Source organism: Xenorhabdus bovienii SS-2004 (assembly GCF_000027225.1).
Classification (GTDB): domain Bacteria; phylum Pseudomonadota; class Gammaproteobacteria; order Enterobacterales; family Enterobacteriaceae; genus Xenorhabdus; species Xenorhabdus bovienii_C.
Window position 1 is genome coordinate 4151793 of record NC_013892.1, and the last position, 57671, is coordinate 4209463.

The window sequence follows — 57671 nt, forward strand, 5'->3', positions numbered from 1 at the left end:
CAACAAAAAGAACAGCGTCGTCTGCTTGCCAAACAATTGGATTCAGCATTCCGGCAGGGAAATCACCAAGGATTAGAACTGCTATTCAATGGTCAGGAAACTCAACGCAAAGAGCGCATACTGGCTTACTACAGTTATCTGAATCAGGCGCGTCAGGAAACGATCAACAAACTGCAAAAAACAACCGAGCAGCTTAACCAGCAAAAAAAGCTGCAACTGGAAAAACAAAATGAGCAGAAAACAATACTGAGCAGCCAAAAGCAACAAAAACAGAAAATGGAAGTTGTCCATATTGCGCGGCAAAAAACGTTAACGGAGCTTGAGTCTTCACTGCAAAAAGATCAACAAAGTCTGACCGAGCTTCGGCAGAATGAAGCCCAGCTAAGGAATAAAATTGCCAAAGCAGAGCGGGAAGCCAAAGCCCGTGCTGAACGAGAGGCTCGTGAAGCCGCACGAGTCCGTGCACAAGTCGCAGCCAAGCAGAAACAGGCTCAGCAGAAAGGTTCCCGCTACAAACCGACGGAAGAAGAGCGCTCGCTGATGGCTCGAACGGATGGGCTTGGGCGCCCGGCCGGGCAGGCAATCTGGCCGGTACGCGGTCGGGTCATCCATAGTTTTGGTGAAGCAATACAAGGTGAGCTACGCTGGAAAGGGATCGTTATTGCCGCAGCAGACAATACGGAAGTGAAAGCGATTTCCGATGGACGGGTACTGTTGGCAGACTGGCTGCAAGGCTATGGTTTGGTTGTGGTAGTGCAACACGGCAAAGGAGATATGAGCATTTATGGTTATAACAAAACGACGCTGGTCAGTGTTGGGCAACAGGTACGAGCCGGGCAATCTATAGCGTTGGTTGGCAGCAGCGGCGGCCAGCAGCAGCCTTCACTGTATTTTGAGATCCGCCGTCAGGGTCGGGCAGTTAATCCATTGCCATGGTTAGGGAAATAGGGGAAGAGAAAATAATGGTGAAGTCTCGGTTAATCAGGCGAGTTATCCCGTTCACACTGTTATCTTGGATACTCCTGTTTTGTCTATCATTACTGTTTACCCTGAATGCACATGCCGCACGTCTGGCCATTGTCATTGATGACTTTGGCTATCGTGTTCACCATGAAAACAAAATATTACAAATGCCAACGGCGGTTTCTATCGCAATATTGCCAGATTCTCCACACGGCCGGGAGATGGCGCAAAAAGCCCATAAACAAGGCCGGGAGATTTTGATCCACCTGCCAATGGCTCCACTCAGTAAACAGCCATTGGAGAAAAATACGCTGCATCCTTCCATGAGCCGAGAAGAAATTGGCCGTATTATTCACGATGCCATACAGAAAGTGCCTCATGCCATGGGCATGAATAATCATATGGGCAGTGCAATGACATCCAGTCTCAATGGCATGGAGAACGTGATGCAAGTGTTATCTTCTTACCACCATCTCTACTTTCTCGATAGCGTGACCATTGGCAAGACACAAGTCACCAAAGCAGCGATGGGAACACCGGTTCAGGTGCTCCGCCGTCATGTTTTTCTGGATAATGTGCAGACAGAAGCAGAAACACGGCATCAGCTCAATCGAGCCATTGCGCTTGCCCGTAAGCAAGGTTCTGCCATTGCTATTGGGCATCCTTACCCAACCACGGTTCGGGCCTTACAGCAAGCCCTCACAGCGTTACCTGACGATATTGAACTGGTAACACCCAGCAGGCTGTTAAACCCCACTTCAGCGAGCAAAAACGATCACCAGACTGCACGTAAATGTGCAAAACCTCATGAACCAGCAGCCGTACCTGCAACCAAGCTGGATTATCTCAAGAGGATAGGCAACGCATTAACGCACAATGCTATTGTTGAGACGTTGAGTCAGCACATTGATAAACTTTTGGGAAAAACAGAGTCGGCGCAAAAAGATAAAACAGTACAAGGCAACACAGGCGCCCGTACAACGACAGACACCTGTGCTGATTTTTAACGGCTATTCCAGATAGTCAGTTAATCCCAATTCAGGATCACTTTGCCGGATTGCCCTGAACGCATGATATCAAAACCTTTCTGGAAATCATCAATCGAGAATTGGTGAGTAATAATCGGGGTCAAATCTAAACCAGACTGGATCAATGCCGCCATTTTGTACCATGTCTCAAACATTTCACGGCCATAGATCCCTTTGATAAACAGCCCCTTAAAGATGACCTGATTCCAATCTATCGCCATATCTGAAGGTGGGATCCCCAACAGGGCAATGCGCCCACCGTGGTTCATGGTACTCAATAAAGTGCGGAATGCCTGTGGCGCGCCTGACATTTCCAGCCCTATATCAAAACCTTCTGTCATGCCTAATTCTTTCATGACATCGGTCAGATTTTCCTTACTGACATTCACGGCACGGGTGACACCCATTTTACGCGCCAAATCAAGCCGATATTCATTGACATCTGTAATCACGACATGACGTGCTCCGACATGCTTACACACCGCAGCCGCCATAATACCAATCGGGCCAGCACCAGATACCAGTACATCTTCCCCGACCAGATCAAAAGACAGTGCAGTGTGAACAGCATTGCCAAACGGGTCAAAAATAGCGGCGAGTTCATCTGGAATATTGTCCGGAATTTTGAAGGCATTAAATGCCGGGATAACCAGATATTCCGCAAATGCACCCGCACGGTTCACGCCAACGCCGGTCGTATTACGGCACAAGTGGGTACGCCCACCCCGGCAGTTACGGCAATGACCACAAGTGATGTGGCCTTCACCAGACACACGGTCGCCGATGTTGAACCCTTTGACTTCCTGACCAATCGCGACCACTTCACCGACATATTCGTGCCCTACCACCATCGGCACAGGAATCGTTTTCTGAGACCAGTCATCCCAGTTATAGATGTGTACATCCGTACCACAGATGGCGGTCTTGCGAATTTTAATCATCACATCATTGTGCCCCAGTTCCGGTGTGGGCACATCCGCCATCCAAATACCTTCTTCTGGCTTTAATTTTGACAGTGATTTCATAGTGATACCTTATGCAATAACATTCAACTGTTTACCGATACGGATAAACGCAGCCACCGCATGTTCGATTTGCTCTTCGGTATGGGCAGCAGAGATTTGGGTGCGGATACGTGCCTGATCTTTCGGAACAACGGGATAGAAGAATCCAATCACATAGATGCCTTCTTTCAGCAGCTCGGCAGCGAATTCCTGCGCCAGTTTCGCATCTCCTAACATAACAGGGATGATCGCGTGATCTGCACCAGCCAGTGTAAAGCCTGCGGCGGTCATTTTTGCACGGAACAGGTTGGCATTTCTCCACAGGCGATCGCGTAATTCGTCGCCATGTTTCAGCATATCCAGCACTTTGATAGAGGCTGCTACAATGGAAGGTGCCAGTGAATTGGAGAACAGATAAGGGCGTGAACGCTGACGCAGCCATTCAACAACTTCTTTGCGTGCCGCAGTATAACCGCCAGATGCACCGCCCAGCGCTTTACCGAGTGTGCCAGTGATAATGTCAACGCGACCCATGACATCACAGTATTCATGTGTACCACGTCCGCCTTTGCCAACAAACCCAACAGCGTGGGAATCATCAACCATGACCAGCGCATCAAATTCATCGGCCAGATCACAGACCGATTTCAAGTCAGCAATCACACCGTCCATTGAGAACACCCCATCGGTTGCAACCAGAATATTCTCCGCACCGTCTGCTTTTGCTTTTTCCAACTGTGCTCTTAATTCCTGCATATCATTATTGGCATAGCGATAACGCTTTGCCTTGCACAAACGAATGCCATCAATGATCGAAGCATGGTTCAGAGAATCTGAAATAATGGCATCTTCCGGCCCGAATAATGTCTCGAACAGGCCGCCGTTCGCATCAAAACATGAAGAGTACAGAATGGCATCTTCCATACCCAGAAATTCAGCTATTTTATTTTCCAGTTCTTTATGGGAGTCTTGCGTACCACAGATAAAACGAACAGATGCCATGCCAAAACCATGGCTATCCAGTCCCGCTTTTGCGGCAGCGATCAGGTCCGGGTGATTAGCTAACCCTAAATAATTATTGGCACAAAAATTAATAACTTGGCTACCATCGGCAACGGTAATATCGGCATTCTGCGCAGAAGTGATGATACGTTCATTTTTGAATAATCCTTCCGCACGGGTTTGTTCCAACTGCTCATTCATTTTCTGATAAAAAGACGCTGACATTTTTCTCTCCTGAGTACCTGAATAAGTGAAAAGCGTGGTGTATTTTACTTATAGATCCTGCCAGTGACGACACAGTGAGAAAGATAATATCAACTTTGTAAAGCCGATCACGGCTTGGAGGCTGATATGCGGCAAGATCTCAGGATTTTCCCCTGTTTAAGCTGCTGTCGTCAGGAATGTTAAGTGCTATTATACGCATCAAAGATAAAGTGAACTGACTATTTAGAGGTGAGCCAAATGATTATTGTCACTGGCGGCGCAGGGTTTATTGGCAGCAATATCGTCAAGGCACTGAATGACGAAGGCTATAAGGATATTCTGGTTGTTGATAATCTGAAAGACGGCACAAAATTCGTCAATCTGGTTGATTTGGATATCACCGATTACATAGATAAGGAAGATTTCATTGCCAGCATCGTTGCGGGTGATGATTTTGGCGATATTGATGCCATTTTCCATGAAGGCGCGTGCTCATCCACAACGGAATGGGATGGCAAGTATATGATGGACAATAATTATCAGTACTCCAAAGATATATTGCATTACTGTCTTGAGCGCCAGATCCCTTTTCTGTATGCCTCCTCGGCTGCAACCTACGGTGGCCGCAGTGATAATTTCATTGAAGAGCGTCAGTATGAAAAACCTCTCAATGTTTATGGCTACTCCAAGTTCCTGTTTGACCAGTATGTCCGCGATATTTTGCCACAGGCGGATTCTCAAATTTGTGGCTTCCGTTATTTCAATGTTTATGGGCCACGCGAAGGACATAAAGGCAGCATGGCCAGTGTCGCCTACCATTTAAACAATCAGATTCACCAAGGCCAAAATCCGAAGTTATTCGCCGGTAGTGAACATTTCCGCCGCGATTTCATCTCTGTCAGTGATGTTGCCGCAGTGAACCTGTGGTTCTGGAAAAACAGCATTTCTGGCATTTTTAATTGTGGTACGGGCCGCGCCGAATCTTTCCAAGCCGTTGCCGATGCCGTTACCGGGTTCCATCAAGAAAAATCCCCTGTCGTGGAATATATTGAATTCCCGGAAAAATTAAAGGGACGCTATCAGAGTTTTACTCAAGCTGACCTGACAAAATTTCGTGCTGCGGGTTATGACAAACCATTCAAAACCGTTGCCGAAGGCGTCACTGAATATATGCAATGGCTCAATCAGGATAATTAATCAACCTCTATGAAGATATTGGTGATAGGCCCATCATGGGTGGGTGACATGATGATGTCACAAAGCCTCTACCGAACCTTGAAGGCTTTGTACCCTAATGCAGAAATTGATGTCATGGCACCTGCATGGTGCCGCCCATTACTGGCAAAAATGCCAGAGGTTAATCAGGCTCTGGCAATGCCGTTAGGGCATGGTACTCTCGGTCTGGGTGAACGCCGTCGTCTTGGGATCGCACTGCGTGACAGTACATATGACCGCGCTTATGTGCTTCCCAACTCGTTCAAATCTGCCTTAGTGCCTTTTTTCGCCAATATCCCCCTGCGCACAGGCTGGCGTGGTGAAATGCGCTATGGCCTGCTGAATGATATCCGTGTTTTGAATAAGAGCGCCTTTCCTCTCATGGTTCAGCGCTATGTGGCTCTTGCATATAATGGGAAAATGATGAGTGGTGCTGAGGATCTTCCCCAACCGCTGTTATGGCCTCAGTTAGACGTCAGTGACGAAGATATTGCAGAATCAACAGCGGCGTTTAATATCGCTGATCATCGTCCCATTATTGGTTTTTGCCCGGGCGCAGAATTCGGCCCGGCAAAACGCTGGCCACATTATCATTACGCCGCCCTTGCCGAACAATTGATCACCCAAAAAGGCTATCAGATCTTGCTGTTTGGCTCCGCCAAAGATCACGAAGCCGGTGAAGATATTCGAGCACGGTTGAGCGAAAGTGCCCGTGAAGATTGCCTCAACCTTGCGGGGCAAACGTCTCTCGAACAAGCCGTTAATATCATCGCGGCCTGTGATGCTATTGTCACCAACGATTCAGGTTTGATGCACGTTGCAGCGGCCTTAAATCGTCCTCTCGTCGCGTTATATGGCCCAAGTAGCCCGGATTTTACACCGCCCTTATCAAACAAAGCAGAAGTGATCCGCCTGATCACGGGTTACCATAAAGTCAGAAAAGGTGACAATGCGGGTGGCTATCATCAAAGCCTCATTGATATTCAACCAGAGCAGGTCTTAGCTTTACTGGAAAAACTGTTACAGTCGGAGAAGCAGAATTAATGCGCGTTTTACTGGTAAAAACGTCTTCAATGGGTGATGTGCTCCATACCCTGCCTGCATTGACGGATGCAAAGCAGCACTTTCCCGGTATTCAGTTTGATTGGATAGTGGAAGAAGGATTTGCCCAGATCCCGACATGGCACAACGCCGTTGAAAATGTAATTCCCGTTGCTATTCGCCGCTGGCGGAAAAATTGGTTTAGAAAAGATATTCGTGAAGAACGGGCACGCTTCCGGGAAACATTACGGCAAAACCAATATGACACCATTATTGATGCCCAAGGGCTGTTAAAAAGTGCCTTTTTGGTGACACGCTTGGCACATGGCTCAAAACACGGCTATGACAGAAAAAGTATCCGCGAACCACTGGCCAGCTTTTTCTACGATCACCGTCATACCGTCAGTAAACAGCAACACGCGGTAGAGCGTATCCGTACATTGTTTGCTGATAGTCTGGGTTATCAAAAACCCACAGAACAAGGTGATTATGCTATCGCCCGCCACTTTCTGAACTCACAGATTAAAGGTCAAAGTGACTATCTGGTTTTCCTGCACGCGACCACCCGTGATGAAAAACATTGGCCAGAAAACCACTGGCGGCAACTGATTGCAGAGATCCAGTCAACAGGTATGCGAATCAAACTGCCTTGGGGTGCAGAACATGAACACCAACGGGCATTGCGGTTAGCAGAAGGCTTTGCCCATGTTGATATATTGCCAAAATTAACACTGGCTGAAGTTGCTCAGGTATTGGCCGGCGCAAAAGCCGTGGTTTCGGTTGATACCGGGCTGAGTCACCTCACTGCCGCCCTTGATCGCCCGAATATCACTCTGTTTGGCCCCACCGATCCGGGTTTAATTGGCGGCTATGGAAAAGAACAGCTTCCCCTGAAATCGGTGGATAATACGATGCAAAGCATTGCACCACCGAAAGTGATGCAGCTGTTGCAAAACGTATTAAAATAATACTTTGCCTAGCGGAAGTGTAACGCACCAGCGATTTTTATACTCAAAAGTAGGATTACCCAATGAGTAACGCATAGTTTTGTCTGCTTCCTGACACTGTGCTTTTGCTTCTTGGGTATTAACCCACATCAAGATGCTGCCAACGCTAAGATCAGCATATTCGGGATCATACCCACCATTGATCGCATCAAATGAAATCCATTTAGGGCTATCTGCGCGCAAGACAAAATCGTATGCGCAAGGGTTGCCATTGATCAGTAGCACATAGCCAAAGATATGCTCACGAAGCTCTGTGTACATCTCAAGCAGATGCTTACGTTGCTCAGCCGAGTGATTGTAATCCCAGCGCTTTTGGTACAGATCAACATAGATATTCACCAATTCTTCTGCACTAAATTCACTCGAAGGACGAATTTCTCCTCCCGCTCGCTTGAATTTGTTGATCTCGTTGCTGCGGTTACGGCGGGTCTTGTAAGAAAAGCTGTCTTTGATCAGGCAGATTTTCCGTTTGTTGAAAAAAGGCTTGTAACAGGTATTAATAAAATTATTTTCATGAATAGGTGACAATCTCTTTGATTTCACTGGTAAAAATAGTTTCGCATCCATTGCGATAGGAAAAGTGATTTCATCATATGATATTAGATACCTATCTTTCATCTCTTCCACTAACTTATTGTTATTAAATGAAAAACAAGCACCTTTAATTAAATTTCCTGTTTCTTTTATATAAAAGGAAAACTTACCATCAAGATGTCTATCCAAAAAAGATATAATATTAGGATCTGTTGATACACATCCCCCAAAGAGAGCATAAGCTTCTTTATATCGTTCAAAATCGCATTTTTTCCATCCTGAAAAAAGTGCTTTTATTTCTGCCATAAAAAATATCCCCATACAAACATTCTGGAGTTATAAATAAATTATTTAAAACCAGTCAAATATCCTATTTTACATAAAAATAATGTAATGAGATACGAATGTATACTTCAATTAAAAACAAGCAATAATAACATATAGTTATTTATTTATACAAAAATATTAATTTAATTATTATTTGAATAAAAAACAAACTATACTCTTACTACCTATAATATATTATTTTTATAAAACTAAATCATGGCCCCACCGAATCAAACAAGCGGTTGAGTGAAGAGTGAAACCTCCCTCAATAAAATTTTATAATGGCTAAGAATACATCATCAATTTATTCCTAATATGGGTAGAATGGCATTGAATAAAGATCAATTTTATTTGACTGGGGAAATTATTACATTGCACATTATAATCTATAACAGTCGCTATTATTGGTTGGATCAATATTTATTTTCATTGCTAAATGCATTACAGACATATGGGAAAAAAATGGAAATTTTTTTATAACCATGAAAATGCCAAGATAAAATTAGATAGTATATCCAATAATATATGTTATTGGTGATCTGAATTCTATTTTTAGCCTCGTCAGAAATGCAAATATTACCGTGACCACCTAAACGACAACCTTTAATGAAAGAGCGATTACTAAAAATCGTACTCAGGATCATTTTTTATAGTATAGTCTTGCCCTTATATATCTCAATATAGCTGACATTGAATTTTTTCTGATTTTTCTCCACAAATACATCTTTTTATCTTTTATTTCCCTTAAAAAACAAATCCTTTCTGTTTTATTCATATTATTAGTACATTGTTCTATTTTATACAACCAGAATTCACATTGTTTGACATCATCAATAGATATTTTACCTTCAGAGTGATTCATCAAAGAAACGTCCTTTAATGGAATATATATACCTAAAGATGAAAACATTTTCTGCTGAATAGTAACAGCTGTTTTTTTCTGCTTTTTTTTATATTCAAACCTAGGGTTATTTGGATGTGTACGATAGTTTAAAAGAGACTTATTAATATTTGCAAATTTAGCTCTTTTTGACATAATTAACCGACTCCATAATCCATAATCCTCCGCATATAGATCATTTGGATCATATCCATCCGTTAGCTCCAAAATTTTATCTTTTCTCATGATCACAGTCGGATGAGCAACAGGACAATGGAAAAAACACTCTGCAACAATGCCTTCATGACTTGTGGCATGTATATCACCCTTAGTAGGATTTTCTAAATATGTTGTGAATCCACCACAAACGACTATATCTGGATGATTCTGCATAAAATCCACCTGAATCTTAAGCCGTTCAGGAATCGCAATGTCATCAGCATCCATTCTTGCGACTAGATTACTAGATGCCATATACAATCCTTTATTAAGAGAAAGGATTAAACCAATATTATTCTCATTGGTTATAACCTTAACACGCATATCTTTCTCGGCGTATGAAGATAGAATTGAAGGACTTGAGTCAGTTGAGCCATCATCAATAATGATGAGTTCATAATCTTCAAATGTCTGTGATAATATAGAATCAATAGCTTCTTCTAAATATTTTTCACCATTATAGACTGACATCAGGACAGAAATTTTAGGATAAACACTCATTTCTTAACCTTAATAAAAAAATAAAAACTCATAATATCACTATCATATGTAAATTGAAATAAAAAGCTCAAAACTATTTAAGAAAGTAATATTATAATTATAATAAAAAATCACACTACCAACTTACTCTATTAATTACCAGAAACACAATAAATTCACCTTATATAACGTCCCATATTTAAAAACACTCAAGAATAGTAAATTAAAAGATATTAAATGCTAACTTTTAAAGTGATTTCTTATTTTATAATATTTTTTCTTAAAGCTAAATCTAACATTCGTATTTAACATAAAATTCAACACAGATATACTGTCAATTAAACCCATCAACAAAGAGTGAGATTTCCTTGATAAATTATTCCTGTACTTATATATAATATCTATTGCATGACACACAGTCAACATTCTAAACTCCTTACCGAAGACTCTGTCAGCGGTTAATACAACATCTGCCATAAGATTAATTTTCTCTTCGTTTATATTTCCAGAAAGGCTGCCTTCACTTTTAATGTAATTATAATATTTCATTTTTGTATAGTATACTTTATTACATTTTATTAATACCGCTGGAAATGACAAAGCATCTTCATAACATGAAACTTCCGGAAAATTATTTCCTCTTAATAATTTTTTTCTAAAAAACTTACCACAAGAATGAGCCTGATACTTCTTATGTATTAAATATTCCTTTATAGCTGTTTTTTTATCAAAAAGAACTGGTGATATTAAACTTGACTTATGTATTATATCAGCATCGTTTCTGACTTCCTGTAATGGACTAATTAACATATCTGGTCTTTTATCCATAAGAAAACCAACGATTTCTTTCATGGAAAATTCTGATAAGAAATCATCACCATCAACAAAAGTAATATATTCTCCATTACTTACTTCGACTGAATATTTTTTCACTTTTCCTAAACTTTTGAATTCTTTTCTTATATAGATGAAAGAATCATTCTCCTCAGAAAACTTTCTTAAAATTGATGGTGTAGAGTCAGAAGAGCTATCATCTATCAACAAAACTTCATATAGGCTAGGATCGCAATCAGACAAAGCATCCTTTATACTATTGATACATTTGAGAATTAATTTTTCCAAATTATGGGCAGCAACAACAATTGATAGTATCTTGGAAGAAGCTAAATCTATATCACATGCTTTAATTGTCATAATGTTCTCTTTCTATATTATTGTAATAATATCATCACTTAAGAAACAGATTTTTGTTTAGTCTGCGTTATTTTTCGGCGATTTAAATTGATAGTATTCAGCCAATGTCATTCCCCGGACTAATGGCCGCAAGAAATCAAATAACCCTTCCAAATCTCGATAAAGCTGCTCAATTTGCTCTTCATCTTTAAAAGTAGGGCTTCCACCTGGCATAAATTCTGACGAATGCAACATAAACTCAACATAATCACTACCACCAGCCAAGGTTTGTTGGACAACTTTTTTCATCTGCTCCAAATTTCCACCTTTTGGACGTAGCCAGTTAACAGATGGGGAGCGCTGCTTACCCCGCAAATGATCATACTTTTGCTTAATAAAATTCATGATTGGAGAGTGTTTATACTGAATACTCATTGGCACTTGCAATAGCGAAGAATCACCTTCTTTAGCGATATCCTGTAAATCCATAAAGTAAGCCTGAGTAGGAAAATGGCTATAGTCTGTCCCGCCATTTCCGTTAGGATCGCCTTTGGTAAAATGCCAATTGATTTTTGGCGTGACAGAACAATCCACCTGATAACCATACTCAACCAATAATTGAGCATAATATTCATTAAATGCCCAACGACCAGCACGATGACTCAACATCTTAGTCTGGAGTTTCTCCTCCAGCAGATTAGTCATTAAATCAATTTTTGCTTTGATTTGATCTTTAGCGTATTCAATCAAATAAGGCTTATAGCGCATATCATCAGCGGTTAGAGATACAATGGGTGGATTGTTCCAAGCATGTAAATGCATACCGATTTCACCCGTGTCTCTGGCAATCACATCCTTGGCAAATTCGATATAGCTATCATCCATTGCCATCTCATAATTGGTCAGCCAGACGGGTTTAAATCCAAAGCGTTCACAAAGGTTCTGGAACCTTGGCAAATATTGCGTATTTTTAGTCGAAATTTTATCACTGTTTTGCCAAAGATCATCACCTTCAGTGTCGATCGTGATAATAAATGTTGGTAAGGTCATCAATATACACCAAAATGTGATAATAACTGTTTTTAATGGTACTCAGACCAGCTATACAGCGCAATTAGATTATTCAGGATGAACGATTGTATGTATGATTGACACTACATATCGTGTGATTGAAAAGCTTAAAATGTATACTCTGTGGCTACTTGCTGCATTAAAATCATCATATCGTATTGATATTATATAGAACTCGAAAAATGATAAAAAATCATAATGGAATCAAAAAAATTCTGGTGATAAGACTACAACATCATGGCGATATGCTACTAATCACACCTGTAATCAGTACATTAAAGTACCACTATCCAGATGCAAAAATCGATGTGCTCCTTTACCAAGAAACCTTGCCTATGCTGGAAAACTCACCTGAAATTTCGAGTATTTTTTCAATAGATCGCAAATGGAAAAATTTTGGAGCAAAAAAACATTTATTACTTGAATGGGACTTACTCAAAACATTAAGCCAACAACGCTATGATTTAACTATCAATCTTGCCGATCAATGGCGAAGTGCCTTTATTACCCGCTTTATCGGAGCTCCTATTCGCCTCGCTCTGGATTACCCCAAACGTCAAAATTGGAAGTGGCGTCTTTGCCATACTGAAGTAGTATCCACAATTGGTCACGATTCTTTGCATACAGTAGAACAAAACCTTTCGATTCTAAAACCATTACAACTTACTCCTCTCATCAATAAAGTAACGATGAGTTATGGTAAGGATGATTTGCAGTGGGTAAAAGATACGCTTTCCGGGTACAAATTCGCCGAAAATTACCTCGTCATACAACCTACTTCCAGGTGGTTCTTTAAATGCTGGGATGAAATTAAAATGGCAAAAGTGATCACAGCGCTACAGAAGGAACAGCAAAATATCATCATTACTTCTGGACCTGATAGGCGGGAATTAGAGATGGTTGATACTATCTTGTCATACTGCCCTGATAAGAACAATATACTCTCTCTAGCAGGACAATTAACGTTACCTAAACTAGCAGCATTGATTGATCACTCAAAATTATTTATCGGTGTTGACTCAGTTCCCATGCACATGGCCGCAGCCCTGAAAACACCCTGTATTGCATTATTTGGGTCATCCAAACTGACGTTCTGGAAACCTTGGCAATCTATCGGTGAAGTGATTTGGGCTGGAGATTATGGCAACATCCCACATCCAGATGATATTAAGACCCATACAGATACGCGTTATTTGGATTTGATACCAACAGATGCGGTCATTTCAGCAGCAAGGAAATATATTTCATGAAATCTCTACGGTTAGCCATCGTCCGTCAAAAGTATCGTCCAGATGGCGGGGCTGAGCGTTTTGTCACACGGGCCCTAGAGGCTCTCAATCACCAACAACTTGAACTTAATATCATTACACGCTCTTGGCAGGGAGAAAGTAATCCTAATTGGAATATTCACCTATGCAATCCTATTAAATTTGGGCGAATCAGCCGTGAGCGTGGTTTTGCAAAAGCAGCGCGAAACTTATGGCAAAAAGAGCAATTTGATTTAGTTCAAAGTCACGAAAGAATTGCTGGCTGTGACATTTACAGAGCTGGAGATGGTGTTCATCAGCGTTGGTTACATCAGCGCGCAAGGATTTTGCCAAAGTGGAAAGCTCACTGGCTATTAAATAATCCATACCACAGATATGTAATGAATGCAGAAGAGGAAATGTATTCCTCACCATCATTAAAGCAGGTGATCTGTAATGCTGAAATGATAAAAAAAGAAATTATCGAAGAATTTAGTCTCGCTGAAGACAAAATATCCGTTATATATAATGCCATTGATAGCACAAAATTCTTTCCTGCCCATGAGCAAACTCGCCTGCAATTGCGACAACAATATAACATTCCCACTACCGCAAAGTGTCTGATTTATGTAGGCTCTGGTTTTGAACGAAAAGGTTTGTCTGCCGCGATTAAAACTATTGCTAAAACAGGAGACTATCTGTTAGTTGTAGGAAAAGATAAGGAACAGGTAAAGTATGAAGAACTTGCTAATACTTTAGGATGCCAGCATCGTATCCGTTTCATGGGATTACAAAAAAATACATTGTTGCTTTATCAAATGTCTGATGCCTTATTGCTACCGACATTATATGATCCATTTCCCAACGTCATCCTTGAAGCCATGGCGTGTGGTTTGCCTGTCATTACCAGTACGACCTGCGGGGGAGCAGAGTTTATCACCGAAGGTAAAAATGGCTTTATCTGTGACGCACTCGATATCGGAAAACTAGAAGAGGCGGTTTATTGTCTTCCTAATAATATATTAGGTACGGATATGTCAATATCAGCGCGAAATCAGGTGATAAATTCAACACCTGAAAATTTATCTCAACAATTAATTCAGCTTTATCAACGAGTTTCAGAACAGTGAAAGAACACATTCTTTTTATTATTGATGGATTACCTGGTGGAGGAGCTGAAAATGTGACGCTTCGTCTTGCTATCGGCTTGCATCAGCTTGGTTACCAAATTTCGTTACTTTCACTCAATACTCAACTGGTTTACAACATACCTGAAGGTATTCACTACATTGTTAGCGCAGACAGCTACCAAGGACCTTTCAGAAAATTAAATGAACTTAAGCGTCGTGCTAAAGCCATGGATAAGGTGTTATCGGAACTTTTCCAACAGAAAGGTAAGCCGACTTTGGTTATTTCTAATCTTCACAAAACTGACCGTATTGTCGTCAAATCAACCATACTGAGTTATTGTAATGTATGGCATTGTATTCACGGCATTTTTTCCCATTCATATCTCAGCAATAAAAAACCTCTTTCTTATTGGATAAAAAAAGAGAAAATAAAAAAAGTTTATAAAAATAAACAAGTTATTTGTGTTTCTGACGCAGTTAGAGATGATTTGGTAAAAAATATTGGAATACACCCAAAACAGATAACAACAATCTATAATCCATTTAATTTCAATGAAATAAAACACAGAGCTTTACAACCAAATCCTTATCACGGGAAAAATTATCTACTGCATATTGGGCGCTTTCATGAAGTTAAACGCCATGATAGGTTAATAGCAGCTTTTGCACAGGCTAAACTCCCATGCAAGCTGATCATTGTGGGTAACGGAGCCAAAGACATAGAAAATCATATTAAAGCGAAAATCCATGAGCTAAATTTAGGTGATAAAGTAATTTTGGCAGGCTTTCATTCTAACCCTCTCCCTATTATTCATGGTGCAAAGGCCGTAGTCATCAGTTCTGACAGTGAAGGATTACCCACAGTATTAATCGAAGCATTAATTTGTCATACGCCGATTGTCAGTACTGACTGTCCGGGAGGGGTAAGAGAGATAATGACAGGTAAACTCAAAGAATATCTGAGTGAAATCACAGTTGACGCTTTAGCAGAAAAAATGCAGCTCGTTTACAATGAACCACCGGTAATCACAGACACGATGTATGAAAAATTTGCGATAAATAATATATTAAGACAATACACTGCCTTAATAGAGCAATAGCTAGCTCTACATGCTTGTCCATAAAAGGGGCCGCATTTTACACACTTTCTTCAGGCCAATGTGGTACTATAGCCGCAGTCTATGTCAGTGAATTTGATAGAATGTTGCTTCGCTTATATCAGGTACTTCTCTACCTTATCCAACCGCTTATCTGGTTACGCCTGCTGTTGCGCAGCCGTAAATCCCCTGCGTACCGTAAACGCTGGGGTGAACGTTATGGTTTTTGTGCCAAAAAAGTCGCAAAAGGTGGAATATTACTCCATTCCGTTTCTGTTGGAGAAACATTGGCTGCCATTCCATTAGTAAGAATACTACGGCACCATTATCCTTTCCTGCCGATTACCGTGACAACAATGACACCAACTGGCTCTGAAAGGGTGCTTTCTGCTTTAGGTACTGATGTCAACCACGTTTACCTCCCCTATGATTTGCCTGGCTCCATGAGCCGTTTCCTTGATAACGTCAACCCCAAGCTGGTGATTATTATGGAAACAGAATTATGGCCCAATTTGATTACCCAACTGAACCAACGCGAAATCCCTCTGGTCATTGCCAATGCAAGGTTATCAACCCGTTCAGCAGCGGGATATCAAAAAATCAGCAACTTTATTAAAACCATTTTAAATAAAATAACACTGATTGCCGCACAAAATCAGGAAGATGGTGAGCGCTTCATCGAACTCGGCTTAAAACGTTCCCAACTCGCCGTCACTGGCAGCCTGAAATTCGACATTTCTGTCACGCCAGAACTGGCAGCAAAAGCGGTTACACTGCGCCGCCAATGGGCGCCACATCGTCCTGTCTGGATTGCCACCAGCACCCATGATGGAGAAGAAACCATCATATTGGATGCGCACTGCAAATTAATTCAACAATTTCCTGATCTACTGTTAATTCTAGTACCACGCCATCCTGAACGTTTTACCAAGGCCGCAGAGTTAACCCAAAAAGCGGGATTAAATTCGATATTAAGGAGCTCTGACACAATACCTGATCCCAATGTGCAGGTGGTTATCGGAGATACTATGGGCGAATTGATGCTCTTGTATGGTATCGCTGATCTGGCTTTTGTCGGAGGGAGTCTGGTCGAGCGTGGCGGTCATAATCCACTGGAAGCCGCAGCTCATGCCATCCCTGTCATTATGGGGCCACATACTTTCAACTTTAAAGATATTTGTGCCAAGCTGGATAAAGCCAATGGCCTTATCGCCGTTACGGATAGTCACTCGTTGAGTGCCGCTATCAATAGCCTGCTGACAGATGAGGACTATCGTCTTTATTACGGTCGCCATGCCGCCGAAGTCCTGCACGAAAATCAGGGAGCACTTCAGCGATTGCTAAAATTACTGGAACCTTATCTCCCGCCACGGGGTCATTGATGAGCAAGAGAAAACGCCTGTCCGTTGTGATGATTGCTAAAAATTCCGCCGATTTGATTGCAGATTGTCTGCTATCCGTAGATTGGGCTGATGAAATTATCGTTCTAGACGCCGGCAGTACCGATACAACTTGTCAAATAGCCAGCGAAATGGGCGCGAAAGTCTACATCAATACGCAATGGCCCGGCTTCGGTCGTCAGCGGCAACTCGCACAATCCTATGCCAGCGGTGATTACATTTTCATGATTGATACCGATGAACGTGTAACCCCTGAATTAAGAACATCAATTGAGCAGATTTTGGCAGATCCCGACGATGATAAAGTCTATGACTGCGCACGTCTCAACCTGTTTATGGATCGTTTCATGAAGCACAGTGGCTGGTATCCTGATAAAGTCATTCGTCTCTATTGCCGCGAACATTATCAATATAACGACAATCAGGTTCATGAATCACTTAACACTCAGGGTGTCCGCATCGTGACATTAAAGGGCGATTTACGTCATCTCACCTGCCGTAATCTGATGGAATTCCAGCAAAAACAATTGAATTACGCCAGAGATTGGGCAAAATACCGCCACGAACAAGGTAACACAGCCCGTTATTTTTCTATCTTCAGCCATACGTTAGGCGCATTTTTTAAGACATGGCTGTTAAGGGCCGGGTTCCTCGATGGCAAACAAGGGTTGGTATTAGCAATGGTGAATGCCCAGTATACATTTAATAAATATGCTGCCCTCTGGGAACTCACCCAAACAGAGAGTAAAAAACGATGAAAAAAAAAGCAATTTATCCTGGTACTTTTGACCCTATCACCCACGGCCACCTTGATATTGTGACTCGTGCGGCAAACATGTTCGACCATGTTTTACTTGCCATTGCCAATAGTGACAGAAAAAACCCCATGTTCAATCTGGAAGAACGAACCGCACTGGCAAAAGAAGTCACCGCCCATCTGAAGAATGTAGAAGTGGTTGGGTTTAGTGAACTGATGGCCAATTTTGCCAAAAAACAACAAGCCACCATTTTAATCCGTGGAGTACGTTCCGTTTCAGATTTTGAATATGAGTGGCAGCTTGCCAACATGAACCGACATTTTATGCCAGAACTGGAAAGTGTCTTTTTATTGCCCTCGCAAAACCTGTCCTTCGTATCATCATCCTTGATAAAAGACGTCGCACGCCATGATGGTGATGTTTCGACATTCCTGCCAGAACCCGTAGCACAGGCAATGCTGAAGAAATTCGGCAAATAAGATAGCGTGAAAAAGGGGGCGATCATCGTCAGCCCCCAGATAGGCTTAATGCTGACACTGACGACAGAAAAACGTGCTGCGTTGCCCCAGTTTTATACTCTCAATTTTTTCACCACATGTCGGACAAAGTTCACCTTTTTTGCCATAAACAAATAATTCCTGCGCAAAATATCCCGGCTTACCATCGGATTGTAGAAAATCTTTCAGTGTAGTGCCTCCCTGCTCAATAGAGCGATGTAAGATCTGTTTTATCGTATCGGCCAGTAAATAAGCTTCTTCCTGTGTCAATGAATTCACAGGGCGCTCAGGCAGAATATGCGCAACATACAGAGCTTCATTGGCATAGATATTCCCAACTCCAACAACCACCTTGTTATCCATCAACCAAGGTTTGATCACCGTTTTTTTGTGGCGGGAAAGGGTATAAAGATATTCACCATCAAACGCATCAGAAAGAGGCTCAGGGCCTAAATGAGCCAATACAGAACACTCATCAAGATTGTCACTCCATAGCCACGCCCCAAAACGTCGGGGATCGGTATACCGGAGGATTTTGCCATCTGCCATAATCAAATCAACGTGATCATGTTTTTCAGGAGGAGATTCATTCAGCAAGATACGTAAACTACCAGACATACCAAGGTGAATAATAATCCAGCCCTCAGGCAGTTCAAGCAATAAGTACTTTGCCCGACGCCGGACACTGAGTACCGGTTGGTCAGCAAGCTTCATGATTTGTTCGGAAACTGGCCAGCGCAAGCGCGAATTTCTGACCTCGGAATATTGGATCACATTACCCGTCAAATGGGGCTCAATTCCCCGGCGACTGGTTTCAACCTCTGGTAGCTCCGGCATACTGACTCCTTAAATTAACTATCTACAACATCATATCTCAGCAGATTACGATACCGTTTTCATGTATCATTTGCAGCCAAATTTGGTTGGGATAGTTGAGAGAATAGATTAATTACTATGCTTGATATAAAAAACAGATTTAACATAGGCAACAACAAGAAATCCTTATGGAATTTATCCATTATTGGTCTGTATATCATTCTTGTTTATCTGCCGGATATTACAAGATATAAAAATCTTGTCATGATCCTCATCTGTGCAACCGCACTCTGCTATCTCGTAAAAGATTTTCGTCAGGTAGTCAATTCACTACGTAGTTCGCTATTTTTATCCATTTTGTTATTCGTCTTGGCAATATTCTATTCTATCGGCATTTCAATTGATTCTGCTCTGAGTTTCAAGGAGATGAACAAACCCATACTCAATGGATTACTGCTGTTCAGCGTGACTTTCCCAATTGTGCTCTATCAGGAAAAGAAACAGCACATCGCGAAGATGATTCTGATTGCGTTTATTATTGGCATGGGTCTTATCTCGCTAACAGATATTGCGAAATACCTCATCAATTATTACGCAACTGGCGAAATGCCGTTTATGAATTACAATCATCGGGAATTTTCTTACGGATTTCTATTCTATTTCCCTGTATTGCTATGTACCTGGGCATTATGGAAAAAACATTCTCTACTGAGTTGGCTACTACTGATTATTGCCTCAGCTATCAGCCTGTTCTTATTACTCGGTACTCTTTCTCGTGGTGCTTGGGTTGCCATTGTTGTAGCCACAGTATTTATTATTGTGATTAATAGAGAGTGGAAACTCATTCTGGCTGCGACAATATGTCTGGGGCTACTGGCCGGATCAATTCACTGGTCAGCGGTATCTAACCCCGCCACGAAATTGCTGCTTCACAAACTCACCCAAACAGACAGCAGTTATCGCTATAGCAACGGCACCCAAGGTTCAGCATGGTCATTAATCATGGAGAATCCCGTAAAAGGTTACGGTTTTGGTAATAAAGTCTACCATCAGGTCTACAATAGCCGTGTTGCTGATTATCCTGATTGGACATTCAGAACTTCGATTGGTCCACATAACGTATTTTTATCGCTTTGGTTTGCTGGCGGTCTCTTCGGTTTGATTACCACCCTTTTGATGACGCTTTCCACATTATTTACAGGAAGCCAGATCATTCGCCAGCATAGCGGGATCATCCGACAAGCTGGCCTCATCCTTCTGACGGCCTTTATTGGTCTGTTTATCGTCAGGGGAGCTTTTGAAAATGCCTATATCAATGAAATAGGTATCTTATTCGGTTTAATGATTGCGCTATACAAGCAAAAAGATGATTAGGAACTGAACTTATTGTTGTTAAATGCCAGCCCACAATGGGCTGGCCTACAAACGATTTCAGTAATCGCTTATTTAGACAGGTTTTCCGCTATCACTTGCATGATAAGCTTTGCACGCTGATCCCAGTTAAAACGTTCTGCTACCAATCGCTGTGAGTAACCCACTTTAGCCATCATTTCAGCAGGGTTATCAATCAATGATTGAATCTGCTCTGCAAAGCTCTCTGCATTTTCGCTATCAGCAAAATTGACCGCCTTCTCATCCACAGCATCGCGAATAGAAGGAAAATCAGAAATAACAACGGGTTTGCCCATTGCCATGTATTCAAAAAGTTTGAGGGGGGATGTATAACGGCTGCCAATGCTGGTTTTCGTTAATGGTAAAACGCAAATATCATTCTCTGCAATAACCTGAAAACGCTTTTTCGGCTGGATAAACCCAAGGAAATTGACTTTATCACTCACGCCAATCTGTTGGGCTGTACACTTCAATCGTTCAATCTGCACGCTATCACCACCGGCAATGTTCAGTACAGCATTATCAAGGTAATACATCGCTTTCATAACAGTAGGAACACCTTTCCAGCGATGCAAACTACCCAAATACAGCACCTGAGTTGTTTCTCCCGGTTTGTGCCTTCTGCCAGAAGACGCTTTTTTTGTAGATTCAACCGCCAGCATATCAACACCATCAGGTGCTACTATCATCGGTGTCTTAACGCTATATTCTTTATAAATATCCTCACTCAATAGTGAAGTCAGCACAAACACGGCCTTGGAATGGCGATAAACCTGTTGTTCCGTGTTTCTGAGCTTATGATATTTACGGCGATTTTTACGTTTATCTAATTTATGGGATTCTTTAAACGATTGGGCAAAAACTTCGTGGCTTTCAAAAAAATGCGGAATATCAGGATGCTTACGCAGGAGATAATTCGCCATTTTAATATTGCGAGTAAAAATAGCGTCAACTTGATGATCTTTCAGCCAGCGAGAAACCTGAAAATAAAACAATTTCTGTGTATTGAGGGGAAAATACCACTTTCTACGCATATTGCGCAGAGCTATCAGTTCAGCGGAAGGCGGCAATGCTCTGCCTATAATCTCCTCAACACGATTTTGACCTTCTGGCGTAATCAGGCAGACGCTGTGCCCCTGACGGGCAAAAGCATCGACATTCTGCAAAATCTGCAACGAAGCAACTCGATAATCAGGTACGGGATAAGGGTCAATATACGCAATCTTCATTATTTTTTTATCGCGCCCAATAAACGATTTGCAGAATGTTCCCAAGTATACATCGTTTCAATCCGCTGACGAGCCAGTTTTCCCATTGCTTTCCCCCTGTCCGGCAAGGACAAAAGATGATTGACTGCCTCAGCGATAGCCGCTGCATTGCCAGGTGCGACCAGAATACCCGCATGATTTTCATTGCCGACCACCTCAGGAATGCCACCAATATAACTGGCTATCACAGGACGTCCGCATGCCATCGCTTCAGCAATAGTAATACCAAATGCTTCATCACCAATACTGGGAAAAATACCCGCATCTCCCGCAGCATAAAATTCAGGTAATTGATCATGACCAACAGGAGGATGGAAAATGACTGTTTTTTCTAAATTCAGTTCAGAAACTTTTTTTTTCAATAAGTTAAGATCATCACCTGCGCCAATAATCAATAACCTTACATCCTTGTCACGCAGTAAAGCCATCGCATCAATGGCGACTTTCATGCCTTTCCAACCCACCAGCCTGCCAGCGAAAGTCAGCAAAAACGTATTTTCATTGATATCTAGCCGATGCCGGAGATCAGAATTAACAGGTTTAAACTTATCAATATCGACACCATTATAAATCACGTTTGGAAATTGTTTAAAATGGTGCTGGATCTGCCAAGCATTAAAGTGGCTGCATGCAACCCACGCAGATATTTTGTTACCCAATGCCCGATCACCTTTGAAAAAACTGGTGCCACCACTCATATAACAAAACTTTGTGCAGGAAGTTTTCGGCATCATTCTGGGCCAGAAAAAATCAAAGGGTTTCGTCAAAATCACCCAGTCAAAATTTTCAGCGATGACCCTTTCACGGGCATGACGGGCAAAAGAATAACGCTCAACAATACGTTGAAAACGTCGCCCAATATTGATGACTCGTTCTCTGGGAGTAAATGGAAATGTGTGAACATGAATATTTCGCTCTCCCAATACTGGCCTAACGTCACCTGTTCCGCCGAAAATATGGATCTCGTGCCCCGCATCTGTCAAAGCCTTTGCTAATTCCCAAACCGCTGTTTGAATACCGCCATAAGACATAGTAACGGTGACATCGATAAATCCTATTTTCATTTATCCATTATCCTTCATGTATTTTCCAACAAGTTCTGAACGGAAACCCAGACTTGTTCAACCGATATTGCTGACATTTCATCTTGGCGAGTCGCCTGTTGATAATCTATCGGATGTTCAATCACCGCCAATTTTGGATGTTGCTGAGGAGCAAGAAAACGGCCAGGATGAAAACTATGGTATACTAAGGCAAAATCATAACGTCGACGGGAAAACCATCCCCTCCATTTTGCCTGTCCCTTTGAAAAAGCGGTTATTGAATGAATTTCACTAATATTCTCAAGGATCTCTTTCGTTTTTTTATGTGCCAATACATCAATATTCGCTTCAGGCCATCGTAATTTCAACGCCCGGATCACTGGCGTTATAAGCAAAGTGTCACCAAAACGGGCAATAATAATAACCAGAATATTTTTAGGCTGCATAATGACAAGTATAAAATTATTAAACCGATAATTGGAATTAGAGCACTATACATCAAAGCTATTCAATACTCTATTAACTGACAGATAGTTTTCATGCTCCCCAAAACAATAAAAGAAACACTATTTCAAATGATTAAGAAAAAAATAACCACTTTATAATCAGATGAAAACAGACACTATTACGGATAGATGGTCAAAATGGAACTATTTACGCTCCATACTACCGTAAAAGATAAACTCCATTTTTTCTAACATATTATCCATGCTAAATAAATCGGCAGCCCGTTCCAATGAGGCGTTCCCCATCTGCAAACGCAACTCAGCACTTTTCATTAAAACATCTAACCTTTCAGTTAACTGTTCAACACATCTTGGCTCGATAATATAACCCGTATCACCATCAATAACGGCCTCAGTGATTGCGCCCACCGAAGTAGATACTACGGGCAAACCACAGGCCATTGCCTGCATAATGCCTTGTGGCACACCTTCATTGCCAAACGAAGGTAGTGCAAAGACATCCATCGCATTCAGACAATCAGGCACATCTTGTCGGTTACCGAGAAAAATGACACTCTCCGACAGCCCTTCCTGTTTAGCCTGGGGTTCCAGATTTTTTCGCTGAGGACCATCCCCCACAAACAGTAATTGCCAGTCGGGATAACACGAGTGCAATATTTTCCAACTATCAAGCAAGTAACGGTGCCCTTTCCAGGTTCTCATCGTAGCGACAATACCCAGGGTCGGTTTATCCGCTATACCAATACGCTGACGACAAAGTTGCTTATTTTCGGGATGAAAACGCGTCAGATCGATTCCCGTCGGCACAGAGGTCATGTGAGGTAATGGGTAACCATTATTCGTATGCAGATATTGGCGTAACTTCTCCCCTGTTGTCACAATATGCTGACAGGATTTCAAATACAGCCAGCGAGTCGCCACAGATGTGGATACGTTAGTGGAAACATGGCGGGTTCGGACTATCGGTGGCATACCTTGCAATGTGGCACATGCCGCAGCCACTAACCAAGAATCAGTAGAGCTATGAGTATTGATGACATCAAATTGACGGCCTTCGGCTTTTAGCCAGCGGCGCATCGCCCGCAAGCAGGGAAGGCGTTTTTTTTCAATCGGCAGTGCAACAACAGGTACACCATACGAATGGGCTTCATGATAAATCGTTGACGCTGGGCAACAAACAATAACAACCTGATGACCGCGTTGTATCATGCCCTGAGATTCCGTCAGGATGCGGATCTCTTGCCCCCCCCAACCACACGATGATTCAGTGTGTAAGATATTCAAGGTTTTTTTAGTCATTTTTCAGAATCACGCCTGACGGTTCAAACATTAAAAAGGCGTTAGTATAGCGGAACGAGATGTTACGTCCATGCATAACCTGTTTTTAACCAAGCTATCCAAACATTCTGGCAGGTATAAAAAAACCCAGCATACGCTGGGTTTTTTCTCAATCCACTAAAATTATTTAATTTTAGCTTCTTTATACACCACATACTGGCGAATAACTGGATCAAATTTTCTCAGTTCCAGTTTTTCAGGCATGGTGCGCTTGTTCTTCGTAGTGGTATAGAAGTGACCAGTACCAGCAGAAGAAACCAGCTTAATTTTATCGCGAATACCTTTAGCCATTTTTCAGCTCCTTAGTATTTCTCACCACGGGCACGCAGTTCTGCCAGAACTACATCGATACCCTTTTTGTCAATCACACGCATACCTTTAGCAGTTACACGCAGAGTTACAAAACGTTTCTCAGACTCAACCCAGAAACGGTGAGAATGCAGGTTAGGCAGAAAACGACGCTTAGTCGCATTTAATGCATGGGAGCGGTTGTTACCACTCACCGGGCGCTTGCCAGTAACTTGGCAGACTCGGGACATGTCTATTCTCCAAAAATCAAATCAGCTCGAGCTTTATATTGGGTATGACCGCCTCGTCAGGCTTAGGAGCCCATCTCAGCACATTTTCATCACTGAAAAGACTCACATTATCTCAATAAAAAAACTTACTGAGATAGGCTCTTCTCGCCAAACCCAAGATCCTCAAAGGTGGCGTAGTATACGCCCTCATTCGCTGATGCTCAAGTCCCGAACAACTAAGATCTGATCGGATCGCAAAAAAACCAGACTAAATCCAACCTCTTTCCACAAATGAGACGCAATGTTGCTTCCCAATCACGATATGATCCAAAACCTTAACGCCAACCAACTCACAAGCATCAATAATTTTTTCTGTCACCAATTTATCTGCCAGACTGGGTTCTGGATTACCGGAGGGGTGGTTATGAGCAAGAATAATCGATGCAGCATTCACTTTAACCGCCTGTTTCACGATTTCACGCGGATGCACTTCAACTTTGTTTATCGTTCCCTTAAACATTTCATCATGACAGATGACTTTATTCTGATTCGTCAAAAACAGCACCACAAAGACTTCACGATCCTGCCAGGACAATAAATCCTGCAAATAATTTTGTGTCGCGACTGGGCTACTCATCACATCTTCATGGATAAATTGACTGGAGAAAAAACGTTTTGCCAGTTCAGATACCGCCTGCAACTGGACATATTTGCATAGCCCCATCCCTTTATGTGAACAAAAATCGGCATAATCCGCAGAGAGCAGGTGATAAAGTGAACCAAATGATTTCAGTAGATGTTCCGCCATTTGCACGACAGGAATCCCTCGGGTTCCCGTACGCAAAAATATAGCCAACAACTCGGCATCCGTCAGGGAAACGGCGCCATAAGCCAGCAATTTCTCCCGAGGAGCAAGATTTGAATGCAATTCATCGCTTATTTCCATCACCGTAACATCCATATATTCCCCCTCATTCCCTTTCGCCCAGTGGCTTCACGCCGCCAATATCCCATGATGAAAAAAGCATCGCCAGCCCCATTTTCATGGCTTGCGTAGCGCTTCGCAAACTTGTCATTTTTTGGCACCTGAATAAGGCAGGTTCTCAACTTAATATTTTCTTATGGTAGAATCTTAGGTAATTGTAACTTACATGTGGACAATCAGAATGGCAGGATTTTCCAGCAAACAGCTTTCTGGTAAACATATCGTGCTCGGTATCAGCGGGGGGATCGCCGCTTATAAGACAGCCGAGCTGGTACGCCGTTTACGTGATCGCGGTGCCGAAGTACGCGTCGCCATGACGCCAGCAGCAGAAGCTTTTATTACGCCACTGACCTTGCAGGCCGTATCGGGTCATCCTGTCTCCGATGACCTTTTGGATCCTGCCGCTGAAGCGGCAATGGGGCATATTGAACTGGCTAAGTGGGCTGATTTGATTATTCTCGCTCCGGCCACAGCCGATCTGCTCGCTCGTTTAACCGCAGGTATGGCAAATGATTTGGTTACCACGATTTGTTTGGCATCAGCAGCCCCCATTGCTGTTGCTCCAGCGATGAATCAGCAGATGTATCGTGCGCAGGCAACCCAACATAACCTGAATGTACTCAAAGAGCGTGGCGTGCTGATTTGGGGGCCTGATGAGGGAAGCCAGGCATGCGGTGACGTCGGCCCGGGAAGAATGCTTGAACCCATGGCGATGGTCGAACTGGCAACACAACATTTCAACACCGATCAGGATTTCTCCGGTCTTTGCATCACCATTACCGCAGGGCCAACTCATGAAGCTTTAGATCCTGTCCGCTTTATCACCAATCACAGTTCCGGCAAAATGGGATTTTCCATCGCACAGGCAGCAGCGGAACGCGGTGCTGACGTCACATTGATTGCAGGTCCCGTCAATTTACCGACACCACCGGGTGTCAAACGTATCGACGTAACCAGTGCGCTGGAAATGCATGAGTACGTTCAGGTAACCGCAGCTTCACAGCATATTTTCATCGGCTGTGCCGCCGTAGCGGACTATCGTTTCAAACAAATAGCGACGGAGAAAATCAAGAAACAGGGTGATGAGGTCACATTTACACTGGTGAAAAATCCTGACATTGTAGCAAGTGTTGCCACGATGGAAATAAATCGTCCATTTGTCGTTGGATTTGCAGCCGAAACCCAGAATGTGGAAGAATACGCCCGCAGAAAACTCAAGCAGAAGTCTCTGGACTTGATTTGCGCAAATAATGTATCTCTGGCCGAACATGGCTTCAACAGTGATACCAACGCATTACATCTATTCTGGCATGATGGCAGCGTTAATTTACCTCACAGTAGTAAATTACAGCTCGGCCACTGTTTATTAGACGAGATACTCAAACGCTATGACGAAAAAAATCGACGTTAAAATCCTTGATCCCCGCATTGGACAAGAATTTCCCTTACCGACTTATGCTACACCTGGTTCTGCGGGTTTAGATTTACGTGCTTGTCTGGATAATGCAGTAGAACTGGCTCCAGGCCAGACTGAACTCCTGCCAACAGGGATCGCCATCCATATCGCAGACGAACAATTGGCAGCGGTTATTCTTCCCCGCTCCGGGCTGGGTCACAAACACGGTGTGGTTCTGGGCAATCTGGTGGGGCTTATCGACTCCGATTATCAGGGACAGCTGATGGTTTCAGTTTGGAACCGTGGTGATAAGATGTTCATCATTGAACCCGGTGAGCGCATTGCCCAAATGGTTTTTGTGCCCGTTGTACAGGCCGAATTTAACTTGGTTGAAGATTTTGAAACCAGCAAACGCGGCAGTGGTGGTTTTGGTCATTCCGGTCGTCAATAACTTTCCATAAAGCCTGATACCGTCAACCGATTTTCATATTTTTTGCCCATGATCGTGGTGGGCAAAAAATAGCTGGATTTGTTTTGCTGTTTTAGCAGGGGTCTTATCAGACATGGCAGAAAAAGAACGTACAAAAAAGAAAAATAGACGTGAGGAAATCTTACAGACACTGGCACATATGCTTGAATCCAGTGATGGCAGTCAGCGCATTACCACAGCAAAACTCGCCGCAAATGTTGGGGTTTCTGAAGCAGCACTTTATCGTCATTTTCCAAGCAAAACCCGGATGTTTGATAGCCTGATTGAGTTTATTGAAGACACTTTGATTTCGCGTATCAATCTGATTCTGCAAGATGAAAAAGACACCATTACCCGCATTCGGTTAATCCTCATCCTGCTTTTGGGATTTGCGGAAAAGAACCCCGGATTGACCCGTATCATGACAGGTCATGCCCTGATGTTCGAACAAGACAGACTACAAAACCGCATTAACCAACTATTTGAACGTATTGAAGCGCAGCTCCGCCAAATTTTAAAAGAGAAAAAAATACGTGATGGACAGGGATTCAATTATGACGAGGCCGTACTGGCATCGCAGCTACTGGCGTTTTGTGAAGGAATGCTTTCCCGTTTTGTTCGTTCTGAATTCCGCTATCGCCCGACCCAAGAGTTTGAAATACGCTGGCCATTGATATTAACTCAACTGCAATAACTGAGCCTGCACCGTGAAATTCCCTCTTTCATGCTGAGAATGATAACGTGCGGTTTTTTCGTTGAATTGTGTTAATATGCATCTTCTCGTTGAGTTTACTATAAAGTAACTCAGTAATGGCATCGTTACCGTATTACATGCGGGGTGTCATTTCTACTACTCACCCCGCCCGGCCATTGGGCGAGGGTTTTTTTTATCTCTCAGCCGTTTTTACCCAGCGGGCAATCAGATACCGTATTCTCTGCGATAGGCTTCCACCGCCGCCAAATAAGGCTGCATATCTGGATTTTCACGTAGATATCTAATCAAGTCATTCAAAGTAATGATGGAAAAAACTTTGCAGTGATAGTCACGCTCAACTTCCTGAATAGCTGAAAGCGTCTCCTGCCCGCGTTCTTGACGATCCAAACACAAAATAACACCAGACAACGTTGCACCGTGTTGTTTGATAATTTCCATCGACTCGCGGATAGCTGTTCCTGCTGTAATCACATCATCAACAACAACAACATTACCTTGTAGTGGGCTACCGACCAGTGATCCGCCTTCACCATGATCTTTAGCTTCCTTACGGTTAAAGCAATAAGGCATATCGATGTCATGACGTTCTGCCAACGCGACTGCCGTTGTGGTTGCAATCGGAATACCTTTATAAGCGGGCCCAAACAGCAGATCACACGAAATACCGCTATCCAACAGTGCTGCTGCATAGAAACGACCAATCAATGCCACATCACGCCCAGTATTAAACAGCCCTGCATTGAAAAAATAGGGACTCTTGCGGCCGGATTTCAGCGTAAATTCGCCAAATTTCAGCACCTGCTTTTTCAGTGCCAGCTCAATAAATTCGCGTTGATAGGCTTTCATTGGAATTTTTCCTCTTTGATTTCTTGTCATACTTATCGCCATTTTGCAGGCATAAAAAAGGCGACTATTCAGCCGCCTGATTAATTTATTATTTCAACGCATCTCGCTGCGCTGCAAAAATCGTTTCTAACCCCTCTTTAGCGAGGGAAAGCAATGAGAGCAATTCATCATGGCTGAACGGTTCACCTTCTGCCGTGCCTTGCACTTCAATCATCCGGCCGTCATCCATCATGACGATATTCATATCAGTTTCAGCCGCCGAGTCTTCAACATATTCCAGATCACAAAGACCTTCACCCTCAACAATCCCGACAGACACTGCCGCTACCATTGATTTCATCGGGCTTTTTTTCAGCTTGCCATCAGCAACCAACTTGTTCAGTGCATCCACCAGTGCCACACACGCGCCAGAGATGGCCGCAGTCCGCGTACCGCCATCGGCCTGAATCACATCGCAATCCAGCGTAATGGTATATTCACCCAATTTTTTCAAATCTACTGCGGCACGCAGTGAACGTGCAATCAGACGCTGGATTTCCATTGTGCGGCCAGTCTGCTTTCCTCTGGCGGCTTCGCGGGCATTCCGGCTATTGGTTGCTCGTGGCAACATGCCATATTCAGCCGTGATCCAACCTTGCCCCTGACCTTTCAGGAAACGAGGAATTCCTTCTTCAACGGAGGCATTACATAACACTTTGGTATCCCCGAACTCCACCAGAACCGAGCCTTCCGCGTGTTTGGTGTAATGACGGGTCATTTTAATAGGACGCACCTGCCCTGCCGTTCTTCCTGCTGGACGCTTTCCTACTGGACTCATAGTGTTCTCTCCGCTGTTAAAACATTATTGGGGGCGCATTATACGACCTAACACGGCGAATGCCTATCCTGCATCTACGCGGAGAGTTATAATCCGCTCATCATTCTATAAATTGGAAACGAATTATGATCCGTAGCATGACCGCTTTTGCGCGGCGAGATATCAAGGCCGATTGGGGAAACGCAGCATGGGAACTGCGCTCCGTCAACCAACGTTACCTGGAAACCTACATTCGCCTGCCTGAGCAATTCAGAAGCCTTGAGCCAGTCATCCGCGAACGTATTCGTTCCCGCCTGACTCGCGGCAAAGTAGAGTGTAACTTGCGTTTTGATCTGGATACCCGTACTCAGGGAACCTTGATGCTGAATGAAAATCTGGCAAAACAGCTGGTTGAGGCAGCAAACTGGGTTAAACAGCAAAGCAATCAAGGCGAAATCAATCCAGTAGATATCCTGCGCTGGCCGGGCGTGATGTCCGCCGAAGAACAGGATTTAGACACCATCAGCATACAATTGCTGGCAGAGCTTGATCTGGCTCTTGATGCCTTTATCCAGAGCCGTGAAACAGAAGGTCAGGCACTTAAGACGCTGATTGAGCAGCGTTTGGATGCAGTGACGGAAGAAGCCAGCAAAATCCGCCAGCAAATGCCAGAAATCTTACAATGGCAGCGTGAGCGCTTACAGACCAAACTGGAAGAAGCACAGATTCAGTTGGAAAATAACCGTCTTGAGCAGGAGCTGATTCTAATGGCACAGCGCATTGATGTGGCAGAAGAACTGGATCGTCTGGATGCTCATGTAAAAGAGACACGTAATATTCTGAAGAAGAAAGAAGCCGTTGGCCGTCGGCTGGATTTTATGATGCAGGAATTTAACCGCGAGTCGAATACACTGGCGTCGAAGTCAATTAATGCGGATGTGACAAATTCAGCGATTGAATTAAAAGTGCTGATTGAGCAGATGCGCGAGCAAATTCAAAATATCGAATAGCATTTCATAACATACCAGAACATATCACAAAGCCAGCATACACCTTGTTGTATCTGGCTTTTTTGTTATCAGAGCATTGCAGAGTGAATCACAGTAGCGCATGATTAGGGTGTACCCAAAGGTGTACCCAAAGCACATTTAGAAAACCATTTTGGGTACACCCCCTATTTTTCATTGGAGATTGCACAATGCCTAAACTCACCAATAAAGAGATCAGGGCGTGGATAAAGTCAGGCAAAAGGTTCGAGGGGAAAGCGGACGGTAACGGGCTATATTTACGTTTTAGAGAGGCTGACCGAATTCCATCATGGCGTTTCAGATATAAATTGGCTGGAAAGTCTAGAACCATGAATTTAGGAACGTATGCTGACCTATCGCTAGCCAAAGCGCGAGAGCTTACCCGTGAGTTATCCGCACGTGTTTCGCTGGGCTATGACGTTGCTGGCGAAAAGCAAGAACGTAAAGCCGAAGCACTGGCAAAAATTGAGGCTGAAAAGAACGCTATCAAAGTATCAGACTTAGCGGCTGAGTATTTTGAACGTCAGATACTGCCACGCTGGAAGCACCCCGACATACTCCGCAGACGCATAGACAAAGACATTAACCCTCGCATTGGTCATATGAAGTTGGAGGATGTAAGACCCCGCCACATTGATGAAATGCTCAAGAGCATTGTAGACAGGGGCGCACCCACTATGGCGACCGATGTTCTACGGTGGCTAAGGCGCATGTTTGATTATGCCATTAAGCGGCAGATGATAGAGATTAACCCGTGTTCGGCATTTGAGGTTGCGGACGCTGGCGGGAAAGAAGTATCACGCGATAGATGGCTAACCAGAGAAGAACTGATCATTCTACTGAGAACGTTCAGAACGTCTTCAATCAGCCGCCAGAATGAAATCAGTTTTAAGATACTGCTTGCTCTATGCTTGAGAAAAATGGAGCTATGCGGCGCACGTTGGGAAGAATTCAACTTTAAAAAGGCAGTCTGGCACTTTCCGGCAGAACGTAGCAAAAACGGTGATGCGGTAGATATCCCACTGTGCCCACAGGTTATAGAGTGGTTTATGGAATTAAAGGCTATGGCTTGCGGTAGTCAATATGTTCTACCAGCCAGAAAAATGCAGCATCGCATGATCCCACATATTCAGGAATCTACCTTACCCGTTGCGCTCGCCAAAGTAAGACGGGAATTACCTGTTGATATGCCTAACTTCACTATCCACGACTTTAGACGAACTGCCAGAACCCACTTAGCCGCGTTAGGTGTAGATCCCTTTGTAGCCGAACGTTGCCTAAATCACCGTATAAAAGGCGTTGAGGGCATCTATAACAGGCATGATTACTTTGATGAGCGTAAAGCCGCACTAGCTCAATGGTGTGATTTGCTGGTAGCGCTGGAAAAAGGCGAAGACTACAACGTTACTCCAATAAAACAAATTAAACGGAAATTTTTATGAAGAAGCCACCTGAGATTGATAGATTTAAGTTATTTTCATTCCAAGGACGTGCAACACCCAATGCTGTAGCTCTTTCACTTCTTGGTATTAACCCTTATGCAGCAGTTAAAGATATACCGGAGGAATATTCAGAAAATGTTAATATGCTAAGAAGTGCTATTGTGAATAATGTAAACGCTGTCAATCCGTTACAGGACACAAAAACAAACTCAGCGGTTGATTCTGATATCGTATTTGGTGCTGCATATCCGTACGTGTGCCTTTTAGAAGAATTTATACCAGAGATCATTAAATCAAGAATAGAACAAGCTCTAAACAATATATATACAAAGTATAAAAATGATGAGTGGAAAACATACATTCACGCCCTTGGTGGACAAGAATTAGTTCAAAAGATAGCGATGCAGAATAAAAAAGGTCAGGGACAATATCGCAAAAATGATGAGCAAAAAGGAACTTACAAACTGATTGGGCTACTTGTACTACTACTGCAAGAAAAAACTATAAATGGCTGTCAACCATCAAACAATTACGGCTCAATAGGTAAGCCTAACAAGAAAAGAATTTATGAAGATATCAAAGAATTAGTTGATGGAATGAACAAAGACTTGTTAGCTGACGGAATTAACAAAGACTTTTTAGGTGGTGTTGGATCCTCCACATTCTATGACAAACTAAGAGATGCTGATTACTACTTAAACGAGAGCGATGAACAATTGGTTCATAACCAATAGGCCACTAAATCCCCATAAACCTATCCATGAATATTATTGCTTACAAAGTAAGCAGCAATGACGAGCAGTAATGAACAATGATGGGCAATGATGGGCAATGATGGGCAATGTTACTCATGGTATTGACACGGTTTTATATGGTGTTACATGATTACTAACCCCACCTACCACACAAATAACATAACGCACTGATATAATTAAAATAATTATCAGGTATTCGATTTTTATTCTAATCTTTAAAATTCATCACTAACCTTATTTTTTAATGGATTAAAATAGTTTCAATGGATTTTATGATTGTTTCAATGGATTCCATTCTTGGTGGAAATCGTGTTTTTTAAGCCCTAGAATGCTCCTAACACGTCACAACAGAGATAGGCATAACATAGGGAGGCCAGAAGCAGCATGGTGAAGCAGAAAAACCCACGCATGAAAAATACAAGCCCATACCCTGAAATCGGTAATGCACGTAAACGCCATACCGCAGACTTTCTGGGTATATCTGATTCAACGTTACACCGTTGGATTAAAGATAAAAAGATACCGCAGCCTTTTGAATTAGAGGATGGTTTTTTTGTCTTTGATGCAGCAGAAATACGTAAATGGGTAGAAAATAAAAAATCACGAAGAGAATCTATAGTTATATAAATTTATTTATAACTTTATTGATTTATCTTTATGATAAATTAAATCTTATCCAACATAACTAACAAACCCAAAAACATCAATAAATAGGTGTTGAATTTTTACGCCCATATATAACCATAAAAAGGACACAGGTTATGAATGAAGTATCATTCTATAAAGATGAAAATCTATCATATATCTTTAACTACAAGTTCATACCGTTTGAAGAGAACGGTAAAGATACTGGGTTTATGATTCGAACTATTGAATTATATAAACTGGCAAAGATGAAAGATTCAATAAAAAAATTCACTGAACTCACAGGGTTTAACTTTGATAATCTGATCCCCTCTGTAGAGGAAATAAAACTTCTTATTAAGAGAGGACGAAGTGTTGTATCAAATTATTCAAAGCTTCCTGAAAAAGAGGATGCCGAGCTGAAAAGTATGGTTGACATATTAAGCAATGCTCAAAGCGGTAAAATAAAAAATCCTAACAGCTATTCTATCAGTAACCGAGCTTGGATTACAGATATGCACCACGCAGTAGAAAGGAAAGAAGACTCTATTAAGCGTGAGAGAGGTAAACTGGAGAAAGTGAATGGTCTCTATGGTTTACTATATCCGGTTATTGAATGGTTATTTTCTGAAAAAATAATGGGGTTTAAAAAAGAACTATTAGAATCTATCCCCAGAGAAACAGTGAATTTAAATGCTTTACTATCCGGAATGGATTGGGAACATAGTCGCGCATGTAAACTAATTATATCAGCGACGGATGAGTTAGAACGTTGTATTAATAAAATCATTAGTCAATGTGTTACTCCAAAAGATAAATATACGTTAAATCATACTCCCGTTTATCAAAGTGATTACTATAAATTATATTACAGAAAAGAAAGTCATCATTTAAAGCATGTGTTAACCGCTGATGAATACGTTAATACCATGGTTAATGCTAAAAATAGAACTAAAGATAAATTGAGCTATATGTAATTTAAAAAAAGGAAATTATTATGTATATTACCGCCATTCCAGATGCGGCCAGAACTTTTCATGCCAATTTTACCCGTGGGGCTGAATACACCTCTAGCAATAGTAATACTTTTGCTATTTCTCCTCCCTCTGAAAATTTATTACGCGTTGCTATTTCAGATTCAAGTTGGTTTTTAAATAAATTGACGCTAGCGGATGTGAGCCAAGAAAACGGCGATACGGTTAATTTAGGAGATAATACCCTCCATACGGGAAGAGTTATTGACGGCCGATTCCATAAACGTGTCAACATGGAAGGTGCTCCTTATGCTTTAGAAGAAACAGATACCTGCGCTGCAATTTCTTATGAACAAATGTCACTCATTGCCAACAGTGGCAGTGGGGATGATGAACACTTTACTAAAATTATGTCTGACTTGTTTTCTAAAACGGTTTCGTTAGACATGATCAGAATCGGCTTTAATGGTGAATTCTGTGCCTATCCGACTCAACCCGATATCTATAAACGCGGGCAAGATGTTAATAGGGGCTGGCACGCAATAGCGAAAGAATTTAATCAGGGTTCACAAGTGATCACCGATAAAATTTCCTTAGGCAAGAATGGGGATTTCCCTAATTTAGATGCTATTGCAAATTATCTTATCATCAAGAAAATCCCTGAAGAGTTCCGCGAAGATCCTCGCTTAGTGGTCTTGGTCGGTTCAGAACTGGCGGCACTCTATCGAGAGAAATTATTTAGTGCTTCGGATAAGGCGGCAGATATTCAAGCCAGCCAACTGGCACTCAGTACCATTGCGGGACGCTTTGCGCTCATTCCACCGTTTATGCCAGGTCGTCGATTGGTTGTGACTACATTAGATAATTTGCATATCTATACGCAAAAAAATACCCGGCGTTTCCGCGCGGAATTTGTCGATGAAAGACAGGTGTATGAACACAGTTATTTGCGTAACGAAGGTTACGGCTTAGGGGATGGCAACCTTTATGCCGCAGTTGATGAAAATGCGATCCACATTGAAGAAGGGGTATTTTCGCTATGAGTGAATCGCAGTTAATGACCACTTGGATTTGTGTTGCAACAGAGGGACAAACCATTGATAGACGTGTTATCGAAGCGCAATGGCTGAATGAAATAGCAGAAACCTACGATCCCAATTATTACACCGCACTGATCTGGGAAGAGCATAACCGCAATCTCGATAATTTAGGGGAGGTACTCGCAGCCCGAACCGATGTCATTGATGGAAAAGCACGGCTCTATTTGCGATTAAGACCGAATCTAAAGCTCATGGAATATAACAGACAGGGGCAAAAATTATTTTGCTCTATCGAGGTTCAAGAGGATTTCCAAGGGGAGGGTATTTTTTATTTGGGTGGTCTTGCCGTTACAGACAGCCCTGCGAGTGTTGGAACAGACAGATTAAAATTCAGTATTAACCGTTCTCACTTTTCCCGAAAGAAAAGTAAGTTTTCGATTAGTTCACCGGTAGTATTTAACCTTTCGGATGGACTCAAGAATACGAAAAATCGTTGGTTTACAGCAATCTCCGCAGGTTAACTCTTTTGCCCAGTTTAGGCTGGGCTGTTTTCTCATCCCTATCAACTTCGTAGTTTAAGCCGATTTTAATCATGAAAATAAAAAGGTTGCATCCGTCTGAACGGTTGGGCTATATTGGAAACACGTTAGCAAAATCTAACGTCAGGCGTGGAAACCTGAGAATAGTAAAGGCGACAGTAGACGCCACATGCGTCTTTTTTTGTGTCGTAAATAATGCCTATCTAATGGCGGCCTACGCCTATCTGAATTCAATGGTGGCGTTGTCGGAGCACCCGAAAGGGTGGCTGGTTTCCTTTACTACCAGTATTTCCACCTCTGATAACGTCACCGCCCCTATTGAGCGTGGAAACTCTGGCGGTGATCACTTTTACAAAGTAAAGGAGATCATCTTTATGATGACAGTCCCTACCCAAACTCAATTTAAATTTATATTCCTGTGCGTAAAACGTTCTGATACTACCGCTAAACCATTCCGTATAGAGGCTACAGCGCTAGATGAACACAACGCAAGAATACTGCTTGTTCATGATTTTGTTCTCTTGTTTGCAGGGCGTTTACCTGTGCAGCCAAAGAGAGAGAATTGATCATGACAAATACAATCCATAAAAATGCCGTCATTTCTGCTACAGGCGAAAAGCAGCTATTAAGAGTGGCGCAGATGACGGCATTTCTCGCCGAATTATTAAATAACAGCGAAGGGAAGCCTATTTCAAGCGAAGGCATGGCAGTCGTCATGGAGTGTTTATCAGAACAAGTTGAACTCATTATTGAGGAAAGCAGCCTAATGAACAGGGATATTAAATAATGAATAATCAAAACTATCCAGACGCTTCAACGATACCAACAAGCATACCTTCCGTGACGGATATCGTTAAGGCAGCCAACGGGCGTTGGTATTATATTTTAAGCAATTTAGGGGTATCTGTACCCGAAAATAACAAGCATGGAGCTTGCCCTAAATGTGGTGGCAAAGATCGCTTTCGATTTGATGATAAAAACGGTAAAGGAACGTGGTTTTGTAATCACTGTGGCAGCGGTGACGGACTCGATTTAATTAAACTGGTGACAGGTCAAGATATTAAAACGACGTGTTTCGAAATCAATAAAATACTCCTCTTACCTGAGTTTAAAAAAATAACGCCAACCAGAATAAAAAAGGCTAGCGCACAAAAAGGTATCGAGCTATTTGAAAAACTGAAAGCCTTATGTCTTTCAGGCGAAAGCCAATATCTCTCAAACAAAGGCTTAACCAATCATCAATATTTAATTACGCAGCAACAATATACGCAAGGTGGGATTATTTTTCCAACTGGATCACTTTTATTGCCATTAGTTGATAACCAAGTTTCAATTAAAGGCGGGCAATTAATCAGCCCGAAAGGGGAAAAGAGCCTGTTATCCGGTTCTGTGCTTTCAGGTTCATTTATTGTCGTCGCTGATAAGACGGATAAAAACATTGAACAGGTGGTGATTACAGAAGGTTTTGCCACAGGGTTAAGCCTGTCAAAAGTGATTGATGCTTTCATTGTGGCGGCGGTTGCTGCCACTAATCTGGTTAAAGTCGCACAACAGTTGAGAGAACGATGGCCACAGGCAAAAATTATTATTGCCGGTGATAACGATTTTATTGATGGCAAGGAAAACACGGGCAAGTTATGGGCAGAAAAAGCGGCTAAGGCGGTCGATGGTTGGGTAACTCTGCCACCTACTCACTATAAAGCGGATTGGGATGATTACCGACAAGAAAACAGTGACAACAAGGTAAAAGAGGCTTTCTTTGAAGAAATGATCTACTGCGGAAAAGATAAAGCCTATTTACCTCAAGGTTTTCGACTCACTCAAGAATATTTATGGTATGACAAGCTTGTCAATAAATCGGATGGTGATACCGAAGTCAGGAACATCAAAATTAGTAGCCCGATAAAAGTGACTGCAATTACCTGTGATGCTGACAGCAGTAATTACGGACGTTTATTAGAATGGGAAGATACTTACGGTAATTGCCGTAAGTGGGCTATGCCGATGGAAATGTTAAGCGGAAGCGGTGAAGAATTACGCCGAGTGCTTTTGGTGAACGGGCTATCCTATATCAATACTTCAGGGCAGGCACGGGCGCACTTGATGGAATACATATCACTGTGTCGACCAGAGAAAAAGGTTACTTGTGTCAATAAAACTGGGTGGCACGGTAATGTGTATGTTTTACAAGATGAAGTTGTCGGTTCAGGTGCGGATTCCGTTATTTTGCAAACCTCCAGTGTCCAAGGCAAAGATTTTAGAGTGTCGGGCACAAGTGAAGAATGGAGAGAACACATAGGCAAATATTGCACAGGAAACGCAAGACTCGCCTTTTCCGTGAGTTTAGCCTTTGCCTCATCATTACTGAAATTAGTTGGTGTAGGTGGCGGTGGCTATCACTTAAAAGGTGAATCCACGGATGGTAAGACAACCACAATGAAAGTGGCTGCGTCTGTCTGTGGTGGAACAGATTACTGGTATACATGGCGAGCCACTGGCAATGCGCTTGAAGGTACAGCCTGCCGCCGCAATGATGCAACATTGATGCTAGACGAAATCAGAGAAGTTGACGGGCGTGAGGCGGGTAATATTGCCTATATGCTGGCAAATGGTCAGGGTAAGGCCAGAGCGAAAACAGACGGAAGTGTCAGAGAAACCAACCGCTGGAATTTACTTTTCTTATCAACAGGGGAACTCTCTTTAGTTGAACATGCGGCGAATGCGGGCGAACGCACTTATGCAGGTGTGGAAGTGCGTATGATCCAAATTCCGAGTGATTCAGGTAAACACGGTGTGTTTGAAGACTTACACCAGTTTGCCAGCGGTAAATCACTGGCTGAGTACCTTGAACAGGCCGTGACTAAATATCATGGCTCACCGTTCCGCGATTGGCTGAAATACCTCACTCATGATCTGACATCTATCTCAGGAACGGCTAAAGCCTTATTGAAAGAATATACCGCAAACATGATGCCAGAGAATGCAGGTAATCAGGTTGGTCGCGCAATTACCCGTTTTGCCCTTGTTGCTATGGCGGGGGAAATCGCAACACGAGCAGGAATTACAGGTTGGCAACAAGGGGAAGCGTATGCAGCGGCTGAAAAATGTTTAGCGGCATGGATGAAAGAGCGGGGACACACCGCGAATCAGGAAGATATTACGGCATTGGAGCAAGTGACCGATTTTATTTCACGTAACCAATTCAGCCGCTTTGCGGATTGGTACGATGAGAATAGTCGCCCTCTCAATATGATGGGCTTTCGTCGCGTTGAAAAAGGCACTGCAAATCAAGATCCAACTGTTCAATTTTATGTTTTATCCTCCGCATGGAAAGAGATATGCAAGGGCTTTGATTCGCGCAAAGTAGCCCGTTTGTGTGTTGAAAAGGGTTGGTTAGAAGCAGGCAAGGACGGCAGGATACAAACGAGTATACGCCTACCAGAAATAGGGCTTAAACGGGTTTACTTATTTAATAGTGACGTCTTAGGTTCTGCCGAATAATCAGGATAAAACTGACTGTCTTATATTTAATGTGTAACAGTGGTAACACTGGTAACAACCAGTTATATCAAGGCTTACCACTGTTACCAGTCAATTTTGGGGAGTGGCAACAACTGGTAACAAAAATAGGCTGTTACCACTTGTTACCAGTTCGTTTTTTGGAGTGGTAACACATTAATCTCTTTTAAATCAACGCTGTTACCAGTGTTGCCAGTGTTACTACTGAAAATGGAAAGGTAGTTATTTAACTGGCTTTATTCTGGCAGGCAATTGATGTGAGGATTATCAACAATGAAAGTATTAAAAGTATATTGCCCAGAGTGTGACGGACAGGCAACAATCAAAAAAATCAAAACGCAAGAATTGAATAACATACCGGAAATTTATTGTTGTTGTAATGATGTTGAATGTGGTCATACATACGCTTTAACCCTAAGTTTTTCACATTCGATACGTCCTAGTAAGTTGGTACAAGATTCACGTAATCATGTATTGAAATTGTAGCAATCTGAGAAATAGCATCAATAATTTTATGGGAAGAATTATCAGATGCAGAACGCGAAATTTCACACAATTTCAGTTTACATTTCCTCCTACCCTGCATAGAGACTGACTTTTAGTTTTTATGTTGGGTTTCCTACCAAGTAAAAATCTCACGTAAAATAGAAAAAGTATTTTATTTCAATGAAATACAATTTATCACCCAGAATGTAAACGAATAGAAAACTGAAATTTGCTGAAATTCTTTTCACTCATTTCAGTTTGAGATTTTTCTCACACAGCGAGTACTGGCACGGTCTGGCGATTTGGTTTGTAGAATTTTAAAACTGAAAAAACTTTTTGATCCAAAACGTGCAGGCGGGTGCGGTGTAGTGCGTTTTACGTCGGGTTTACGTTTATTTCGTGGGGATTACGTGGCGTAGGCGTGATGTAGTGACGTGAACCAAATGAATCCATCTAGACCGCAAAATTTTATCTGCGTAGCTTAGCGTGCGATTGGTTGCGTTATATGAAGATGTAAAAGTCACCGTTAAAGGTGAGCCGTGCCGAGATCTGAGTTGTTGAATAATCACCCAAGAAATGTACAATTAATATGTACAGATTTGGAGGAATATTATGCGTACATACACCTCAACTCAAGCCCGTGCCAACATCGCGGAAGTGTTGGACACAGCGGCTCACGGTGAACCTGTTGAAATCACTCGTCGAGACGGTAGTTCAGCGGTCGTTATCAGTAGAGCTGAATTCGATGCTTGGCAAAACGCTAAGCTGGATGCAGAGTTCGATTCGATTATGCAACGTCATGGGCATACGATAGAGGCACTGACAAATCGATGATATGGGTCAGCGCACAGGAAGTTATCGCTTTTCATGACCGAATATTACAACGGCTTCCCGGCGTTGCCGGAATGCCCGATTCTGGTAGAGCTGAAGCGCTCATCTATCGGGTACAAAACCGTACACACTATGAAGGCATAACAGATATTTTTGAACTTGCAGCGACCTATTGGGCTGCTATCGCTCGTGGTCATATTTTCAATGATGGTAATAAGCGCACAGCGTTTTTCGTTACCATGACTTTTCTCTATCGTAATGGTATCAAGATCCGTGATAACGACAATACATTGGAAAACTTAACAGTAGATGCCGCTACGGGCGAGAAAACCGTTGACCAGTTGGCGCAGCACCTGCGCGAATTGGTGGACTATACTAACCCGAGCTGTAATCCATGATAACAGCACGTTTTTTTGAGGATGCAAGGAACATCTCAATTTAGCGTGTACCCAAGGGTGTACCCCTAGAAAATATTGAATATCACCAATCCAGTAATGACAAGGCCTTACTCCCCATACTCAATGAATAAATTCAATCGAATAGCATTTCATAACATACCAGAACATATCACAAAGCCAGAATACACCTTGTTGTATCTGGCTTTTTTACTATCAGAGCATTGCAGAACGAATCACAGTAGCGCATGACTATCGTGTACCACTAGGGTGTACCCCTAACTATCACAGAACCTATTTAGGGGTACACGGCTATTTTTTATTGGAGATTGCACAATGCCTAAAATCACAGATAAAGAGATCAGGGCATGGATAAAATCCGGCGAAAGGCGAAGTTACAGAACGAACCGGAAGCACTGTCAAAATTCACCGGTAAGTATATGGAATAACACGATCCGTCATGGGAGTTCCTCGATGATGAAGAAAAAGCCCTGAAAGCCATGACATTTGCTGTTAATAACAATGATGCCAACGGCTACCGTGAAGCCAAAGATCACGCTATCAAGGCACTGAAAAAAATGGTTGAGCCGATGACGGAAGCTGAAATACAGGCCTTGATAGAGCGCACACGGCAGACCATGAACGAAAGCAATCTACACGATTGATATATCCCATTCATGTCTGATAAGAGGTGTAATTCAATCATTGAGAAGTGAAGGGTTCGTTCCTAGCTTATAGTTACCAATACCATATCAATATTGAGCTTGGCAAAAGGATAAGGAGTTTACGGAAAGGGTTATTCTTGGATGGCATAACAGTATTTGAATTACACTAAAGGTAAGCTATCCGTATTATCAATCTATACCACTAACAAATATGAGAGGTTCGATACATGGAGCAACACCACCAGCCATTTGAAAAAATAAAAAGAATTGATGAATCTGGTATCGAATTCTGGTCGGCTAGAGAGCTTTCTAAGCTTCTTGAATATTCAGAGTACCGTCACTTCACGCCTGTTTTAGAACGAGCTAAAGAAGCCTGCTCCCATAGCGGACACAATATTGAAAACCATTTCGAGGATGTCCTCGATATGGTCAATATTGGCTCAGGTGCACAAAGAAAATTAAAGGATATAATACTGTCTCGCTATGCCTGCTATCTCGTTGTACAAAATGGAGATCCTAGCAAGCCAGTGATAGCGGCAGGGCAGACATATTTTGCGATTCAAACTAGACGGCAAGAGCTAGCAGATGATGCGACATTTAAAAGACTACGAGAAGATGAAAAACGGCTATTCCTGCGCAATGAGCTAAAAGAGCATAACAAGCAGCTAGTTGAAACAGCCCAGCGAGCAGGCGTAGAAACAAATATTGATTTTGCCATTTTCCAAAATCACGGCTACCAAGGTTTATACGGCGGACTAGACCAAAAAGCAATCCACCAGCGAAAAGGCTTAAAAAAATCACAACGAATATTAGATCACATGGGGTCAACAGAGCTTGCTGCTAACTTGTTTAGAGCAACCCAAGCCGAGGAAAAACTGAGACGAGATAACGTAAAAAGCAAAACACAAGCAAACCAGACTCATTTTGACGTTGGAAGAAAAGTAAGAGATACGATCCAAGAGTTGGGCGGAACAATGCCAGAGGATTTACCATCACCCGAGAAAAGCATCAAACAATTAGAAACGATAGCAAAGAAAAAACTCAAAAAGTAATCACATCGCTAATATGTGACTTTCATGATTGAATACATTTCAATCATCCCATTGGTACACCTCGATTTAGCGTGTACCCAAGGGTGTCCCCTAGGAAATATTGAGTAGAACAAACTCAGTAATAGCAAGGCTTCATACCACCTACTCAATGAATAAATTCAATAGGGTTTCATAACATACCAGAACATATCACAAAGCCAGCATACACCTTGTTGTATCTGGCTTTTTTACTATCAGAGCATTGCAGAACGAATCACAGTAGCGCATGACTATCGTGTACCACTAGGGTGTACCCAAAGCACATTTAGAAAACCATTTTGGGTACACCCCCTATTTTTCATTGGAGATTGCACAATGCCTAAACTCACCGATAAAGAGATCAGGGCGTGGATAAAGTCAGGCAAAAGGTTCGAGGGGAAAGCGGACGGTAACGGGCTATATTTACGTTTTAGAGAGGCTGACCGAATTCCATCATGGCGTTTCAGATATAAATTGGCTGGAAAGTCTAGAACCATGAACTTAGGAACGTATGCTGACCTATCACTAGCCAAAGCAAGAGAACTGACCAGAGAGCTATCAGCTCGTGTTGCTTTGGGCTATGACGTTGCCGGAGAGAAACAGGAACGCAAGGCCGAAGCGCTGGCAAAGATTGACGCTATAAAGGTATCAGACTTAGCAGCTGAATATTTTGAGCGCCAGATACTCCCACGCTGGAAACCCCCCGACATACTCCGAAGGCGTATAGCGTGCGATTGGTTGCGTTATATGAAGATGTAAAAAAATCACCGTTAAAGGTGAGCCGTGCCGAGATCTGCGTTGTTGAATAATCACCCAATAAATGTACAATTAATATGTACAGATTTGGAGGAATATTATGCGTACATACACCTCAACTCAAGCCCGTGCCAACATCGCGGAAGTGTTGGACACAGCGGCTCACGGTGAACCTGTTGAAATCACTCGTCGAGACGGTAGTTCAGCGGTCGTTATCAGTAGAACTGAATTCGATAATTGGCAAAACGCTAAGCTGGATGCAGAGTTCGATTCGATTATGCAACGTCATGGGCATACGATAGAGGCACTGACAAATCGATGATATGGGTCAGCGCACAGGAAGTTACCCGACCATAGATTAATGCGACAGAACCCTTCTGATAATCTCATTCAAGATGAAGCAAAGCGGCATTATTTTTTAAGATAATGCCGTTGATAATATTACAGGATAGATAAACCCTGATTATCATTACTTCCCAGCAGGGATTTTCGCTGATTTCCAGGCAGTAAATAATGCCAATAGTGGAGTAATGGCGAAGAGTAAAAATAGCCAATAAGAAGAGGAGGAAGCACCACTGACACCACCGGGTTGGTAAAACCCAAACACATTAACGGTCATACCCGCCAATGCAGAACCAAATGCGCTCGCAGATAGCTGAACGATGGTAATAGATGCCCCCCCGATATCTTTATCAGAATCGGCAGAAACCTGTAAGATGCGGGTCACAATGTGCGGCCAGCCAAAACCGACCCCAAAACCAAATAGCCCCAGCCCAAGAATAAGCGGCAATATGGTTTGCCACTGACCTGACGATGAGCGCGGCAGCATAACAATCAGCAACACCATGCCAAGCAGCATAAAGATAGGGCCACTCACAATGGAAAACCGCATCTTTGCCCCCTGCCAACCCGCGCTGAGTATTTCTGCAATCGTCCAGCCTACTGCTGCTGCTGCAATCATATATCCGGAAGCCAGTGGAGATTGCCCATGCAGAACTTGCAGAAAATAAGGAACAAAAACGTCACTCGACAGGCCAATCACTAATAACAACATGGTTGTGAACAATACCAGATGAGGGGAACGTAAACTCAACGCATTCTGGGGCAATAGTTTCACTAGGGTACGGCGCTCATGGATAATCAATAACGCGATCAATACCACCGCCGCAATGATACCACTAATATTGGTCTTCAGATCTTGTGACAAGCTACCTGCGGAAACCGCCATAACCGCAGCCGACAGCAGAAACAGCTGTACAATCGGCAATGCCGCTTTGGTTTCATTCTGTACATTTTTTTTCGGTAAAATCAGGTAGGTAAATAAGGCATACAACAGCGTGATTGGCAACATGATGCCAAAAGCATAACGCCATGTGTCCATTTCAGCAAAAATGCCGCCGATGGCAGGCCCGGCTAAAGTCGCTACGCCCCACATACCAGAAATCAACGCCATAGCACGAGGCCAGAGTGATTGAGGAAAAACCAGATTTACCATGGAATATGAAAGTGCAAACAGCAACCCACCGCCAAATCCTTGAATAGTTCTCCCAATCAACATCACTTCCATCGTCGGTGCCAACGTACAGAATAAACTGCCTACAAAAAAGACCAGTGCCGCAATCAGATAGGATTTTCTCGCTCCCGAAGCTCTCAATAATCGGGCAGAAAGTATCGCCCCAATAATTGATGTCACAACAAACAGAGTTGTATTCCAAGCATAGAGATTCAAACCTCCAATGTCGTTGACGACAGAAGGCAAAATGGTAATCGCAATTAAAGAGTTAATAGCAACTAATGCTACACCCAGTGAAAGCGCCATTGCATTCGCCGCATTTTTGCTGGAAAAAAGATCACTCCAACTATTTTCCTCAGTTACTATCATGATTATTATCCTGAACACCAGTTGAGTTGTGAAAAGTCTTACGATAAATTAAACAAGATAAATCTTGGAATAAATTAATGTAGGGTTCAACAATATGTCAAGCATTGACTTGGAAAATAACATCATAACTGCACAGACTGTGAGCGAACGGTTATTGATGCTACTGAAAACACGAGGCGCCATGCAAGCCTCTGATGCAGGCAAAATATTGGGAACCTCTGGAGAAGCGGCTCGTCAACAATTTGTGAAACTGGCTAAAGAGGGTCTGGTTGAAGCAGAATCAGAAACGAGAGGAGTGGGTCGCCCTATTCAGCTCTGGCATTTAACGGACAAAGGCCACGCCCGATTCCCGAATACTCACGCAGAGTTAACGGTTCAACTGTTGACCATCATTCGCAGTCAACTCGGCGAAACTGCCATAGATTTACTCATCAACACGCGCGAACAAAAAACTTCTGCCAGCTATAAAATCGCGATGGAAGGCGCTGCGGAGTTGCAGGAAAAAATTGAGCGTCTGGTCGCAATACGCAATCAGGAAGGTTATATGGCGCAATATTCGGTTCAGGAAGATGGCGCGATTCTGTTTATTGAAAACCACTGTCCTATCTGTGCAGCCGCCACAATATGCCAAGGATTTTGTCGGGCAGAGCTGAAACTGTTTCGGGAAATTCTGCAAGCCGAAGTGGAGAGAACAGAATATATCTTGAACGGTGCCCGACGCTGCGCCTACCGCATCACGCCATTGAAATAGACGGAATAAAACCTACACGACTGGAAGCACGTAGGTTTTATTCGCCTTAATTTCCGGTCGATTCAACCAAATACAAAATCCATCAGTTCATCCTTGGTCGGTGCGCCATCAGAGCCAGAACGGCTGACAGTCACGGCCGCAACACGGTTGCCCAGCTCCACCGCATCACGCAGCGACATTCCCTGAGACAGCCCAGCCAGCATGCCGCCACAATGCGCATCACCCGCACCAATGGTATCTGCAACGTTGACCTGATAAGCAGGAATATATTCCGGTTCGCAGCCCGGCTGACATATCCACGCTCCCTCTGCACCAAGACGAACAATGGCAGTGAACCCCCGCTCATTAACATAACGGCCAGCCTGTACCACTGGATCGCCGGCGCCACACAGCATCGCCGTTTCATCAAGATTTAAACTCAATATTGTTCTTTCAGCAGGCAGTGCCTGAATAAACTCCCTATCTATATCAGGCAGACGAGGGCCAAAATCCAATACCAATGTCAGCCCTGAGGGAGAAGCCAGCAACCATTCACGCAAAACGTCTGCTTTTGGGTTTGCCAATTCATAGCCGCTGGAATAGATATGCCCCTGCTCCGGAAGCGGAATAGTCGCCAGAATATCGGCATTCCAACTATCGTCACAACCGGGGACAGAAACGTATATGCGCTTATCATCTGGCGTCATCATGGCAATGCACCAGCTATTGTCACGTTTTGGATGACGCAATGTCACTGTTAATCCGAGCATTTCCATCTCTTCTGTGACACGTTCTCCCCAAACACCATTACCCACGAATATGCCATTGATAACCGGAATTTGAAGACGGCACAATGCCCGCACAACGTTGAAAGCACAGCCGCCTACTTGCCGATCAACTTCTTCAGCTTCCCAATATTCACCGCTGTGGGGTAATTCAGATAACCTGAGAACAATATCTCCTGTAGCCGACCCCATAACCACAACAGGCAGTAAAGGTACTTTCATCTTGTATACCTACCCGGCATCAAATACAGACCATAACAAATAAAACTGACAAAAAATGACAGGAGCAGGCCAAGACTGGAATTCGCAAAAATGCCAACTGCCCATGGACCACTGATGAAGTCATTTTTCGTCACCAGAAAACCGACAAATGCACCCAATAACCAACACAATACGGGGATCCATTTAATGCCACTATTTGAACCATCACCATTGTACAAGCTATCAGGACAATAACCCTGCTTACGGCGGACGACAATGTAGTCAAGTAAGAATATCGCCTCCCACGGAGCCAGAAACACACCGCAGAATAACAGGAATGAGACGAATGGCCCCATGAAGTCGCCAGTAACAAAAAGAAGATAAATCGCAAGAGTCAGAACAATAATGGAATCAATGGTAACAGCATGGATCTGTTTGACTTTTATCCCCAATGTCAAAAAGTTCAAGCTAGCAGAATAGAGGCTCAATACTGCCATTGTTACTATCCCTGCCGTTGCCGTCATCAAGTAAGGGATCACCATCCAATCCGGCAAAATCGAGCCAATTTGAGCGATAGGGTTCTCTGATGTGGGAAGATTGGGTAATTGAACAGAGAGCAGAATGCCCGCAAACAATAACAGCACCAAAGGAATCATTCCTCCCGCAGTGACTGCTGTAAAAATTCCCAATTTGGAAGAACCTTCGCTCTGATAGCGGCTGTAATCCGCTCCCGTAGCCGCCCACGCTATCCCCGTCCCCGCAGCAACCACCGAAACCGCTGGCAGGAATCCCGTTAACCAACTGCCGGATGGCATAGCTAGCACCGCTTTCCACTCTGTCGTAAACAGAATATAAAACACGACAACCAGTGTCATCGCGCCAAAAACGTGGATAATCCAGCGCTGCATGGCAATGAGCATCTCTTTTCCCAGCAGAGTGACGCCAATTGACAGCCCTGCAAATAATATCATGCTGATCACGGTCAAAAGTGTACTTTCAGTGAGCCCGCAAGCCTGAAATAACGCAGAGAGTGTTAAAGTTCCAGTAACGATATTAATGGACTCCCACCCGAGGGAGATGCCCCAGAAAATCATGGTCGGCGCAATATTTCCCCTGATGCCAAAAATGTTACGAGAAAGCGTCAGAGTTGAAGTTCTTCCCAGTTTACCGCTGAAACTGAGATAACCCACTAAGGCAAAACTGGATAGCCCTATCAATACCGCCAGTGCAGATTGTAGAAAAGAGAGTTTAAAGGAAACAATAATGGCACCATAAATAATGCCAAGAATGCCAATGTTGGCGGCCGACCAGATCCAGAACAGATCCATCGGTGTACCCGTGCGTTCTGAAGGAGGGACAATATCAATACCTGTGTGTTCTACCTTCCAGAATCCCTGATTATTCTGCTGTGTACCCATTACGTTTTCCATCATTGTCTCAAGGGAAGGTGCTTAAGACACAAGGAATAAAGCCCTACCTGAGTTGATTTGACTAATCTGTAACATTTCCTTGGCAGGAAACACGATTATATTGAATAACGTCCTGAAAACGGCTCTGGTCATGGTTTGAAGGGTACTCACTCCCCTAGGTTGGCACAAACAATCGCGCGCATTATCGGAGTACCATCAAAAAATCTCACCATGACCAGAGCACTACGTACCGACTCGATTAACTCTTGACGAAGCCAACAAAGCCTCTGATTCTTCAAGTGCCTCATAGCAACTCGACGGTCGCTATGTTATTCCAGAGCCAGCATAGTGCTCAGACTTTGAAGAATACATAACACACTTATTTCTCGCATCAGATCAGGTAGTTTCAAAGTGATACTGACAAACTCCCGACTTCTTATATAAGCAAGATTTATACTTTACATTAATAATTAAGGCCAATGAAAGTCCAATATTGTTATTTTGTGATGCCAATCTAACTCCAATACACTCTTACCTTAGTGTAAATGCTAATGTACACTTACTCCGCCAAATAACCGGGGTTAAAAAGAATGCCAAATCACTTTGTTGACTGGGTTCGCGAAGAACTGAAAAAGAAAAGTAGTAGTCCTCGTTACATACAATTACAACAAGCCATTGAAATTGCGATTAAAAAACAATTAATAAACGAGGATGATTTTTTACCGCCTGAGCGCCGGTTAGCTGAATTGCTTAATATATCGCGAGTGACAGTCAGTAAGGCTATGCAGCTCTTGGAAGAAAAAGGGGTGATCATACGCCAGCAAGGTGTTGGTACACAGGTTGCCAAACCCGGTGGAAGCTCACTCAATCAGGCCGTGGGTTTCACTTCCCAGATCGTGAAAGAAGGTGGAACGGTATCCAATTATTGGTTATCGCGGCGTATCATTCCTGCACCGGAAGATATTGCCAGAAAATTATCCATTCACATCGGTGAAAAAATTGCTGAACTGCGTCGTATCCGCCTTGCCAACGGTACACCTGTTTCCCTTGAAAATACCTATATTCCCCGTGAATATTTGCCCAATCCTGAATTATTGGAAGATTCCCTGTATACGCATTGGGAAGAGCAAGGTATTCACCTCACCAACGTGAATCACAAAATAAAAGCTATTGCCTGCTCTATGGAACTTGCCATATTGCTCAATATCGCTGAAAAATCGCCATTGCTGCAAATTCATCAAATAAGCCAGAATAATCAGAACGAGATTATTGAGTTCAGTGAAATATTATGCCGTGGTGATATTTATGGGTTGGATTTCAATGCACCACAGAATATCGACATTAAATATAATAAAAAAAGCCGCCATCAATAGACAATCAATTCAAAAAAACATTCTCTCTTTCTCATTTACCTATGATGATTTATCCCTTTCTGCCAGACATCTGGCAGAAAGGGATAGAGATAGCTACTCTTTTCCTGCTGAATTCAATTGCTGGTAAATATAGTGTTTATAACTATCGACCAGAGCTTTGTCCTGACAGTCATTCAACGCACCATCACATAAATGACGCATCGTCATATTGGCCTGATAGAATGGCGGTGCCGTCAATCGAGCGCGTTCCAGAATCATACCACCGAGGAAGGAGATATCCGTCAGCTTGCCTGTTGTAATGGCAGTTCCCTGCGCCAGATTATCCCGCATAGTAAATTGAGTTATGTGTGCCGGATCAGCTAACGGAGAATCATATTGCCCAAAATGAATACTTGGCTGATGATCACCAAAATAGAGGAAAAGCGTTGGTTTATCGCGTGTGGCAACAAATTCACTGAAATCCTTGATAGCAGGATCAGATGCCTTGATTTTCTCCATATAATGGCTGAACTTACCTACTGCTGATGAACCCTCCAGTTTGCCTGTCAAACCGTAATCATCGCTATGCCCTTCATCATAAGGGCCGTGTTCATACATCGTCAGAGAGAAAATAAAGATAGGCTTGTCCGTCTCCTTGGCCAGAATCGTCTTCACATAAGACAGCATATCTTGTGTTGGGATCGTCCATAAATTTTCCTCCAGACTGGCTGGATAACCCAGTTCCTGTGGCTGGATAATGCGATCAACACCCATTGTCTTGTAAGCATGTCCAGCATGATAGGCTGACTTATTGAATGGCGTCAGTACAACGGTGTAATAACCATTATCTTTCATGGCGCGGAACAGGCTGTTTTGCAGGTGATCAACGACAAAATAAAATACTGCATTTTTGCGGGAGCCGAAATCATCCGTGTTCAATCCCGTCAAAACAGAGAATTCAGATAGCCATGTTCCCCCCCCAAAGGTTTGCACTCTGAGTGGGCTTTGAGCGCTGACATCGGCATCACGCTGGAACATATAAAGATCTGGCAGCTGAACATTGGCAGGCAATTGGTAAATATGGGGATTAACGGTGGATTCCTGTAATAGCAGAACCACATCAGGTTTCACATCTGACTGAGGCTCAGGCAAGGTAACGCTTTTTGCCTGTTGCAGAAAATAGTCCGCAGACTCACCAAATTGGGGCGGCTGGTATTCAGTATCTTTAGCTGACATCATCATGTTAGTCATGGTTCCACGCCCTTTCGGCAATTCCCGCTGCCATGTTGCGTAGTAAGCATTGGTGGTCAGATTGACGACACAGACACCGGCGGCAACCAGCGCCACACTGGCAACGCGCCATTTTATCCCACATGCAGGGCCTGCTTTTCGCCAACTCAACACCATATTGAAGATCAACCAGATCAGCATCGCTGCCATCGCAACACCTGCCAGCCAGTAATGACGCAGGGTTTCCTGATTTGACGGGTCTAGCATGACATTCAAATCGGAAAACATCAGGTGTTCTTTGTAGTAATGGACTTTTATCTGGTTGATGAATTTGATGATAATGAATACGGTTCCGGTAAACGCCGCCGAAAATAGCCAACGGGCTGAAACCAAAAACGCCAGACCAAAGATGACACCGAATACGCCGACAGAAACTAATGCTGGGTAGATATCACTGCTTTTTTCAAACACTATTATCCAGGACGCAATCAGCAGCACCCCCAAATAGATCCCCGAGATTATCTTTTTTTTCATACGCCATTCAGTTCCATAATTGAGTTCAGTTTTGCACCGACCGATGAAAATAACATGGTTGCCCGATATACCGTGCATAAAATAAGGCACCATTTTCGTTAAAACCATTCATCTGAAACCATTTCGCGAAAAAAGTTCACGAAATTAATTCGGTTGGAACAATTTTTTAGAACATTCCCTCATCCCACAGAATATGCCAATCAGATTTTCTCGGTCAGGAACAATCGCGGCAATCAGGGAGTGCTGGATATTGTGCCAATGCCGAGTTCGAGAAAGGGTTTTGCAATCCAGCGGAACACTGTTTATTTTATTTGCGATAAGATATCGTCCAATTCCATCTTCAATGGATTGTCATACAGCGCTTTTTGCTGCGTCTGCGCGATTTACGCAGCAAAATGGAGATAACTTGAAAATGGGTGATTTTCTGTCGCTAATGTTTTGGGACGCTCGGCGCGGCGTTGATACAAGTTTTTCAGGTTGGCAAACAATAACGGAGGAATAAAACCTGCTCCCCTTTCATTCACGCGCTCTTTGCCTAGCTGATCTTTGGGTACGATGCGAATACTCATAACCTTTTTACCTTTTATCTTTCTGGTTCAGTGGCCTATTGTAATTCCATCATTCGTAAGGAGTACCCCTTTGCTTAGGACAAATTTATATTATTAGACATTGTCATTCCATCTGAACGATGGGAAATAATGTAAGATAAAATAGTTTAATTACAAAATAATAGAATACATGCTCTATTAAACTTAAAATTAGCAAGAGGCTACTTTGAACATAATAAAAATCAACAAACAGATAGGGGATATATGATACAGAATAAAAAATCCGTCCAATTATCACATTCTGTTGTTCATTATTACTGTGTGGGAGAAGGCGATGGCATTGTGTTTTTGCACGGAACTAACAGTGATGGAGAAAGCAGTTTTGGCCATATCGTCAATGAATTCTCGAAAAACAATACGGTGATTATTCCTGATTATGCCGGATGTGGGAATTCTACCCTTCCACAAGGCGAAATCACGGCTGAACAATTGGCAGAGCAAATTGCCGCGATTATCAAAGACAGCGCAAAATACCCTGTTACTTTGGTTGGCACATCATTAGGCGCTGTCGTTGCCGCCGTTGTCGCTGCCAATTATCCTGAGTTAATCAGCAAACTGGTATTAACCGCCCCTTGGGCAAGCAGCCAAGATGCCAGGCACCAGTTGATGTTTCAAACTTGGTTGGAATTAGAACAAAACGCCCCAGACAGCGCCACGGCTTTTGGCCTTTCTCACGTATTAAGCCCGGTGTTTCTGACCTCATTGGGCAATGAAAAAATCAAACAGATTTGCAGTAAAGCATCGGCAAAAGATACGGATAAAAGAATTCAGCTTGGACTAAATATCGATATTAATGAATCATTAGGCATGATAAAGCAGCCTACTTTAGTGATAGGGTTGGAGTTCGATACTCTGATCCCGATTTATCAAGTAGTGAAGGTTCATCAGAAAATAACACAGAGCCAATATAGTAGAATAGCCAGTGGGCATGCTGTACAAATGGAGAATCCACAGGATTGGATAAGTTGTATTAAAAATTTTTTACAGAGAACATGACATTCCCACTGTCAGGATCGGCTTCGAAACCCGAGCACCGATTTTGCGGTGGTGATAATCTCATATCGGTTATTAAGCGCAGCATTAATAAATTATTTTTCCTGAAAAAACATCAATAAGACATATCGAAAATTAAAATCTCTGTACAGATTTTAATTATTACAACATTAAACTTAAGAATATTTTTCCACCACCAACTATTGAATATGAATATCCCCAAGCAAATATTATATAAATAATAATCATTAATTAAATATAAAACACCATTTCACATTAATTAGTTTTATTATTTTATACATGAGCATGCGATTAAATAAGATATATGGACACCAACTTGAATTCAGTCGGTGTCCATATATCTTATTTAGCTGTCACTCCTGTTAAATAATTTGGTCTGTGTAGCAGTTTTTTATTCAGAAAGAGTGTATTTGAGTTGTTATCTTATTATTCCATCAGATTTTTTATGGAAAGAACAACTCTACTGACTTATTAGTATGGTTATCTGACTACATCAGAGCAATTGACCAAAGTTGCATATCGATCGTTCAAAGCAGCCATTGCAGCTTTATGTACTGAGTCAGCTTTAACCAGTGAACCATCAATATATTTCAAGTCACGGCTAGCGCAAGCATCTGCACAGACAAAGTTTTCATATCCCAACTCTAATGCTTTGATAGCTGTAGCAGTGACACACATATGGCTCATAAAACCTGCCAATACGAGCTGCTTTCGGCTAGTCAGTGATAACAAGTCACTTAATTCTGTATTGTAAAACGAACTAGGTAATGATTTGGTGACAATTTCCTCCTCAGTATTAGCTTCAACATCCTTAATCAAACTTGCTTTATCAGTGGTAGGGTCAAATATAGCAGAGCCGGGTTTGGCATGATGTACAACATGAAAGACAGGAACATTATTTTTTCTGGCATACGCTAATAGCTTAGCAGCGTTGGCGATAGCTTCTCGGCCCTGTTCACCTAATTGTAAAGCACCATCAGAATATTCTCTCTGAAAATCAATTAATATGAGTGCTGCTTTATTCCAATCAAGTTTCTTTTCTGATGATCCAGATATTTCTAGTAATGTTTTTGGTGAGTTCATTATCTTACCCTTTATTTGTTAATTAAACTCACTTAGGTTACGAAATCTCATATCAAAAGTAATTATGAAATATTGCATATAGTATGTGCAAAAAAGTTCTTATACATTGAACCGCCATCAACTGGCGAGAAAGATGCCTACTATTATAGCAACTGACCGCTCTTCTGAAAAATTGCACTCTAGGTCGTCGATACGCGTTATTAGAGGATATCCAGCGTGAGCGTAACCGATATGAGAAAAGCGGCTCAACCCATACCCCAAAAAGGGTTATTGAGTCCATAGAGGCCATGATGCATCACATGAAAAATAAGTTAGCCGAGCTTGAGGCTCTTATTGCCGAACATATAAACCAGCACCCTAATTTAAAAAAAGATTTTGAACTTTTAACCTCAATAAAGGGGATTGGAACTCAGATGGGTCTTAACGTACGGATACCTTTACTCGTGCAACGTAAGTCGCTGCATATCTTGGTGTTATTCCTATTGCAAAGCAGTCAGGTACATCGGTGTATGGTCGAGTGCGCTTATCTAAAACGGGGCCTGCTAAAATCAGGGCTAAGTTCTTTATGTCTGCACTCACTGCAGTTCGTTTTAATCCCCACATAAATGATTTATATAATCGATTGGTTAATAAAGGGAAGGCAAAAATGTTGGCTTTAGGCGCTGCGATGCGTAAGTTAGTTCATTTGTGCTACGGAGTATTAAATACGCAGCAATCATATGATGAAAACTATGCTATTAGAACTTGACCATCAAGATGGTAGCTTATTAGTCGAATCCGCCATTTATAAATGTTACGATTTATATCTTATTGATTACACAGAGTACATATATGGATAGTGTAAATTGGGATGATTTGAGGTTTTTTACAGCGCTAGTAGAATGTCGTACAGTTTCTGCTGCTTCAAAAAGATTAAATGTGAACTATGCAACAGTATCTAGACGAATAGAGCGCTTAGAACATACTTTGAGGCAGCGTCTTTTTGATCGGACCCAGGATGGTTATATTCCAACAGTTGAAGGTCTAATCTTATATAAAAAAACATCTCTGGTGAGAGAAAATGTTGAAAGTTTAGAGGAGTACTTTAGTCTGGGGGGGAAGTTTAAAAAAAGCGTAGTTATTTCGATGGTTTCTTCAATGGCAGAATATTTCCTCATTCCTAAGCTAAGTGATTTTGTCAAAAAACATCCAGAAATTAGGCTAGAAATTGATGTGTCAAATCGGAATGTTAGTATTCCAAGAAAAGAAGCTGATATAGCATTCCGTTTAGAGCTTCCAGAAAAAGGAGAATATTTAAGCAAAAAAGTAGGTGATATTACTTATAAACTCTGTGCCACACCTGAAATTATAGAAAAAATTAAAAATGAGGTAAATGTTAGCATTATTACCTTTAACAGTGATTTTAGTCATTTACCCGAATCTCAGTATCTAATCAGGCGCTTTGGAAATAAATCAATTCGGTTCCAATCAAACTCAGTTACTACTCAACGTATTGCGGCCGAAAATGGGTATGGTGTAGCCTTACTTCCATCACTGGCAATTAAAAATAGCCCATTAGTTTCTTTAGAATTGGATGAACCTATAATACGTTCAATATGGATGCTGACATCCAAACACACAATGCAAATGACAGCAAGTCGATTAGTCGCTGATGAACTACAAAGAATTTTTGATGGGATGAAATAAATGGATTATCGACTCTATATTTTATTAAAAATTTTAAATTGACAATCACCATCTATAAAATTATCAATATGATTTTCCCCTCCTCGCAGAGATCTAAAAATAAAAAAATCTAATAATAATCCTTTCCACGCTAATAGTAACGAAGAGCTAGTAAAAGATAATAAAACCTACCTTTCTTTCCTTTATTAGGTTCTTGTTGATGTGGAAATTTCCGCAATGGAAATATGTGCTCATCAAATGTTAAAAAATGATGATATGCCTTATGAATTTAGATTGGATTTAGCAAAACAAGTTTGGGATGAAAGTAGGCATGAAGAAGCAAATTCCTTCGTTTATATCAATAACGATGAAGCCTTTCATGTCCAAATAGGTAATAAATGGATATCGTATTTAGCAGAAATCAATGAATTAAGTGAGGAGCAGCTATTGAATGTTATGGTAGTTGCTTCGGAAAAGATAGGTATCCCATTGTTTGGAAAAGGAGGGTGGAATTCAGAAATACGGAAACTCATTGGTTTATAGAAACCAGGGAAAAACTATCATCTTGATAGAGATAAAGACAGAAGGTGTCAGGCGCTTCTGGATGGAACATATTGATAGTGATAGCCGAATCGTAGATACCCTGCCCTGAATGTAACACAGATGGAACAAAGTTCTCAGATATCAAAATATAGAGTGATGTTTATAATGTTCCTGTGTCGAAATAA

58 protein-coding genes and 2 pseudogenes (1 of these 60 only partly in view) are annotated in these 57671 nt (G+C 42.4%); 38 read left to right on the forward strand and 22 right to left on the reverse strand.

The features are described 5' to 3' along the window. Nucleotides 1-948 carry the 3' portion of a murein hydrolase activator EnvC gene (envC, locus tag XBJ1_RS18555; RefSeq protein WP_012990570.1) on the forward strand. Its footprint begins 360 nt before the window's first position, so the window shows 948 of its 1308 coding nt (coding positions 361-1308); its start codon lies beyond the left edge, outside the window; the stop codon is at nt 946-948. Between the two features lie 14 nt (nt 949-962). Next, complete coding sequence (locus XBJ1_RS18560) at nt 963-1970, forward strand: divergent polysaccharide deacetylase family protein (RefSeq protein ID WP_012990571.1); 1008 nt, start codon at nt 963-965, stop codon at nt 1968-1970. A gap of 20 nt (nt 1971-1990) precedes the next feature. Here the strand turns inward: XBJ1_RS18560 and tdh are convergent, their stop codons facing one another. Then, a complete protein-coding gene (gene tdh / locus XBJ1_RS18565; protein ID WP_012990572.1) occupies nt 1991-3016 on the reverse strand; it encodes an L-threonine 3-dehydrogenase in 1026 nt (341 codons plus the stop codon). Nucleotides 3017-3025: 9 nt separating this feature from the next. Further along, the gene (gene kbl, locus XBJ1_RS18570) at nt 3026-4222 is read right to left on the reverse strand and encodes a glycine C-acetyltransferase (protein WP_012990573.1); all 1197 of its coding nucleotides are present in this window, start codon (nt 4220-4222) and stop codon (nt 3026-3028) included. A 237-nt stretch (nt 4223-4459) separates the two neighbouring features. On the opposite strand from kbl, the gene rfaD reads away from it, so the two are divergent. The 3 genes from rfaD to rfaC are packed head-to-tail and all read left to right on the forward strand — an operon-like array spanning nt 4460 to nt 7425. Further along, entirely contained in the window at nt 4460-5398 is a 939-nt protein-coding gene (rfaD, locus tag XBJ1_RS18575) for an ADP-glyceromanno-heptose 6-epimerase (RefSeq protein ID WP_012990574.1), read from the forward strand. Between the two features lie 9 nt (nt 5399-5407). Then, on the forward strand, nt 5408-6460 hold the full coding sequence (gene rfaF / locus XBJ1_RS18580; protein ID WP_038199647.1) for an ADP-heptose--LPS heptosyltransferase RfaF: 1053 nt from the start codon (nt 5408-5410) through the stop codon (nt 6458-6460). Next, nucleotides 6460-7425, forward strand: coding sequence for a lipopolysaccharide heptosyltransferase RfaC (rfaC, locus tag XBJ1_RS18585; RefSeq protein WP_012990576.1), 966 nt, complete (start codon nt 6460-6462; stop codon nt 7423-7425). Before rfaF ends, rfaC begins: the two co-directional genes overlap by 1 nt. Here rfaC and XBJ1_RS18590 read toward each other — a convergent pair. The 4 genes from XBJ1_RS18590 to XBJ1_RS18605 form a co-directional block, all read right to left on the reverse strand. Then, nucleotides 7417-8304: a GNAT family N-acetyltransferase gene (locus XBJ1_RS18590; protein WP_012990577.1), complete on the reverse strand. Its 888-nt coding sequence runs from the start codon at nt 8302-8304 to the stop codon at nt 7417-7419. The genes rfaC and XBJ1_RS18590 overlap by 9 nt on opposite strands. 661 nt (nt 8305-8965) lie before the next feature. Continuing rightward, nucleotides 8966-9925, reverse strand: coding sequence for a glycosyltransferase (locus tag XBJ1_RS18595; protein ID WP_012990579.1), 960 nt, complete (start codon nt 9923-9925; stop codon nt 8966-8968). A 219-nt stretch (nt 9926-10144) separates the two neighbouring features. Beyond that, nucleotides 10145-11098 carry a glycosyltransferase gene (locus XBJ1_RS18600; RefSeq protein WP_012990580.1) on the reverse strand — a complete coding sequence of 318 codons (954 nt, stop codon included), beginning with the start codon at nt 11096-11098 and terminating at the stop codon, nt 10145-10147. A gap of 57 nt (nt 11099-11155) precedes the next feature. Next, nucleotides 11156-12127: a polysaccharide deacetylase family protein gene (locus tag XBJ1_RS18605; RefSeq protein ID WP_012990581.1), complete on the reverse strand. Its 972-nt coding sequence runs from the start codon at nt 12125-12127 to the stop codon at nt 11156-11158. A 203-nt stretch (nt 12128-12330) separates the two neighbouring features. On the opposite strand from XBJ1_RS18605, the gene rfaQ reads away from it, so the two are divergent. The 6 genes from rfaQ (at nt 12331) to coaD (ending at nt 18259) form a co-directional block, all read left to right on the forward strand. After that, nucleotides 12331-13398: a putative lipopolysaccharide heptosyltransferase III gene (gene rfaQ / locus XBJ1_RS18610; protein WP_012990582.1), complete on the forward strand. Its 1068-nt coding sequence runs from the start codon at nt 12331-12333 to the stop codon at nt 13396-13398. Further along, nucleotides 13395-14525 (forward strand): glycosyltransferase family 4 protein, encoded by a 1131-nt coding sequence (locus XBJ1_RS18615; protein WP_012990583.1) that lies wholly within the window; start codon nt 13395-13397, stop codon nt 14523-14525. Before rfaQ ends, XBJ1_RS18615 begins: the two co-directional genes overlap by 4 nt. Beyond that, nucleotides 14522-15625 carry a glycosyltransferase gene (locus XBJ1_RS18620; protein WP_012990584.1) on the forward strand — a complete coding sequence of 368 codons (1104 nt, stop codon included), beginning with the start codon at nt 14522-14524 and terminating at the stop codon, nt 15623-15625. Before XBJ1_RS18615 ends, XBJ1_RS18620 begins: the two co-directional genes overlap by 4 nt. Before the next feature lie 101 nt (nt 15626-15726). Then, nucleotides 15727-17004, forward strand: a complete 1278-nt coding sequence (gene waaA, locus XBJ1_RS18625; protein WP_038199645.1) for a lipid IV(A) 3-deoxy-D-manno-octulosonic acid transferase — start codon at nt 15727-15729, stop codon at nt 17002-17004. Beyond that, a complete protein-coding gene (locus XBJ1_RS18630) occupies nt 17004-17780 on the forward strand; it encodes a glycosyltransferase family 2 protein (protein ID WP_012990586.1) in 777 nt (258 codons plus the stop codon). Before waaA ends, XBJ1_RS18630 begins: the two co-directional genes overlap by 1 nt. Next, a complete protein-coding gene (coaD, locus tag XBJ1_RS18635) occupies nt 17777-18259 on the forward strand; it encodes a pantetheine-phosphate adenylyltransferase (RefSeq protein ID WP_012990587.1) in 483 nt (160 codons plus the stop codon). The genes XBJ1_RS18630 and coaD overlap by 4 nt, the downstream gene beginning before the upstream one ends. 45 nt (nt 18260-18304) lie before the next feature. Here the strand turns inward: coaD and mutM are convergent, their stop codons facing one another. Continuing rightward, nucleotides 18305-19114, reverse strand: coding sequence for a bifunctional DNA-formamidopyrimidine glycosylase/DNA-(apurinic or apyrimidinic site) lyase (gene mutM / locus XBJ1_RS18640; RefSeq protein ID WP_012990588.1), 810 nt, complete (start codon nt 19112-19114; stop codon nt 18305-18307). Nucleotides 19115-19231: 117 nt separating this feature from the next. On the opposite strand from mutM, the gene rfaL reads away from it, so the two are divergent. Further along, nucleotides 19232-20467, forward strand: a complete 1236-nt coding sequence (gene rfaL / locus XBJ1_RS18645) for an O-antigen ligase RfaL (RefSeq protein ID WP_012990589.1) — start codon at nt 19232-19234, stop codon at nt 20465-20467. A gap of 68 nt (nt 20468-20535) precedes the next feature. On the opposite strand, the gene XBJ1_RS18650 is transcribed toward rfaL, so the two are convergent. The 7 genes from XBJ1_RS18650 to radC all read right to left on the reverse strand — a co-directional run bounded on the left by XBJ1_RS18650 (nt 20536) and on the right by radC (nt 26080). Continuing rightward, complete coding sequence (locus XBJ1_RS18650; RefSeq protein WP_012990590.1) at nt 20536-21714, reverse strand: glycosyltransferase family 4 protein; 1179 nt, start codon at nt 21712-21714, stop codon at nt 20536-20538. Then, nucleotides 21714-22817, reverse strand: coding sequence for a glycosyltransferase family 4 protein (locus XBJ1_RS18655; protein WP_012990591.1), 1104 nt, complete (start codon nt 22815-22817; stop codon nt 21714-21716). Before XBJ1_RS18655 ends, XBJ1_RS18650 begins: the two co-directional genes overlap by 1 nt. Nucleotides 22818-22831: 14 nt before the next feature. Next, nucleotides 22832-23242, reverse strand: coding sequence for a glycosyltransferase family 9 protein (locus XBJ1_RS18660; RefSeq protein WP_012990592.1), 411 nt, complete (start codon nt 23240-23242; stop codon nt 22832-22834). Between the two features lie 204 nt (nt 23243-23446). Continuing rightward, a complete protein-coding gene (locus tag XBJ1_RS18665) occupies nt 23447-24562 on the reverse strand; it encodes a glycosyltransferase family 4 protein (RefSeq protein WP_012990593.1) in 1116 nt (371 codons plus the stop codon). Between the two features lie 162 nt (nt 24563-24724). Continuing rightward, nucleotides 24725-24892, reverse strand: a complete 168-nt coding sequence (rpmG, locus tag XBJ1_RS18670) for a 50S ribosomal protein L33 (RefSeq protein ID WP_012990594.1) — start codon at nt 24890-24892, stop codon at nt 24725-24727. A gap of 11 nt (nt 24893-24903) precedes the next feature. Further along, entirely contained in the window at nt 24904-25140 is a 237-nt protein-coding gene (gene rpmB / locus XBJ1_RS18675; RefSeq protein WP_012990595.1) for a 50S ribosomal protein L28, read from the reverse strand. A gap of 247 nt (nt 25141-25387) precedes the next feature. After that, on the reverse strand, nt 25388-26080 hold the full coding sequence (gene radC, locus XBJ1_RS18680; RefSeq protein ID WP_012990597.1) for a RadC family protein: 693 nt from the start codon (nt 26078-26080) through the stop codon (nt 25388-25390). A 205-nt stretch (nt 26081-26285) separates the two neighbouring features. On the opposite strand from radC, the gene coaBC reads away from it, so the two are divergent. The 3 genes from coaBC (at nt 26286) to slmA (ending at nt 28663) form a co-directional block, all read left to right on the forward strand. Next, the gene (coaBC, locus tag XBJ1_RS18685; protein ID WP_012990598.1) at nt 26286-27515 is read left to right on the forward strand and encodes a bifunctional phosphopantothenoylcysteine decarboxylase/phosphopantothenate--cysteine ligase CoaBC; all 1230 of its coding nucleotides are present in this window, start codon (nt 26286-26288) and stop codon (nt 27513-27515) included. Then, nucleotides 27493-27951: a dUTP diphosphatase gene (gene dut, locus XBJ1_RS18690; RefSeq protein ID WP_012990599.1), complete on the forward strand. Its 459-nt coding sequence runs from the start codon at nt 27493-27495 to the stop codon at nt 27949-27951. Before coaBC ends, dut begins: the two co-directional genes overlap by 23 nt. Nucleotides 27952-28063: 112 nt before the next feature. Next, a complete protein-coding gene (slmA, locus tag XBJ1_RS18695; RefSeq protein ID WP_012990600.1) occupies nt 28064-28663 on the forward strand; it encodes a nucleoid occlusion factor SlmA in 600 nt (199 codons plus the stop codon). 225 nt (nt 28664-28888) lie between these two features. Here slmA and pyrE read toward each other — a convergent pair whose 3' ends face one another. Together pyrE and rph are read right to left on the reverse strand one after the other, a co-directional pair. Beyond that, nucleotides 28889-29530 (reverse strand): orotate phosphoribosyltransferase, encoded by a 642-nt coding sequence (pyrE, locus tag XBJ1_RS18700; RefSeq protein WP_012990601.1) that lies wholly within the window; start codon nt 29528-29530, stop codon nt 28889-28891. Nucleotides 29531-29618: 88 nt separating this feature from the next. After that, nucleotides 29619-30347: a ribonuclease PH gene (gene rph / locus XBJ1_RS18705; protein WP_012990602.1), complete on the reverse strand. Its 729-nt coding sequence runs from the start codon at nt 30345-30347 to the stop codon at nt 29619-29621. A 125-nt stretch (nt 30348-30472) separates the two neighbouring features. Here rph and XBJ1_RS18710 point away from each other — a divergent pair, with 125 nt between their 5' ends. From XBJ1_RS18710 to XBJ1_RS18785, 17 genes and pseudogenes are all read left to right on the forward strand, one after another. Beyond that, the gene (locus XBJ1_RS18710; protein ID WP_012990603.1) at nt 30473-31336 is read left to right on the forward strand and encodes a YicC/YloC family endoribonuclease; all 864 of its coding nucleotides are present in this window, start codon (nt 30473-30475) and stop codon (nt 31334-31336) included. 188 nt (nt 31337-31524) lie between these two features. Then, nucleotides 31525-32796, forward strand: coding sequence for a tyrosine-type recombinase/integrase (locus XBJ1_RS18715; RefSeq protein ID WP_041573284.1), 1272 nt, complete (start codon nt 31525-31527; stop codon nt 32794-32796). Then, nucleotides 32793-33530: a hypothetical protein gene (locus XBJ1_RS18720; protein WP_012990605.1), complete on the forward strand. Its 738-nt coding sequence runs from the start codon at nt 32793-32795 to the stop codon at nt 33528-33530. The genes XBJ1_RS18715 and XBJ1_RS18720 overlap by 4 nt, the downstream gene beginning before the upstream one ends. A 405-nt stretch (nt 33531-33935) precedes the next feature. Then, nucleotides 33936-34178: a helix-turn-helix transcriptional regulator gene (locus tag XBJ1_RS18725; RefSeq protein ID WP_012990606.1), complete on the forward strand. Its 243-nt coding sequence runs from the start codon at nt 33936-33938 to the stop codon at nt 34176-34178. A gap of 134 nt (nt 34179-34312) precedes the next feature. Further along, nucleotides 34313-35152 (forward strand): hypothetical protein, encoded by an 840-nt coding sequence (locus XBJ1_RS18730; RefSeq protein ID WP_012990607.1) that lies wholly within the window; start codon nt 34313-34315, stop codon nt 35150-35152. Between the two features lie 20 nt (nt 35153-35172). After that, on the forward strand, nt 35173-36192 hold the full coding sequence (locus XBJ1_RS18735) for a P2 family phage major capsid protein (protein ID WP_012990608.1): 1020 nt from the start codon (nt 35173-35175) through the stop codon (nt 36190-36192). Continuing rightward, entirely contained in the window at nt 36189-36710 is a 522-nt protein-coding gene (locus tag XBJ1_RS18740; RefSeq protein WP_012990609.1) for a GPO family capsid scaffolding protein, read from the forward strand. Before XBJ1_RS18735 ends, XBJ1_RS18740 begins: the two co-directional genes overlap by 4 nt. Nucleotides 36711-36781: 71 nt before the next feature. Next, complete coding sequence (locus XBJ1_RS18745; RefSeq protein ID WP_038199639.1) at nt 36782-37294, forward strand: host cell division inhibitor Icd-like protein; 513 nt, start codon at nt 36782-36784, stop codon at nt 37292-37294. Between the two features lie 2 nt (nt 37295-37296). Beyond that, nucleotides 37297-37515, forward strand: coding sequence for a hypothetical protein (locus XBJ1_RS18750; protein WP_012990611.1), 219 nt, complete (start codon nt 37297-37299; stop codon nt 37513-37515). Beyond that, on the forward strand, nt 37515-40229 hold the full coding sequence (locus XBJ1_RS18755) for a DUF927 domain-containing protein (protein ID WP_012990612.1): 2715 nt from the start codon (nt 37515-37517) through the stop codon (nt 40227-40229). Before XBJ1_RS18750 ends, XBJ1_RS18755 begins: the two co-directional genes overlap by 1 nt. A 291-nt stretch (nt 40230-40520) precedes the next feature. Further along, complete coding sequence (locus XBJ1_RS23090; RefSeq protein ID WP_012990613.1) at nt 40521-40733, forward strand: ogr/Delta-like zinc finger family protein; 213 nt, start codon at nt 40521-40523, stop codon at nt 40731-40733. Nucleotides 40734-41345: 612 nt separating this feature from the next. Further along, nucleotides 41346-41567 (forward strand): type II toxin-antitoxin system Phd/YefM family antitoxin, encoded by a 222-nt coding sequence (locus XBJ1_RS18760; protein WP_012990615.1) that lies wholly within the window; start codon nt 41346-41348, stop codon nt 41565-41567. Next, complete coding sequence (locus tag XBJ1_RS18765; RefSeq protein ID WP_010847655.1) at nt 41564-41962, forward strand: type II toxin-antitoxin system death-on-curing family toxin; 399 nt, start codon at nt 41564-41566, stop codon at nt 41960-41962. Before XBJ1_RS18760 ends, XBJ1_RS18765 begins: the two co-directional genes overlap by 4 nt. Nucleotides 41963-42459: 497 nt before the next feature. Then, on the forward strand, nt 42460-42624 hold the full coding sequence (locus XBJ1_RS21835) for a hypothetical protein (protein ID WP_012990616.1): 165 nt from the start codon (nt 42460-42462) through the stop codon (nt 42622-42624). A 227-nt stretch (nt 42625-42851) separates the two neighbouring features. Continuing rightward, nucleotides 42852-43676 carry a DNA damage-inducible protein D gene (dinD, locus tag XBJ1_RS18775; protein ID WP_012990617.1) on the forward strand — a complete coding sequence of 275 codons (825 nt, stop codon included), beginning with the start codon at nt 42852-42854 and terminating at the stop codon, nt 43674-43676. Between the two features lie 354 nt (nt 43677-44030). Next, nucleotides 44031-44429, forward strand: a pseudogene (locus XBJ1_RS18780) (Arm DNA-binding domain-containing protein); the annotation flags it as partial. Nucleotides 44430-44550: 121 nt separating this feature from the next. Continuing rightward, entirely contained in the window at nt 44551-44772 is a 222-nt protein-coding gene (locus XBJ1_RS18785) for a type II toxin-antitoxin system Phd/YefM family antitoxin (protein ID WP_012990619.1), read from the forward strand. A gap of 147 nt (nt 44773-44919) precedes the next feature. Here the strand turns inward: XBJ1_RS18785 and XBJ1_RS18790 are convergent, their stop codons facing one another. After that, complete coding sequence (locus XBJ1_RS18790; protein WP_012990620.1) at nt 44920-46332, reverse strand: MFS transporter; 1413 nt, start codon at nt 46330-46332, stop codon at nt 44920-44922. 94 nt (nt 46333-46426) lie between these two features. Between XBJ1_RS18790 and XBJ1_RS18795 the strand changes: the two genes are divergently transcribed. Further along, nucleotides 46427-47083 (forward strand): helix-turn-helix transcriptional regulator, encoded by a 657-nt coding sequence (locus XBJ1_RS18795; protein WP_012990621.1) that lies wholly within the window; start codon nt 46427-46429, stop codon nt 47081-47083. A 62-nt stretch (nt 47084-47145) separates the two neighbouring features. On the opposite strand, the gene XBJ1_RS18800 is transcribed toward XBJ1_RS18795, so the two are convergent. Both XBJ1_RS18800 and XBJ1_RS18805 read right to left on the reverse strand, forming a co-directional pair. After that, nucleotides 47146-48069 carry a PfkB family carbohydrate kinase gene (locus tag XBJ1_RS18800; RefSeq protein WP_012990622.1) on the reverse strand — a complete coding sequence of 308 codons (924 nt, stop codon included), beginning with the start codon at nt 48067-48069 and terminating at the stop codon, nt 47146-47148. After that, the gene (locus tag XBJ1_RS18805; RefSeq protein ID WP_012990623.1) at nt 48066-49466 is read right to left on the reverse strand and encodes a purine-cytosine permease family protein; all 1401 of its coding nucleotides are present in this window, start codon (nt 49464-49466) and stop codon (nt 48066-48068) included. Before XBJ1_RS18805 ends, XBJ1_RS18800 begins: the two co-directional genes overlap by 4 nt. Nucleotides 49467-50047: 581 nt before the next feature. On the opposite strand from XBJ1_RS18805, the gene XBJ1_RS18810 reads away from it, so the two are divergent. Further along, entirely contained in the window at nt 50048-50830 is a 783-nt protein-coding gene (locus XBJ1_RS18810) for a GntR family transcriptional regulator (protein WP_012990624.1), read from the forward strand. 93 nt (nt 50831-50923) lie between these two features. Here XBJ1_RS18810 and XBJ1_RS18815 read toward each other — a convergent pair whose 3' ends face one another. Beyond that, complete coding sequence (locus tag XBJ1_RS18815; RefSeq protein ID WP_038199659.1) at nt 50924-52573, reverse strand: LTA synthase family protein; 1650 nt, start codon at nt 52571-52573, stop codon at nt 50924-50926. 383 nt (nt 52574-52956) lie between these two features. Then, nucleotides 52957-53142, reverse strand: coding sequence for a formate dehydrogenase accessory protein FdhE (locus XBJ1_RS19155; protein ID WP_012990626.1), 186 nt, complete (start codon nt 53140-53142; stop codon nt 52957-52959). A 243-nt stretch (nt 53143-53385) separates the two neighbouring features. Between XBJ1_RS19155 and XBJ1_RS18825 the strand changes: the two genes are divergently transcribed. After that, nucleotides 53386-54177 (forward strand): alpha/beta fold hydrolase, encoded by a 792-nt coding sequence (locus tag XBJ1_RS18825; protein WP_012990627.1) that lies wholly within the window; start codon nt 53386-53388, stop codon nt 54175-54177. A 498-nt stretch (nt 54178-54675) separates the two neighbouring features. Here XBJ1_RS18825 and XBJ1_RS18830 read toward each other — a convergent pair whose 3' ends face one another. Further along, nucleotides 54676-55278, reverse strand: coding sequence for a cysteine hydrolase family protein (locus XBJ1_RS18830; protein ID WP_012990628.1), 603 nt, complete (start codon nt 55276-55278; stop codon nt 54676-54678). 466 nt (nt 55279-55744) lie between these two features. Between XBJ1_RS18830 and XBJ1_RS20385 the strand changes: the two are divergent. The 3 genes and pseudogenes from XBJ1_RS20385 to XBJ1_RS18845 form a co-directional block, all read left to right on the forward strand. Continuing rightward, nucleotides 55745-56026: pseudogene (locus XBJ1_RS20385) on the forward strand (transposase); the annotation flags it as partial. 83 nt (nt 56027-56109) lie between these two features. Continuing rightward, complete coding sequence (locus XBJ1_RS18840) at nt 56110-56964, forward strand: LysR family transcriptional regulator (RefSeq protein WP_012990632.1); 855 nt, start codon at nt 56110-56112, stop codon at nt 56962-56964. A gap of 201 nt (nt 56965-57165) precedes the next feature. Beyond that, complete coding sequence (locus XBJ1_RS18845) at nt 57166-57486, forward strand: hypothetical protein (protein ID WP_143827703.1); 321 nt, start codon at nt 57166-57168, stop codon at nt 57484-57486. Nucleotides 57487-57671: the final 185 nt, after the last annotated feature.

What these genes read in the sequence shown, in the direction of transcription:
- XBJ1_RS18560 (WP_012990571.1), top strand. Translation starts at nt 963, where the DNA reads ATGGTGAAGTCTCGGTTAATCAGGCGAGTTATCCCGTTCACACTGTTA.
- tdh (WP_012990572.1), bottom strand. Translation starts at nt 3,016, where the DNA reads ATGAAATCACTGTCAAAATTAAAGCCAGAAGAAGGTATTTGGATGGCG.
- kbl (WP_012990573.1), bottom strand. Translation starts at nt 4,222, where the DNA reads ATGTCAGCGTCTTTTTATCAGAAAATGAATGAGCAGTTGGAACAAACC.
- rfaD (WP_012990574.1), top strand. Translation starts at nt 4,460, where the DNA reads ATGATTATTGTCACTGGCGGCGCAGGGTTTATTGGCAGCAATATCGTC.
- rfaF (WP_038199647.1), top strand. Translation starts at nt 5,408, where the DNA reads ATGAAGATATTGGTGATAGGCCCATCATGGGTGGGTGACATGATGATG.
- rfaC (WP_012990576.1), top strand. Translation starts at nt 6,460, where the DNA reads ATGCGCGTTTTACTGGTAAAAACGTCTTCAATGGGTGATGTGCTCCAT.
- XBJ1_RS18590 (WP_012990577.1), bottom strand. Translation starts at nt 8,304, where the DNA reads ATGGCAGAAATAAAAGCACTTTTTTCAGGATGGAAAAAATGCGATTTT.
- XBJ1_RS18595 (WP_012990579.1), bottom strand. Translation starts at nt 9,925, where the DNA reads ATGAGTGTTTATCCTAAAATTTCTGTCCTGATGTCAGTCTATAATGGT.
- XBJ1_RS18600 (WP_012990580.1), bottom strand. Translation starts at nt 11,098, where the DNA reads ATGACAATTAAAGCATGTGATATAGATTTAGCTTCTTCCAAGATACTA.
- XBJ1_RS18605 (WP_012990581.1), bottom strand. Translation starts at nt 12,127, where the DNA reads ATGACCTTACCAACATTTATTATCACGATCGACACTGAAGGTGATGAT.
- rfaQ (WP_012990582.1), top strand. Translation starts at nt 12,331, where the DNA reads ATGATAAAAAATCATAATGGAATCAAAAAAATTCTGGTGATAAGACTA.
- XBJ1_RS18615 (WP_012990583.1), top strand. Translation starts at nt 13,395, where the DNA reads ATGAAATCTCTACGGTTAGCCATCGTCCGTCAAAAGTATCGTCCAGAT.
- waaA (WP_038199645.1), top strand. Translation starts at nt 15,727, where the DNA reads ATGTTGCTTCGCTTATATCAGGTACTTCTCTACCTTATCCAACCGCTT.
- XBJ1_RS18630 (WP_012990586.1), top strand. Translation starts at nt 17,004, where the DNA reads ATGAGCAAGAGAAAACGCCTGTCCGTTGTGATGATTGCTAAAAATTCC.
- coaD (WP_012990587.1), top strand. Translation starts at nt 17,777, where the DNA reads ATGAAAAAAAAAGCAATTTATCCTGGTACTTTTGACCCTATCACCCAC.
- mutM (WP_012990588.1), bottom strand. Translation starts at nt 19,114, where the DNA reads ATGCCGGAGCTACCAGAGGTTGAAACCAGTCGCCGGGGAATTGAGCCC.
- rfaL (WP_012990589.1), top strand. Translation starts at nt 19,232, where the DNA reads ATGCTTGATATAAAAAACAGATTTAACATAGGCAACAACAAGAAATCC.
- XBJ1_RS18650 (WP_012990590.1), bottom strand. Translation starts at nt 21,714, where the DNA reads ATGAAGATTGCGTATATTGACCCTTATCCCGTACCTGATTATCGAGTT.
- XBJ1_RS18655 (WP_012990591.1), bottom strand. Translation starts at nt 22,817, where the DNA reads ATGAAAATAGGATTTATCGATGTCACCGTTACTATGTCTTATGGCGGT.
- XBJ1_RS18660 (WP_012990592.1), bottom strand. Translation starts at nt 23,242, where the DNA reads ATGCAGCCTAAAAATATTCTGGTTATTATTATTGCCCGTTTTGGTGAC.
- XBJ1_RS18665 (WP_012990593.1), bottom strand. Translation starts at nt 24,562, where the DNA reads ATGACTAAAAAAACCTTGAATATCTTACACACTGAATCATCGTGTGGT.
- rpmG (WP_012990594.1), bottom strand. Translation starts at nt 24,892, where the DNA reads ATGGCTAAAGGTATTCGCGATAAAATTAAGCTGGTTTCTTCTGCTGGT.
- rpmB (WP_012990595.1), bottom strand. Translation starts at nt 25,140, where the DNA reads ATGTCCCGAGTCTGCCAAGTTACTGGCAAGCGCCCGGTGAGTGGTAAC.
- radC (WP_012990597.1), bottom strand. Translation starts at nt 26,080, where the DNA reads ATGGATGTTACGGTGATGGAAATAAGCGATGAATTGCATTCAAATCTT.
- coaBC (WP_012990598.1), top strand. Translation starts at nt 26,286, where the DNA reads ATGGCAGGATTTTCCAGCAAACAGCTTTCTGGTAAACATATCGTGCTC.
- dut (WP_012990599.1), top strand. Translation starts at nt 27,493, where the DNA reads ATGACGAAAAAAATCGACGTTAAAATCCTTGATCCCCGCATTGGACAA.
- slmA (WP_012990600.1), top strand. Translation starts at nt 28,064, where the DNA reads ATGGCAGAAAAAGAACGTACAAAAAAGAAAAATAGACGTGAGGAAATC.
- pyrE (WP_012990601.1), bottom strand. Translation starts at nt 29,530, where the DNA reads ATGAAAGCCTATCAACGCGAATTTATTGAGCTGGCACTGAAAAAGCAG.
- rph (WP_012990602.1), bottom strand. Translation starts at nt 30,347, where the DNA reads ATGAGTCCAGTAGGAAAGCGTCCAGCAGGAAGAACGGCAGGGCAGGTG.
- XBJ1_RS18710 (WP_012990603.1), top strand. Translation starts at nt 30,473, where the DNA reads ATGATCCGTAGCATGACCGCTTTTGCGCGGCGAGATATCAAGGCCGAT.
- XBJ1_RS18715 (WP_041573284.1), top strand. Translation starts at nt 31,525, where the DNA reads ATGCCTAAACTCACCAATAAAGAGATCAGGGCGTGGATAAAGTCAGGC.
- XBJ1_RS18720 (WP_012990605.1), top strand. Translation starts at nt 32,793, where the DNA reads ATGAAGAAGCCACCTGAGATTGATAGATTTAAGTTATTTTCATTCCAA.
- XBJ1_RS18725 (WP_012990606.1), top strand. Translation starts at nt 33,936, where the DNA reads ATGGTGAAGCAGAAAAACCCACGCATGAAAAATACAAGCCCATACCCT.
- XBJ1_RS18730 (WP_012990607.1), top strand. Translation starts at nt 34,313, where the DNA reads ATGAATGAAGTATCATTCTATAAAGATGAAAATCTATCATATATCTTT.
- XBJ1_RS18735 (WP_012990608.1), top strand. Translation starts at nt 35,173, where the DNA reads ATGTATATTACCGCCATTCCAGATGCGGCCAGAACTTTTCATGCCAAT.
- XBJ1_RS18740 (WP_012990609.1), top strand. Translation starts at nt 36,189, where the DNA reads ATGAGTGAATCGCAGTTAATGACCACTTGGATTTGTGTTGCAACAGAG.
- XBJ1_RS18745 (WP_038199639.1), top strand. Translation starts at nt 36,782, where the DNA reads ATGAAAATAAAAAGGTTGCATCCGTCTGAACGGTTGGGCTATATTGGA.
- XBJ1_RS18750 (WP_012990611.1), top strand. Translation starts at nt 37,297, where the DNA reads ATGACAAATACAATCCATAAAAATGCCGTCATTTCTGCTACAGGCGAA.
- XBJ1_RS18755 (WP_012990612.1), top strand. Translation starts at nt 37,515, where the DNA reads ATGAATAATCAAAACTATCCAGACGCTTCAACGATACCAACAAGCATA.
- XBJ1_RS23090 (WP_012990613.1), top strand. Translation starts at nt 40,521, where the DNA reads ATGAAAGTATTAAAAGTATATTGCCCAGAGTGTGACGGACAGGCAACA.
- XBJ1_RS18760 (WP_012990615.1), top strand. Translation starts at nt 41,346, where the DNA reads ATGCGTACATACACCTCAACTCAAGCCCGTGCCAACATCGCGGAAGTG.
- XBJ1_RS18765 (WP_010847655.1), top strand. Translation starts at nt 41,564, where the DNA reads ATGATATGGGTCAGCGCACAGGAAGTTATCGCTTTTCATGACCGAATA.
- XBJ1_RS21835 (WP_012990616.1), top strand. Translation starts at nt 42,460, where the DNA reads ATGACATTTGCTGTTAATAACAATGATGCCAACGGCTACCGTGAAGCC.
- dinD (WP_012990617.1), top strand. Translation starts at nt 42,852, where the DNA reads ATGGAGCAACACCACCAGCCATTTGAAAAAATAAAAAGAATTGATGAA.
- XBJ1_RS18785 (WP_012990619.1), top strand. Translation starts at nt 44,551, where the DNA reads ATGCGTACATACACCTCAACTCAAGCCCGTGCCAACATCGCGGAAGTG.
- XBJ1_RS18790 (WP_012990620.1), bottom strand. Translation starts at nt 46,332, where the DNA reads ATGATAGTAACTGAGGAAAATAGTTGGAGTGATCTTTTTTCCAGCAAA.
- XBJ1_RS18795 (WP_012990621.1), top strand. Translation starts at nt 46,427, where the DNA reads ATGTCAAGCATTGACTTGGAAAATAACATCATAACTGCACAGACTGTG.
- XBJ1_RS18800 (WP_012990622.1), bottom strand. Translation starts at nt 48,069, where the DNA reads ATGAAAGTACCTTTACTGCCTGTTGTGGTTATGGGGTCGGCTACAGGA.
- XBJ1_RS18805 (WP_012990623.1), bottom strand. Translation starts at nt 49,466, where the DNA reads ATGGGTACACAGCAGAATAATCAGGGATTCTGGAAGGTAGAACACACA.
- XBJ1_RS18810 (WP_012990624.1), top strand. Translation starts at nt 50,048, where the DNA reads ATGCCAAATCACTTTGTTGACTGGGTTCGCGAAGAACTGAAAAAGAAA.
- XBJ1_RS18815 (WP_038199659.1), bottom strand. Translation starts at nt 52,573, where the DNA reads ATGAAAAAAAAGATAATCTCGGGGATCTATTTGGGGGTGCTGCTGATT.
- XBJ1_RS19155 (WP_012990626.1), bottom strand. Translation starts at nt 53,142, where the DNA reads ATGAGTATTCGCATCGTACCCAAAGATCAGCTAGGCAAAGAGCGCGTG.
- XBJ1_RS18825 (WP_012990627.1), top strand. Translation starts at nt 53,386, where the DNA reads ATGATACAGAATAAAAAATCCGTCCAATTATCACATTCTGTTGTTCAT.
- XBJ1_RS18830 (WP_012990628.1), bottom strand. Translation starts at nt 55,278, where the DNA reads ATGAACTCACCAAAAACATTACTAGAAATATCTGGATCATCAGAAAAG.
- XBJ1_RS18840 (WP_012990632.1), top strand. Translation starts at nt 56,110, where the DNA reads ATGGATAGTGTAAATTGGGATGATTTGAGGTTTTTTACAGCGCTAGTA.